The sequence below is a fragment of the Streptomyces sp. NPDC005775 genome, from assembly GCF_042871565.1.
Taxonomy (GTDB): Bacteria; Actinomycetota; Actinomycetes; order Streptomycetales; family Streptomycetaceae; genus Streptomyces.
The window spans coordinates 1-52,916 of sequence record NZ_JBIAIU010000020.1 but is presented as its reverse complement, the minus strand read 5'-3'; the positions used below and the strand labels follow the sequence as shown (position 1 = coordinate 52,916).

The following is a 52,916-nucleotide window of genomic DNA, read 5'->3' as shown; positions in this document are numbered from 1 at the left end:
CCAGGCGCTGTTCGCGGCCATCGACGAGTGGGGTCAGGAGTTCGGTGCGGACGTCGGGGTGGGAGGGGGCTCGGCCGCCGAGCGGTACACGGAGATGTGGACGCGGGAGATCACCTCGTACCGCACCGACCGCTGGCTCTGGATCGCCTCGGTGGAGGCCTTCGTGCACGCCCAGAGCTCCCCCGACCTGCTGGCCCTCCTGGCCGCCGGTCAGCGCGAGGGCCGTCGGGGGGTCGCGGCGCAGCTGACCGGGGCGCCGGAGGCGGAGGTCGCCGAGACGGACGTGCGGGGGCTCGGCTCGGTGCAGCTCGCCCTCATGAGCGGCGTGATGATCCAGTGGCTGACCGACCCGGAGGCGGCCCCGGACGCCGCCGAGATCGCGGCGGGGCTGCGCGCCCTGGCAGGGAGGCTGGAGGGGGCGTAGGGCACCCGCCCCTACCCCCGCGGCCGCTCCGGCGGCGGCTGAGGTGCCCCCGGGAGGCGGATCACGGCTTCCGTGCCGCCGCCCGGCGCCGGGCGCAGGTCGATTTCGCCGCCGGCCTGCTGGACCGTGCGCGCCACGATCGACAGGCCGAGGCCCGAGCCGGGGAGCTGGCGGGCGGAGGGGGAGCGCCAGAAGCGTTCGAAGACGTGGGGGAGTTCATCGGCGGGGATGCCGGGGCCGTGGTCCCGTACCGTCAGTTCGCCGCGGTGCAGGTTCACGTCGATCGTGCCGCCCGGCGGGCTGAACTTCACCGCGTTGTCCAGGACGTTGACGACCGCCCGCTGCAGGGCCGCCGATTCGGCGCGTACGTACCAGGGGGCCAGCTCCGCCGTGATGGTCAGCTCCGGGCCGCGCAGTCGGGCGCGGTCCAGGGCGGTGCGGGCGATGTGGTGGAGCGCGACCACCTGGAGGGGGCCGGGGTCCGCCGCGTCCGGGCGGGCGAGTTCCTGGAGGTCGCCGATGAGTGAGGCCAGCTCCGTCATCTGCGCCTTCACCGAAGTCATCAGTGCCTTGCGGTCGTCCGGGGGGATGGCCCTGCCCGTCTCGTCGCTGCGGGCGAGGAGTTCCACGTTGGTGCGCAGCGAGGTGAGAGGGGTGCGCAGCTCGTGGCCGGCGTCCGCGATGAGCTGCGCCTGGCGGTCCCGCGACGTGGCCAGGGAAGCCGTCATCGAGTTGAAGGACCGGGACAGGCGCGCGATCTCGTCCTCGCCCTCCACCGGGATGCGGACCGTGAGGTCCTCGGTACGGGCGACGTGCTCGACGGCCTCGGTGAGCTCGTCGACGGGGCGCAGGCCGGAGCGGGCGATCCAGAGCCCGGCGGCGCCGGCGCCGAGAACGCCGATGCCGGAGACGAGGAGGAGGACCCAGGCGAGGGTGGAGAGGGGCTTGTCGATCTCGCTCAGGGGGCGGGCGATGGAGACGGCAAGATCGGTGGGCCCCTTCACCGGTGCGGTGTAGACGCGCATCCTCACACCGTCCGCGTCGGTCGCCGAATGCAGCACGCTGGAGCGTTGGTGATTGACCACCGCGAGGTCAGTCCCGCTCACCGGGAGTTCCGAGGACTCGGGGGCGAGACAGACCGTTCCCTGGGCGTCGATGAGCTGGACGGTGAGGCCGGAGTAGGGGCGGGGCGGGGCCTGGGCGGCACCCCGGCAATAGGTGTACAGGCTGGTCAGATAGCGGTCGTCGACGTTGGAACTGCGCAGCGTCGTGTCCAGCTGGCGTGCCAGCTGCGCCTTCGTCACGAACCAGCACGAGGCTGCCACCGCGGCCACCGCCACCGCCACCGCGGTCGCGACCAGCAGCGCCAGCCGGGAGCGCAGGGGCAGGGCGCGGATCCGCTGGAGCGGGCCCGTCATCCCTCGCCCCCGCCCGAGCGCAGCGCGTACCCCACACCGCGGACCGTGTGGACCAGGCGCGGTTCGCCGCCCGCCTCGGTCTTGCGGCGCAGGTACATCACGTACACGTCCAACGAGTTGGAGCTCGGCTCGAAGTCGAAGCCCCACACGGCCTTGAGGATCTGCTCACGGGTCAGTACCTGGCGCGGGTGGGCCAGGAACATCTCCAGCAGGGTGAACTCGGTACGGGTCAGCTCCACGTGGCGGGTGCCGCGCATGACCTCGCGGGTCGCCAGGTCCATGCGCAGGTCGGCGAAGGCCAGCACGTTGTCGTCGGGCACGGGGCCCGCCGCGGCCGCGTACGAACTGCGGCGCAGCAGGGCCCGGATGCGGGCGAAGAGCTCGTCCAGCTCGAAGGGCTTGACCAGGTAGTCGTCCGCGCCCGCGTCGAGCCCGGTGACGCGGTCGCCGACGGTGTCGCGGGCGGTGAGCATCAGGATGGGGGTGGTGGTGCCCGTGGCCCGGATGCGGCGGGCGGCGGTCAGCCCGTCCATCCGCGGCATCTGGATGTCGAGGACGATGAGGTCGGGGTCGTACGTCTCCGCCTTCGTGAGGGCGTCGAGGCCGTCGACGGCGACCTCGGTGCCGTACCCCTCGAAGGCGAGGCTGCGCTGCAGGGCCTCGCGCACGGCGGGCTCGTCGTCGACGATCAGGATGCGCTGCGGATCGTCTTCGGCGGGGCTCATCGCTGCTTCGTCCTCTTCTCGTTCCGTACGGGCCGGCGCGCCGCAGGTTTCTCAGCCTCGCACGGCCGTGGTGCGGCGTCGCGTGGCACGGCCGGACAGGACCTAGGAGCTGTCGCCGGCCCGCAGGGTGTCGAGGTCGGCATTGAGGGTGTTCACCGGGATGGCGAAGCCGAGGCCGACGCTGCCCGCACTGGAGCTGCCGGAGCCGCTGGCGGAGCTCGCGGAGTACATGGCGGAGTTGATGCCGATGATCTCGCCGTTCATGTTGATCAGCGCGCCGCCGGAGTTGCCCGGGTTCAGCGAGGCGTCGGTCTGGATGGCCTTGTACGTGGTGGTGGAGTCACCCGTGTCGCCGTTGAACTGCTGCCCGCCGAACTCGAACGGCCACTGCTGTCCGCCGCCCTGCCCGCCCTGACCCTGCCCCTGGCCGCTGCCGCTGCCGCTGCCGCTGTCGCCGTCCTTGGCGACCGTGACATCGCGGTCGAGCGCGGACACGATGCCGCTGGTGACCGTGCCGGTGAGGCCCTCCGGCGAGCCGATCGCGACGACCTGGTCGCCGACGGCGACCTGGGAGGAGTCGCCGAGCGTGGCCGTCTTCAGGCCGCTCGCGCCCTGGAGCTTGATCAGCGCGAGGTCCTTGTCGGGATCGGTGCCCAGGACCTCGGCGGTGTACTTCTTGCCGGTGCTCAGCGTGACCTCGATGGACGTGGCGTCGGCGATGACGTGGTTGTTGGTGACGATCTCGCCGTCCGACGTGATGACCACGCCGGAACCGGTGGACTGCCCCGCGGTCGATGTCGCGCCGATCTCGACGATCGTCGGCGCGAGGGCCGCGGCGACGCCGGAGACGGTGCCCTTGCTGCTCTGCGAGACGGTGGTGCCGGGCACGACGCTGCCGGCCGTGCCGTTGGTGCCGTTGTCGGTGAGCTGCCCGATCACGGTGGCGGTGCCGCCGCCGACGATCGAGGCGGCGATGGCCACCGCTGCGAGGAGCGCGACCGGCCGGCGGACCCGGCGACGGGAGGGAGCCGGCTCGGGCGCGGCCTGCGGCAGCCCGTGGAGGCCCCCGCCGCCGTGGCCCGCACCGCCGCCGGCGTACCCGTCGGCCGTGCCGGGGGCGGGCCACACGGTGGTGCCGGAACCCATGGCGACCGGCTGGACGGGCTGGTATGACGGCGGCGGCGGGTAGGCCGCGTCGCCGTTGCCGTACGAGGGGTACATCGGGTACTCGCCGCTCGGGCGCTGGCTCTCAGTCATGTCTACGAGAGTGTCCAGCGAACATGAGAGGAGCGTGAGTACGCCCTGAGAAGCCCGGCAGAAGCTCGTATGCCCGATATAAAGGCCGGGCCCTCAGGCGAGCACCCGGGCCGTAGGGGGCTCCCCGCAGCCGCACGAGCGCCGGACCACCAGCGCCGAGGGGAACTGCTTCAGCCGCTCCCGCCGCGAGCCCGAGACCCGCAGCGAGTCGTCCAGCACCAGGTCGACCGCGGCCCGCGCCATCGCCGGACGGTCGGAGAAGACCGTCGTCAGCGGCGGATCCGTCAGACCGGCTTCCTTCACGTCGTCAAAACCCGCCACCGCGAGCTCACCGGGCACATCGATCCGCAGCTCGCGCGCGGCCCGCAGCACCCCGATGGCCTGGTCGTCCGTCGTACAGAAGATCGCCGGGGGACGGTCGGGGCCCGCGAGGAGCCCCAGGGCCACCTGATAGGCGTCGTAACGGTTGTACGGGGCCTGGAACAGCCGGCCCTCGGTCGAGCGGCCCGACTCGTGCATCGCCCGGCGCCAGCCCTCGACGTGGTCGGCGACCGGGTCGCCGACCGCCGGGGTCGACTCCATGCCGCCGAGGCACGCCACGTACGCGTTGCCATGCTCCAGGAGGTGGCGGGTGGCGAGCTGGGCGCCGCCGACGTCGTCCGTGACGACCGCGACGTCGTCGATCGCCTCGGGCCGCTCGTGCAGCAGCACGACCCGGGCGTCCCACGCCTCTATCTCCGCCGCCGCGCGCTCGCTGGGGCCCTGGCTGACCAGGATCAGGCCGGAGACCCGCATGCCGAGGAAGGCCCGCAGATAGTGGACCTCGCGCTCGTCGCGGTAGTCCGAGTTGCCGACCAGCACCATTTTTCCGCGCTCGGCCGCGGCCTGTTCGACCGCGTGCGCCATCTCCGCGAAGAACGGCTGCCGCGCGTCCGGCACGATCATCCCTATGAGATCGGTCCGCCGCGAGGCCATCGCCTGGGCGACCCGGTCGGGCCGGTAGCCCAGCTCCTTGATCGCGGCGAGTACCCGCTCGCGCGTGGCCGGGGCGACCGGCCGGGGTCCGTTGTTGATGACGTAACTGACCACTGCGGTCGACGTCCCCGCCAGTCTCGCCACATCGTCCCGCGTCACCTTGGCCACGCGCGGCAGTCTACGCGGATGGAACTACTTCACGGCAGGCCGGACCGGGGCTTCTTCCGTGACCTCGGCTACCTTCGGCTGCTCCGAACGGGTGAGGGTTTCGGCGGTCGCCTTCGCGGCCGCCGCCTTGGCCTCCTCGGCGGCGGCACGCTCCACCTTCTCCGGTGCGACGAAGCGGTAGCCGACGTTGCGGACGGTGCCGATCAGCGACTCGTGCTCGGGCCCGAGCTTGGCGCGCAGCCGCCGTACGTGGACGTCGACCGTCCGCGTACCGCCGAAGTAGTCGTAGCCCCAGACCTCCTGGAGCAGCTGGGCCCGGGTGAAGACCCGGCCCGGGTGCTGCGCCAGGTACTTGAGCAGTTCGAATTCCTTGAAGGTCAGGTCCAGGACCCGGCCCTTGAGTTTCGCGCTGTACGTCGCCTCGTCCACCGAGAGATCACCGTTGCGGATCTCCATCGGGGAGTCGTCGGCGGTGATCTGCTGCCGGCCGGTGGCCAGCCGCAGCCGCGCCTCGACCTCGGCGGGGCCCGCCGTGTCGAGCAGGACGTCGTCGATGCCCCAGTCCGCGGTGACGGCCGCGAGGCCGCCCTCCGTCACGACGAGGATCAGCGGACAGCCCGGTCCGGTGGACCGCAGCAGCTGACAGAGCGAACGGACCTGGGGAAGATCGCGGCGTCCGTCGATGAGGATCACGTCGGCACCGGGGGTGTCGACCAGAGCGGGGCCTTCGGCGGGAGCCACCCGCACGCTGTGCAGCAGGAGGCCGAGGGCGGGGAGCACCTCCGTCGACGGTTGGAGGGCATTCGTCAGGAGCAGCAGTGAACTCATCGCCGCCCACCTGCCTGGGTCGTCGGTCGATGATCGTGCACGGTTGGCTCGCCCATTACGTCGGTCCTCCTCGTTCCCTGCGAGAGGGGCACTCCCGGGTCGGACCCGGGGGAGTATGCGGCACTGCTTCGTACGCTTATTCGTGCTTGTCCGTACGACGTTTCGTCATACGGGTCCTACGGGTGCGGCCCGCGCCCGGGACCGCTGAGCTTGTCGAAACGTCGCCGTAACAACGCTCGGAAAGCACAAAAGGACCCGGGGGCTGCATTGCCCGGATCCTCTTCCCAGCAGAATAGCCCACATGACTTCTGTGTCCGAGGGGCGATTTCGGAGTTCCTCTGTTCCCTTGATCACGCGCGGGCCGCTGCGGACCACGTTGCGGGCCGATGACGGCGTCCTGATCGAGGCGGTGTACGACCCGTGTACGGCAGGTGACGGCGCCGGCGACGAGCAGGGCCGCGCCACCACCGCGATCGTCGTCGCGCACGGGTTCACCGGTTCGGCCGACCGCCCCGCGGTGCGGCGCGCCGCAGGGGTGTTCTCGCAGCGTGCGGCGGTGGTCACGTTCTCCTTCCGGGGCCACGGGCGGTCCGGCGGACGGTCCACGGTGGGCGACCGAGAGGTGCTGGACCTGGCCGCGGCGGTGGCCTGGGCGCGGTCGCTGGGACACACGCGCGTCGTGACGGCCGGGTTCTCGATGGGCGGTTCCGTGGTGCTCCGGCACGGGGCGCTGTATACGCGTCCCGGCGCGCCGGGGGAGGCCGGGGGGCGCACAGAAGCGCACGGGGAGGCGCACGCGGACGCGGTGGTGTCCGTGAGCGCCCCGGCGCGCTGGTACTACCGCGGGACTGCCCCGATGCGCCGCCTGCACTGGATGGTCACCCGCCCCACCGGCCGGCTCGTCGGGCGGTACGGCTTCCGCACCCGGATCGCCCGCGACGACTGGAACCCCGTCCCGCTCTCCCCGGTCGAGGCCGCCGGGCTGATCGCCCCGGCCCCGCTCCTGATCGTGCACGGCGACCGGGACCCGTACTTCCCGCTGGACCACCCGCGGATGCTCGCCGACGCGGCGGGCGGGGCCGCCGAGCTCTGGCTGGAGCCCGGTATGGGCCACGCGGAGAACGCGGCGGACGAGACCTTGCTCACCCGCCTCGCCGACTGGGCGATGACGCGGTGAACCATGATGGACAGCTGACGCGAGACGAAAGGAGTGCCGCCATGCCTGCGGGAACGATCCGCTACTGGGCAGCAGCCAAGGCCGCGGCCGGAACCGCGGAGGAGCCGTACACCGCCGCGACGCTCGAAGAGGCGCTCGACGCGGTCCGCGCGCGGCACCCCGGCGAGCTGAGCCGCGTACTGCGAAGGTGTTCGTTCCTCATCGACGGTGACCCCGTCGGGACCCGGAGCCATGAGACCGTACGCCTTGCCGAGGGCGGCACGGTCGAGGTGCTCCCGCCGTTCGCAGGAGGGTGAACCGCACAACATGAGCAGCAGCGATCAGCAACAGCCGTACCAGCCGCCGCCGCCGCCGCAGCAGCAGCCGCCGCAGTATCCGTACGGGCAGGAGCCGCAGCAGCAGTACGGCGAGCCTTCGTACGGGGACGCGCCGCAGGGGGACGCGTCGTACGGCGGTCAGGCGTACCCCGGGCAGGGTTACGCCGGCCAGGGGCAGGCGGACCAGGGATACGCCGACCAGGGATACGCCGACCCCTCGTACGGGCAGCAGGCGCCCTACGGGTACGACCCGCACGCGCCCCAGCAGGCTGCCCCGTACGCCCAGGAGGGTGCGCCCGCCCCCCAGGCGCCCCAGGCGCAGGCCGGGACCGGCTGGCCGGCCGGGGACCAGGGGGTCGCCCAGACCTGGGAGGGCCAGACGTGGGACACCCAGTACCAGCCGACGATCCAGCCCGCGCAGCCCACCCACCCCGCGAACCCCGTCCAGTCCGCGCAGCCCGTCCAGCCGGTGCAGCCCGTCCAGCCGGTGCAGGCTGCCGCTGACGAGACCGCGTACCTGTCGCCGCCGCAGGGCCCGTCCGGGTCGTACCCGCTGCCCCCCGAGGCCCAGGCAGCTCCCGCCGTGCCGCCCGTGCCCGCCCCGGCCCCCGTGGCCGCCGCGCAGGGCGAGGACGGCTACAGCGCGCCGACCACCCTGGGCAACAGCCGCATCACCGACGCCCAGCGCGCCCGCGCCGAGGGCCGGTCGCCGATCATCGCGCCCGGGATGCAGCCGGCCGCGATCACCGCGGGGCTCGGGCTGCTGCTCGCGCTCGGCGCGGCCGTCGGGCAGTACGCCCTGGTCGTCCCGCTGGTGCTGCTCCAGGCGGTGACCGCGGCGGGATGGTTCCGGCTCAACGGCATGTGGCCGGCCCGGCAGGGCATCGCGCTCGCCTTCGCCGGCGGGTTCGTCGCCGATGTGGCGCTGCTCGCGGCCGGCCGGGAGAACGGCCCCGCCGCGATCCTGGGCACCCTCGGTGTCTGGGTGCTGCTCACCGTCGTGCTCCAGCTGCGCAGCCGGGCCGGTGCGGACGAGCGGATGCAAGGGCTGATGGCCACCGTCGCCTCGGCCGCGCTCGCGGTCCTCGCCGCGGGCCACCTCGCGGCCGTCCCGGACGCCGTGACGGTCGGCGGCGTCGCCGTCGCCGCCGCCGTGCTCGTCCGGGCCCTGCCGCTGCCCGGACCGGCCTCCGTCGTGGCGGCGCTCGTCGTCGCCGCGGGCGCCGGTGCGGTGGCGGGCGCCGTCACCGACCTGGGGGCCAAGGGTGCGCTGCTCGGCCTCGCCGCCGGTGGCTGTGCGCTGATCGGGCTGCGGGTGGCCAGCTATGACTACCCGTCACGCTTCGTGCACATGACCGCGGGAGTGGCGCTGCCGCTCACCGCGGCCGCTCCGGCCGTCTATCTGATCGGCCGCGCGCTCACGTAGATCCGTACGCGTCGCACGGCAGGCCGAAGCCCCCCACCGGGAACCGGTGGGGGGCTTTCGCTCGTCGGTCACCAGGGCGTGACGTGCGGCCGAAGTAGGCTCACGGGCGCCAGGGGATGCGATGGATGTGGCGCGGAGGGGACAGGCATGCGTGCACTGCGAATACTGCTGATCGTCGTGGTGGTTCTGGCCGGGGTGTTCATCGCCGTGGACCGTGCGGCGGTGTACTTCGCGGAGTCGGAGGCGGCGGACCGGGTGGTGGTCCCCGGGGCGCGGACCGGGTCCACGGACGTCTCCATCAAGGGCTTCCCGTTCCTGACCCAGGTCGCCGGATCGGAACTCGACGAGGTCGACGTGAAGGTCACCGGGATCGAGGCGACCGCCGCCGGCCGTTCGCTCCGGATCAGCAGGATGGACGCGGAGCTGCACCAGGTGCGGCTGACCGACGGCTTCTCCGGCGCCACCGCCGCCCGCGCCACCGGCACGGCCGTCATCTCGTACGAGGACCTGACGAAGGCCGCCGCTGACGGCGTCGCCGTCGAGTACGGCGGCAACGGCAAGGTGAAGGTGACGGGCGCGGTCAACATCCTCGGCCGGACGCTCTCCCGCAGCGTCCTGTCCACCGTCACCCTGGTCGACGGGCACACCGTCCGCGTGCACGCGGACAAGGTGCCGGGCGAGGGCATCCCCGGCCTCGAAGGACTCGTGCGCGAGAAGACCGACTTCGAGCGCGAGGTCGGCACCCTGCCGAACGGCCTGAAGCTGGAGAGGATCCAGCCGATCGCCGACGGCCTGGAGATCTCCGTGACGGGCACCGACGTCCGCCTCGCCGGATAGGACCGGCCGCAGCCGGGTAGAGAGCCCCCGCACGGGGCGGGCCGCCACATGCTGAGACGGCCGAGTCCGTACCGCAGATGCTCGACGTCCTCCATGCCCGCGCCGACGGGCGGCGAGAGCCTCTGCACTGTCACGTATCTCACACTGCGGACGATCGTGTCTCAATATGCGACACAACGGTGACATGTCCGACCGTACGTCCCTACGATCGGTCCCATGCAGTGCTCAATTAGCGGTCTCCCACAGCGGGGACGAGCGGATCTCACGAAGCGGCGGGCAGTGGACCTGTGCCGCGTCGCCGCCATGCTCTGTCGCACTGTCTGAGCGGGATCCGTCGATATCCCGCGTTCCCGGCCCTCCGACCGCTCGTCGGGGCCATCCCGCGTGGCACCCGTGCACGCGCCGAAGCCGCGCCGCGTCCATCCGGATCACCACGCACCATCGCGCACCACCCGCACCGTCCCGCCGCAGACTGCCCCGGAGGAGAACAGAATGAGCCGCAGTGACGTCCTGGTAGACGCCGACTGGGTCGAGGCCCACATCGACGACCCGAAGGTCGCCATCGTCGAGGTCGACGAGGACACCTCCGCGTACGAGAAGAACCACATCAAGAACGCGGTCCGGATCGACTGGACCAAGGACCTCCAGGACCCGGTCCGCCGCGACTTCATCGACCAGGCCGGCTTCGAGGAGCTGCTGTCGAAGAAGGGCATCGGCAACGACACCACGGTCGTCCTCTACGGCGGCAACAACAACTGGTTCGCGTCCTACGCGTTCTGGTACTTCAAGCTCTACGGCCACCAGGACGTCCGCCTGCTCGACGGCGGCCGCAAGAAGTGGGAGCTCGACTCCCGCGACCTGGTCGACGGCGACCAGATCCCGTCCCGCCCGGCCACCCAGTACAAGGCCCAGCCGCAGGACGAGTCGATCCGCGCCTACCGCGACGACGTCGTGAAGGCCATCGGCAGCCAGAACCTGGTCGACGTGCGCTCGCCCGACGAGTTCAGCGGCAAGCTGCTCGCCCCGGCGCACCTCCCGCAGGAGCAGTCGCAGCGCCCCGGCCACGTGCCGAGCGCCCGCAACATCCCGTGGTCGAAGAACGCCAACGACGACGGCACCTTCAAGTCGGACGACGAGCTCAAGGCCCTCTACGAGGCCGAGCAGGTCGACCTGTCGAAGGACACCATCGCCTACTGCCGCATCGGTGAGCGCTCCGCGCTCACCTGGTTCGTGCTGCACCAGCTGCTCGGCCAGGAGAACGTCAAGAACTACGACGGTTCGTGGACCGAGTACGGCTCCCTCGTGGGCGTGCCGATCGAGCTCGGCGCCAACAAGTAACTCCGCACGACCCGGACCAGCACGACCCTCGACCAGAAGGACAGAACGCCATGTGTGGAGCAAAGGCCGGCGGCCCCGACGCTTCGTCGATCAAGCCCGGTGAGACCACCATCCAGGGCAGCGTGACCCGCGACGGCGAGCCCGTCACCGGGTACGTCCGCCTGCTGGACTCGACCGGCGAGTTCACCGCCGAGGTCCCGACCTCGGCGACCGGACAGTTCCGCTTCTACGCGGCCGAGGGCACCTGGACGCTGCGCGCCCTGGTCCCGGGCGGCAGCGCCGACCGCACGGTCGTGGCCCAGACGGGCGGCCTCTCCGAGGTGGCCATCGCGGTCTAGGCACCGTCACGGCTCTGCCGATGACCGGCCGGAGGGCCGCACCCCAGGGGGTTGGACGCTTCCTGAACGGGGTGCGGCCCTTCGTGCCGTCCGGGCCGGGTCCGGACCGGCGCGGTCCAGGACCGGCCGGGTGGCCCGATCGGGCCTACGCTGGATGCATGTACCGCCGACGCCGGCGCGCCTATTTCGTGATGATGGGGGCTTGCCTCGTCCTCTTCGTCTCCGCCTGGGCCTTCGTGAGGCTCTGGTCGATGCCCGCCGCCATCGCGATGTGCGTGGTCGCGATGGTGATACCGCCCGTCGCGGCGATGGTGGCGAACCGGAAGGGGCCGGAGGACCGCTGGTGGGACGAACCCGCCCCGGGATCCCGGCCCCGGACGCCGCCCAAGTCCGACAAGGGCGGCCCCGCAGGTCGCACGGGGCCCACGGGGCCCACGGGCGACCCGGAGTCCGACGCGTGGTGGGACGAGCTCGACGGGAAGAAGCGCCGGCGCCAGTGACGGACCGGCGCGGCCCCGGCCCTGATACCGGACCCGGTCAGTAGACGAGCGCCTGGACGCCGTCCACCATGATCTCGCTGACGAACACCTGCGCGCCCGCGATCCGAACGCCCTCCAGGACGTCCTGCTCGGTGATGTCGCGGCGGGCGGCGCACTGGGTGCAGAGGGTGATCTGCCCGCCCGCCTGAATCGACTCGATCAGATCCGGCAGCGGCGCCGCGTGCGGGAGTTCGAACTCGGCGGCGCGCCCCGGCAGCGCGAACCAGGCGGACTCCCCGGTCAGCCAGAGCGAGACCTCCACGCCGCTGGCGACGGCGACCGCCGCGACGGTGAACGCCTGGGAACAGCGCTCGGCGGAGTCGGCACCTGCGGTCACCTTGATCACGAGCTTCTTCGGCATATGCGGAACTGTAATCCTCTGCCGCACAACCTCGTTGGGTGCCGACGGGTCAGGGGGTGCGCAGATATCGGAATCTGCGCCTCAGGTCTAGTGGGGGGATCCTTTTGAATCCAGCAGACCCTGATCCTGCAGAACCAGCTCCTGGGCTGACCCGCCCCCGCGGCAAGCCCCGAACCGGCGGGCCGGGGCCCCACCCATTAGGCTGGGGCCCGGCCCTGTACTGCCGCCATACCGCTCGTTCAAGGAGCTCCCGTGCTTGAGGCATTCTTCTCCGCCCTGCTGGTCCTGGTCTGCGTCGGCGTTCTCGCCTTCGCCGGACTGACCGTGAAGAAGCTGTACCAGGGCCAGCGCTAGCCACTTCCCGGCCCCGGCGCCCCTGCCTCCCGTCCTCCGCCTCACAGATCGATTGAGCCGTTCATGATCGAGATCCCGTCCGACCTCCACCCGGACCTCGTCCCGCTGGCCTTCCTGCTGGGCAAATGGGCGGGCGCGGGTGTGTCCGACTTCCCCGGTGCCGAGAAGTGCAACTTCGGCCAGGAGGTCTCCTTCAGCCACGACGGCCGTGACTTCCTGGAGTACGTCTCGCACTCCTGGGTGCTCGACGCCGAGGGCAACAAGGTCAGGCCGCTGGAGTCCGAGTCCGGCTACTGGCGGATCGACAAGGACCGCAAGGTCGAGGTCGTCATGGTCCGCGACCAGGGCGTCATCGAGATCTGGTACGGCGAGCTCGGCCGCCAGAAGCCGCAGATCGACCTGGTCACCGACGCGGTGGCCCGGACGGCGGCCTCCGGCCCGTACAACGGGGGCAAGCGGCTCTACGGCTATGTGAAGAGCGACCTGATGTGGGTGGGCGAGAAGTCCACGCCCGAGGTCGAACTGCGGCCGTACATGTCGGCGCACCTGAAGAAGGTCGTCACCCCGGAAGAGGTCGAGGCGATGGCGAAGAGCCTCGGCGACGACCTGCCGGACGACGGAATCGCCTTCTTCAAGTAGCCACGAGGCCCGTTCCACGGACACCTGGGGCCGTGGACTCGCCCGGACCTACACTGGAGCCTGTGGTGAGCACCGACTGGAAGACCGATCTTCGGCAGCGCGGCTACCGGCTGACGCCGCAGCGGCAGCTTGTCCTCGAAGCCGTGGACACGCTGGAGCACGCGACGCCCGACGACATCCTGTCCGAGGTGCGCCGTACCGCCTCCGGCGTGAACATCTCCACGGTGTACCGGACCCTGGAGCTCCTGGAGGAGCTGGATCTGGTCAGCCACGCCCATCTGGGCCACGGCGCCCCGACGTACCACCTGGCGGACCGCCACCACCACATCCACCTGGTCTGCCGGGACTGCACGAACGTCATCGAGGCCGATGTCGACGTCGTCGCCGAGTTCACCGAGAAGCTGCGCGGCGCGTTCGGCTTCGAGACGGACATGAAGCACTTCGCGATCTTCGGCCGCTGCGCCGACTGCACGGCGAAGGCGGCCGGAGCGGCCACCGGTTCGGCCGCCGGACCCCCGGCCTGATCCGAGTCGTACGCTGGTCGCATGAAGAGCCCCCTGCTGTCCCTGCCCGGCGCCGTCCCCGCCGAGGGTCGTGACGAAGGCGTCGCCGCGCACTACGGCGACCTGTTCCGAGAGCAGCGCGCCCTCGCCGACGGCTCCGGTCTCGTCGACCTCTCGCACCGCGGGGTCGTGACCGTCACCGGCAGCGACCGGCTGGCGTGGCTGCACCTCCTGCTCACCCAGCACGTCAGCGACCTGGCCCCGGGCCAGGCCACCGAGGCGCTGGTCCTCACGGCGAACGGGCACATCGAGCACGCGCTGTACCTCGTCGACGACGGTGAGAGCGTGTGGATGCACGTCGAGCCGGGCACGCAGGGCGAGCTGATCGCCTATCTGGAGTCGATGAAGTTCTTCTACCGCGTCGAGGTCGCCGACCGCACCGAGGACATCGCGGTGGTGTACCTGCCGGCCGGATCCATCGCCGAGGTCCCGGACGGTGCGACCGTGCGGGAGACGCCGTACGGCCGTGACCTGTTCCTGCCCCGCGACGGCCTGGAGGCGTACGCGGCGGCGCACGGCCCGGCCGCCGGGGTGCTGGCCTACGAGGCGCTGCGCGTCGAGGGCCACCGGCCGCGGCTCGGATTCGAGACCGACCACCGCACCATCCCGCACGAGCTGGGCTGGATCCCCGGCGCCGTCCACCTCCAGAAGGGCTGCTACCGGGGTCAGGAGACCGTGGCCCGGGTGCAGAACCTGGGCAAGCCGCCGCGGCGGCTGGTCTTCCTGCACCTGGACGGCAGCGAGGTGCTGCTGCCCGGGCACGGGACTCCGGTGCGGCTCGCCGCGGACGGGGCGGAGGGCCGGCAGCTGGGCTTCATCACCAGTTCCGCCCGCCACCACGAGCTGGGTCCGATCGCCCTGGCCCTGGTGAAGCGGAACGTGGCGGTGGACGCGGAACTGCTGGCCGGTGACACGGCGGCGGCCCAGGAGACGGTCGTCGAACCGTAGGGGCCGGCCGGCCCTCCCGCCGGCTCAGACCTCGACGACGACGGTGAACGGGCCGTGGTTCGTGAGCGAGACCCGCATGTCCGCTCCGAACCGGCCCGTCTCCACGTGTGCGCCCAGGGCCCGCAACCGCGCCACGACCTCGTCGACCAGCGGTTCGGCGATCTCGCCGGGTGCCGCGGCGTTCCAGGTGGGCCGGCGGCCCTTGCGGGCATCCCCGTAGAGAGTGAACTGTGAAATCACCAGAAGTGGTGCATTCACATCGGAGCAGGACTTCTCGCCCTCCAGGATGCGGACCGACCAGAGCTTGCGGGCGAGCTGGGCCGCCTTCTCGGCGGTGTCGCCGTGGGTCACTCCCACCAGCACACACAGACCCTCGCCGACGATTTCGCCGACGACCGCCGAACCGCCGCCCTCGCCCCCGGCGTCCGCCACCGTGACGCTCGCACCGTCCACCCTCTGTACCACTGCACGCATACAGACCAACCTAACTTGGGCTGAACGGGTACAGAGCACCTCCACGGGGCCCCTCGGAGTGGCACCATGCACGGAGGCGGTGTGCCGACGCACCGGTCGAGGGGATGGACACAAGCATGAGCATGCATGGAACCGGGCAGTCCCCGGGCGCGGTGCCGGTCGCACGCCCCGGCGTCAACAGCAAGACCGGTACGAGTGCGAGCACCATGCGCCCACCCGTGCAGCGGACCGGGCACGGCTCCGAGGACGGGGCCGCCGCGTCGGCGCCGCTGGATCTGGGTGCTCTGCGGCTGCCGGAGCTGCGTGGGCTGCGGCGGGACTCGCAGCGCGACGAGGCCGATCTCAGCTATGTGCGACGGCTCGTCCAGGGGCGGATCGACATCCTGCGGGCCGAGCTCGCGCGGCGGCGCGATCCCGAGTCCCCGGTGGTGGACCGGCTCTCGGAGATCCTCGCGGACGCCCCGTCGTCGCACCGCTCCTCCGCCCGGCACGTCACGCTGAGCACGCCGCGCAGCGACGAGTACCGGCAACTGGCGGCCGAGACGCTCGCCGAGGTCGAACTCTCCGACCTCGACGCCCGGACGGACGAAGAGCTGCACACCGCGATGGGACGCCTGGTCCGCTACGAACAGCAGGTCTCCCGGCGTCGCCACCGCCTCCAGCGCACCGCGGACGATTGCAGCGCGGAGATCGCCCGCAGGTACCGTGACGGGGAAGCACAAGTAGACGACCTGCTCGCCTGAAGCGACCCTTCCGGGGGCGGGTCCCGCCCGCCCCCGGAAGGCCACCATGACCTCCAGCGCAGCCCCGTCGTCCCCGTCCGGCATATCCGGCCCGGCTCCCGGCACCCCCGTTCTTCCCGTGCTGGCCGAGGTCGTGCGGTCCGGGTTCGTCGAGGGCCACCACCGGGGCTCCCTGGTCGTCCTGGCCGCGGACGGCAGCGTGGAGATGTCCCTGGGCGATCCGACGGCGCCGGTCTTCCCGCGCTCCTCCAACAAGCCGATGCAGGCCGCGGCGCTGCTGCGGGCCGGCCTCGACCTGTCCGGGGAGCGGCTGGCACTGGCCGCCGCGAGCCATTCGGGGGAGGGCTTCCACCTCGATCTCGTACGCAAGATGCTCACCGAGCACGGGCTGTCGCCCGACGATCTGCAGACACCGCCCGATCTGCCGCTGGACCCGGTGGAGGCGGAGACGTACCTCGCGGCGGGTCACGTCCGGGAGCGGATCACGATGAACTGCTCGGGCAAGCACACGGCGATGCTCGCGGCGTGCCTCCACAACGGCTGGGACACGGCCACCTACCTCGATCCGGCGCACCCGCTCCAGCAGTTGGTCCACCGGGTCGTCGAGGAGGCGGCGGGCGAGCCGGTCGCCGCGGTCGGGACGGACGGCTGCGGGGCGCCGCTGATGGCGCTGTCCCTGGTGGGTCTCGCGCGGGCGTTCCGTACGTTCGTCACGGCGGAGCAGGACACGGCCGAGCGCCGGGTGTCGGACGCGATGCGCGCCCACCCCGAGTACGTGGCCGGCACCCGGCGGCCCGACACCTGGCTGATGCGGGAGGTGCCGGGGACGCTGTCCAAGATGGGTGCGGAGGCGGTCCAGGCGGTGGCGCTGGCGGACGGCCGGGCGCTGGCCTTCAAGATCGACGACGGTTCGACCCGGGCGCTCGGCCCGGTGCTGGCCCGCGCGCTGGGGCTGCTCGGCATCGACGCCCCGGTGGTGTCGCGGATCGGCCGGGCGCCGCTGATGGGCGGCAGCGCGGAGGTCGGGGAGATCCGGGCGGCGTTCTGACGGGCGCCCGAAAAGGGGGAGACATCTCTGGGTTCCCCCGCCTAGCGTGAGCCGGATGAGCACCCTCGACGTCCGCCCCATCGCCGAATCCGAGCTCCATGACTGGCTGCGCGCGCTGAACACCGGCTTCCTGCGCGCGCCGACGCCGTCGGACGAGGAGGTGGCGGGGCGTATGCCGTTCCTGGACCTGTCGCGCACGCAGGGGGTGTTCGACGAGGGGCGGTGCGTGGCGACGTTCCGCTCGTTCGCGCAGGAGCTGACGGTGGTCGGCGGCGCGACGGTGCCGACGGACGCGGTCACCAACGTCACGGTGTCGCCCACCCACCGGCGCCGCGGGCTGCTGACACGGATGATGGCCACGGACCTGGCGGCGGCGAAGGAGCGCGGCGATGTGGCCGCCACGCTGATCGCCGCCGAGTACCCGATCTACGGGCGGTACGGCTTCGGCCCGGCGACCTGGACCACGGAGTGGGAGGTCGACGTCCCCCGCACGGGCCTCGACCCGCACCGCCGGGTCCCGTCGGCCGAGGACGGCGGCCGGATCGACCTGGTGGACGGCGCGGAGGTGCGCAAGCTGGGCCCGGCGCTGCACGACCGGCTGCGGGCGAGCCGGCACGGGGTGGTGAGCCGCGGCGAACGCTGGTGGGACCTCGTGACCGGTCAGGCGCTCTTCCCCAACGACACCTGGACCGAGCCGTTCTACGCCGTGTACCGCGGGGCCGACGGCAGTGTCGACGGTCTGCTCCTCTACCGGGCCGACGACCACTGGGGCGACGCGAAGCAGCCGCTGAACCGGGCGACGGTGCGCAGCCTGATCGCGGCGACCCCGGCTGCGGAGCGGGCGCTGTGGCACTTCCTCTGCTCGGTCGACTGGATCGCCACGATCCGCACCGGCCACCGCGCCCCCGACGACCTGCTCCCGCTCCACCTCCCGGACCCGCGCGCGGCCCGCGTGGTGACGCACGCGGACTTCATGTGGGTGCGCGTCCTCGATGTCGTACGCGCTCTGGAGGCCCGCACCTACGCGGCCCCCGGCTCCCTCGTCCTGGACATCCACGACACGACGGGCCTCACCGCCGGCCGCTTCCACCTGGACGCCTCACCGGACGGCGCCACGTGCACCCCGACGACGCGGTCGGCCGACCTGGCCATGGACGTGCGCGAGTTGGGGACGTTGTACCTGGGCGACGAGTCCCCCCTGCGACTCGCGGACCTGGGCCGCGTCGAGGAGCTGACCCCGGGCGCGGTGGCCCGTGCGGACGGGGTGCTGCGGGCGGGGCGGCGGGCTTGGTGCCCGGATGTGTTCTAGGGCGGGCGGGGATCTGTTCCGGGCGTGCGGGGATGTGTTCCGGGGCGTGCGCGGCCGGGTGAGCGTGCGCCGGTCTGCTCCAGGGCAGTGCGCGGGCGGGTGAGCGTGCGTCGGTCGGCGGCGGGCAGGGCGGCTTCACCGCGTCCGGACGCTGAACAGCACCCCTGACAGTGCGATCGCGATCAGCAGCAGGCCCGTGGCCCAGGTGAGCGCGATCCAGGGGGCGTCGCCGGCCGGCTGGTTCAGGAGGAGGGCGCGCAGGGACTCGATGGCCGGGGTGATCGGCTGGTGATCGGCGAAGCCGTGGAGCCAGGCGGGCATGGAGTCGACCGGGACGAATGCGCTGCTCGGGTAGGGCAGGAACGACATCAGGAAGGTGAATCCGCCCGCCGCCTCCGGGGACTTGGCGAGCAGGCCGATCGCCGCGGACAGCCAGGACAGCGCGACGACGTACGCGAGCAGGACGGCGAGGGCGGTGAGCCATCCGAGGGGGGTGGCGGTGGGGCGGAAGCCGATCAGGAGCGCGACGCCGAGGACCACCGTGGTGGAGACCAGGTTGCGGGCCGTGCTCGCGGCGACATGGCCGGCGAGGACGGTCGCGCCGCCGATGTCCAGGGTGCGGAAGCGGTCGATGATGCCGTTCTTCATGTCCTCGCTGACGGCCACCGCCGTACTCGCGGAGCCGAAACCCGCGCACAGGAGCAGGACACCGGGGACGACGTAGGTGACGTACGAGGAGTGCGGGACGCCGGTGTCGATCGCGCCGCCGAAGAAGTAGACGAAGATCAGCATCAGCAGGACGGGCAGCATCAGCGAGGTGATGAGCGCGTCGGTGTTGCGGCGGCTGATGCGCAGTGAGCGGCCGGCCATCGTGCCGGCGCGGGCGAGTGTGCCGGGGAGGGTTTCAGACATGGGCGGTCCGGACCCCCTTCGCCGCGGTCAGGGCCATGAAGACGTCGTCGAGCGTGGCGCCGCGCAGGGTGAACCGCTCCACCGCCGTCCCGGCCGGGTCGATCTCGTCGAGCAGTGCCCGCACGTGCGCCGCCGAGCCGTCCGTCGGCAGGCCGAGGGTGAGGGCCGCGGGGGCGTGGTGCACGGCCCGGTGGGTGAGCCGGAGGTAGCTCGCGCGGTCGGCCAGGACCACGTCGAGGCGGTGTCCCGCCACGCGTGACTTGAGCGCCTCCGGCGTGCCCTCGGCGACCTTGCGGCCGTGGTCCAGTACGGCGATGCGGTCGGCCAGGCGGTCGGCCTCCTCCAGGTACTGGGTGGTGAGCAGGACCGTGGCGCCGTCGGCGGCGAGTTCGCGGACCACCTGCCAGAGTTCCTGACGGCTGCGCGGATCGAGGCCGGTCGTCGGCTCGTCCAGGAAGAACACCTCCGGCTGCGGACTGCCGACGAGACCGGCGGCCAGGTCGAGCCTGCGCCGCATGCCGCCGGAGTAGGTGCGGGCGGGGCGCCGGGCCGCGTCGGCGAGGCCGAAGCGTTCGAGGAGTTCGGCGGTGCGGCGGTGGGCGTCCGCGCGGGAACGGCCGGTCAGCCTGGCCATCATGCGCAGGTTCTCCTCGCCGGTCTGGGCCTCGTCCACGGCGGCGTGCGGTCCGGTGAGGCTGATCGCGCGGCGCACTCGGCTCCGGTCGGCGACCACGTCGTGCCCGGCTATCCGGGCCGTGCCGCTGTCGGCCGTGGTGAGCGTGGCGAGGATGCGTACGACGGTCGTCTTGCCCGCGCCGTTGGGGCCGAGGAGGGCGAGGACGGTGGCGCCGTCGGCCCGCAGGTCGAGGCCGTCCAGGACGGGTGGTCCGGATCTGCCGTACGACTTGGTGAGGCCGTGGGCCTCGATCATGGCGGGTGGCGCGTGTGGCGGCATGACACTCCCCTTCTGCGTATGTAGTACGCGGAACTGTGTAAGGCTTACGCATAACTAGGATGGCGTCAAGGGAAGGTGGGTTCAGGTGACGCGAGGGAACGGTTCGCCGGGCGGTACGGGCCTGCCGGCCAGCATCGAGGCCGCCTGGGGGCTGCGGGCACGGCCGGTCAAAGGACCCCGCCCCGGTCTGACCCTGGAACGCATCGTGGACGCCGCGGTGGCGGTGGCGGCGTCCGACGGGCTCGGCGGAGTGTCCATGGGGCGGGTCGCCAAGGACCTCGGAGTCTCCACGATGTCGCTCTACCGGTACGTGGCGGCCAAGGACGAGCTCTACGTCCTCATGCAGGAGGCGGCCATGGGGCCGCCGCCCCCGCTGCCCGCCCCGGCGGAGGCGGCCGGCTGGCGGGAGGCGCTCGCGCAGTGGGCGCGCGCCCAGCGCCGGGTCTTCCACGCCAACCTGTGGATGCTCCGCATCCCCATCGCGGGACCGCCCGCGAGTCCGAACTCGGTCGCCTGGTGGGAACAGGGTCTCCAGGCCCTCGCCGGTACCGGTCTGGACGCGGGGGAGAAGATCTCCGTCATCCTTCTGGTCACTGGTTTCGTACGGAACGAGGCGCTGTTGACGGGTGATCTCGGCGCCGCGGTCGAGGCCCGCGGTGTCTCGGCCGAGGAGGTCATGGAGGGGTACGCCCGCACCCTGGACCGGCTCGTCGACCCCGTACGACACCCCGCGCTCTCGCGGCTGATGGCGATCGAGGGGATGTGGACGCCGGGCGAGCCCGACCACGAGTTCACGTTCGGTCTCGAACGGGTGCTGGACGGGATCGACGTACTGATCAGGTCCCGCGCGTAGAGGCGCGGAACGTCGTCCTCCGGAAGGGTCCGGGCGGCGTCGGACGTCAAGTCCGCTTGAGGTCGAAGGCGTTACGCTTCATGGTCATGAGCGCAGAGAAGCCCGGCCCCCGGACGGCAGCCGACGCGGCGGACGCGACAGGGCCGGCCTCCCCCCGTGCGCGGATGAGCCTGCGTGAGCGGAAGAAGCAGCTGACGTACGAGGCGGTCTCCGACGCCGCGATCGCACTGTTCCTGGAGCGCGGCTTCGACAAGGTCTCGGTGGCGGAGATCGCGGCCGCCGCGGACATCTCCAAGCCGACGCTGTTCCGCTACTTCCCCGCCAAGGAGGACCTGGCCCTCCACCGGTTCGCCGATCACGTGGACGAGTCCGCGCGGGTGGTCGCCGGCCGCGCGGAGGGCGAGTCGCCGCTGGACGCGCTGCGGCGGCACTATCTGGACGGTCTGGAGCGGCGTGACCCGGTCACGGGCCTCTGTGACGTACCGCAGGTGCTGGCGTTCCACCGGCTGCTCTACGGGACGCCGTCCCTGGTGGCCCGGCTCTACGCGTACCAGAGCCGCTCCGAGGCCGCTCTCGCCCGCGCCCTGGGCGACAGCGTGACGGACCGGCTGGCCGCCGGCCAGATCGTCGCGGTCCTGCGCATCCTGTCCCTGGAGAACTGGCAGCGGATCAGTGAGGGCCGGAGCGCGGACCAGGTGTACGGGGACGCGGTCGAGGCCGCCGAGCAGGGCTTCGCGCAACTGCGGTCGGGGCTGGGGGACGGGCGCTAGGGCCCGACCCGGCCCGGACGTCAGCGGCCCTCCTCGGCGTGCTGCACCGCCTCGGCTATCTCGCGGACCCGGTCGAGCGTGATGCCGGTGCGCTGCTCCACGGCCAGTGGGTGATCGGTGGGCTCCAGTTCGATGAGCGGGCGCCGGCCGATCGGGCGGGTGTGCGCGTTCGTCTTGAGGTTGGTCGTACGCGGGGAGTAGAGCCCCAACTCGGTGGTGAGCCAGCCGAAGTAGGGCTTCTCCGACTCCCGGCCCGGGGTCTCCCACACATCGAGCGCCCGCCCGAAGTTCTCCCGGCTCAAGGACACCCAGACGCCCCAGGAGAACGGTTCCGGACTGCCGACGACCGGTATCTCGATCAGGCCCTTGATGAAGTAGTGCTCGTGCCTGACGATGCACTGGTCCGTCGAGAGCATGCTGTCGGGGTCGCTCTCCAGGCTCGCGTCCCAGACGTCGGGCGCCATGGTCGAGTACCCCATCGGGAGTTCCGTGTGGTGTTCGCCGCAGCGGGAGCAGGTGTAGCCGGGGTCGGTAGCCATGGGCGGGATCCTAGAGCCTCCGCTTGTCGCGCACATGGCCCCGGTGGGCGGCCGCCGCCTGCGGTCACTCCGTGGCGGGGATGTCCAGCGCCGTTCCGTACAGCCGGGAGACCCGGATCCGGATCACCACGCGCCGGTCCGCCACCACCTGGGCCAGGAAGGCCGCCTCCTCGGCCGGGTCCTCGAAACCCGGGGTCAGGGACAGGAGTTCGCGGCTGACCGCGTCACCGGGTGCGGCGGCCGGGGCGGACACCTCGGCCTCGCCCTCGGCGACCGCGAACGAGAACTCGTCCGGACCGCGGACGTGCAGCGCCGCGTGCGGATCGGTGCGCAACTGGCGCGGCTTGAGGCGGTCGGCGGTGCTGGACACTCGCACCACGCGTTCCTCGGCGTCCCAGGAGTACAGGACCGTCGTCAGGTGGGGATGCCCGGTGCGCCGCACGCTCGCGAGGACTCCGAACTGCTGCTCCCCGAGGAGCCGGGACAGTTCCGGCTCGGTGAGCACGCGCGGGGCGGGGCCGGCGCCGGGGCCGGTGTCGGTGTCGGTGTGGGAGTCGGACCGGGGCTCGTTCTCGGCGGGGGTGGAGGGGTGCGTGGTCATGGGTTCGTCCTTCGGCTGCTGGATGAGGTGGGGTGTGGTCAGGCGGAGGGGGTGGCCGGGGTCGCGCGGTCCGGCCGCCTGAGCACCGCGAGTGCGACCAGGAACGCGGCGGCGAGCAGTCCGGCTCCCACGGCGAAGGCCAGGTGGTAGCCGCCGGTCAGCGCCTCGGCCCGGCTGCCGCCCGCGGCGAGCAGCGTGTCCGTACGGGAGGCGGCCAGCGTGGACAGGACGGCGACGCCCATCGCCATGCCGATCTGCTGGGTGGTGTTGAAGAGGCCGGAGGTGAGCCCGGCGTCCTCCTCGCCGGCCCCCGACATGCCGAGCGTGGTCAACGCCGGGAGGGCGAGGCCGAATCCGGCGGCCAGGAACATCACCGGGAGCAGATCGGTGGCGTAGTGCGCGTGGACGGGGAGCCGGGTGAGGAGCCCGAGCACCCCCATCAGCAGCACCAGCCCCAGCAGCAGGACGTTACGGTCGCCGAACCGTGCGCTCAGCCGGGCCGAGACCCCGAGCGACACCGCGCCGATGACCGCGGCCGCCGGCAGCATGGCGAGCCCGGTGGCGGTGGCCCCGTACCCGAGGACCCGCCGCAGGTACAGCGCGACCAGGATCTGGAACGAGAACAGCGCGGCCACCATGAGGACCTGGACCAGATTGGCGCCGGCGACACTGCGCGACCGGAGGATCCGCAGCGGCAGGAGCGGGGCGGCGGCCGTGGCCTGCCGGACGACGAACGCGGCGAGCAGGGCCAGGGCGAGGGCCCCCAGGCCGAGCGTGTGCGCCGAGAGCCATCCGTACGACTCGACCTCGACGACGGAGTAGATGCCCAGCATCACGCCCCCGGTGACCAGGAGCGCGCCGATGGCGTCCGCCCCTGCCGCGTTCCCGGAACCGCGGTCGGCGGGCAGGACGCGCACCGCGACGAGGAGCACCGCTAGGCCGATCGGCAGGTTGATGAAGAAGATCCAGTGCCAGCCGAGCGCATCGGTGAGGACCCCGCCGAGCACCTGGCCGATCGAGGCCCCCGCCGCGCCGGTAAAGCTGAACACGGCGATGGCCCGGGACCGTTCGCGGCTCTCGGTGAAGAGCGTGACGAGGATGCCGAGGCCGACCGCCGCGGCCATGGCACTGCCGACGCCCTGGAGGAAGCGGGCGGTGATGAGGAGGGCGGGGGAGCCGGCCGTCCCCGCCAGTACCGAGGCGGCGGTGAAGACCGCCGTGCCGGCCAGGAACATCCGTCGGCGGCCGAGGAGGTCACCGAGCCGGCCGCAGAGCAGCAGCAGACCACCGAACGCGATCAGGTAGGCGTTGACGACCCAGCTGAGACCGGCGGGTGTGAATCCGAGGTCGTTCTGGATGGTGGGCAGCGCCACCGTCACGATCGAGCCGTCGAGCACGGTCATCAGCAGACCGGTGGCGATCACGCCGAGGGCGAGGCGGCGTGAGCGGGAGGAGGGGGACGCGGGGGCGGGAACGGTGGGCGCGGTGGGCGCGGTGGCAGACATCGGGCTCTCCTGTCGCTGGGTTCGACAAGAGAGAAAGTAGCAGATGGTTTTGTTGCGGACTATTTATTTCGGTTCTATTTTCCGTGGATCCCGCGTCGATCCCCCCGGACCCCGCGTGGTTCCCGCGACCGGGAAGCGGAACCTGCGGAAACTACTTCTGGCTCTGACGTGCCCGGCGGACCGCTCCCGGGTTCTCGGCCGGAGTCGCCAGGTGGTCGCCGGCCAGCTGGTTCAGGGCGCGCAGGAGGGCCTCCCGGTCCGTGCGGGCGAGGCTGCTCAGCGCCTCCTCGTGCACCCGGTCGACGATCTTCTGGCTCTGTGCGGCGAGTGCGGCGCCCTCCTCGGTGACGGCGATGATCCGGGCGCGCCGGTCCCGGCTGGAGGGCCGGCGCTCGGCGAGCCCCGCGCTCTCCAGGGCGTCGACCGTGACCACCATCGTGGTCTTGTCCATGTCGCCGATCTCGGCGAGCTGGGCCTGGGTGCGCTCCTCCTCCAGGGCGTGGACCAGGACGCAGTGCATGCGTGCGGTGAGCCCGATCTCGGCGAGGGCCGCAGACATCTGGGTCCGCAGCACGTGGCTGGTGTGGTCCAGGAGGTATGAGAGGTCCGGTGCGATGCGGGTGGGCGCCATGGCGGTCATGCCTGCCAGCGTAACAATCGGTTCTGTGGCGGATCGTCCGCAAGCGGACTTCTCTCCCCGCCGCGGCCTCCGTCTAGCTTGAACGCCCCTGACCCGTGATCCGGAGGTGTCCGTCGGCGCTGTCCCTCAGCCGGTCGCGCTGGATCCGGTGGGCGAGGGCGCGTCGCACGGAGGCCGTCCCGGCCGGCGCGGCATCCGTCCGGGACGGTACGTCGAGCGCGCGGCCGATCTCGTCGTACGCGCCCCGGTGCCCGCCGGGCAGTTCCGCGGCGTGCAGCCTCAGGTCCTCCTCGACGAGTCGGCGCAGTTCGTCGACGTTCTCGGGAGTGAAGCGCTTCCTGCCCCGGGCGAGCGCGCCGACGTACCGGCTGCAGCGGGCGGTGTCGGGGTATGTCTCCGAGAGGTCCTCGGCGAGGCCCCACAGGCGCCCTTCGAGCCACGGGGTGTCGCGCTGATCGAGGGAGACGTCCATCGGGGGCGCGGGGTCGGCGTCCCGGTACTTCGTCACCTGCTTGGACACGGCGGGCTGGCTCATGTCGGTGAGCCGGGCGATGCGGTCCTGGGTCCAGCCGAAGCCGATGAAGACCTTGATCATCTCGGCGCGGAGCTTCCGCATCTCCTCGCCGGCCCGGATGACGTCGTTCATCCCGGCGAGCATCCGCTCGGCCTGCTCCTCGGTCAGCGTCGCGCTCTGGGGGGTGTTCTCTCCGGCTGCCACACCCCAGTTATATACCGGACGGCCTCTCACTCATAACCAGGTTGTATAACCTGGTTATGAGTGACAGTATCGCCGCATGCCCACCTTCAGCGCACCCGACGGAACCCGGCTCGCCTATCGCACGTACGGAGAAGGCGACCCGGTCCTCTGCGTCCCCGGGGGCCCCGCAGACTCCCGCTACCTGGGCGAGCTCGGCGGCCTGTCCGCCCACCGCCGCCTGATCGTCCCGGACCTGCGCGGCACCGGGCGCTCAGCCGTTCCCGAGGACACCGCCACGTACCGCTGCGACCGCCTGGTCGACGACATCGAGGCGCTACGGCGCCACCTCGGCCTTCCTCGTACGGACCTGCTCGGCCACTCCGCGGGGGCGAACATCGCGGTCCGGTACGCGGCCCGCCACCCGTCGCATGTCGGCCGGCTCGCCCTGATCACGCCAAGCGCCCGGGCCGTCGGCATCGACATCACCGGCGAGGAGCGCCGCGACCTCGCCCGGCTGAGGAGCGGCGAGCCGTGGTTCCCGGCGGCGTTCGCGGCACTGGAGGCGATCACCCGGGGGACAGGCACGGACTGGGCGGCCGTGGATCCGTTCTTCTACGGCCGGTGGGACGAGGCGGCCCGGAACCACCACGCGGCGAGCCGGCCGGAGAACCCGGAGGCCATCACCCACTTCGGGGCCGAGGGCGCCTTCGACCCGCCGGCCACCCGCGCGGCGCTGGCCGCATTCGAGGCGCCCGTCCTGCTGCTGGCCGGGCAGTTCGACCTGAACAGCCCGCCCCGCTCGGCGGCCGCCTTCGCCGAGCTGTTCCCCCATGCGACGCTCGTCGTGCAGGAGGGGGCGGGACACTACCCGTGGGTCGACGACGCCGCTCGGTTCGCGTGGAGTGTGGCGGCGTTCCTGGGATGAGGGGCTGGGGGTTCCGGGGAGCGATCGGCCGGCAACCGGTCAGTCCTCCGGATCCCGTTGCTCTGCCGGCGGCTTGGCCGCGAGCCCTGCCAGCATGCGGGTGAAGGCGCGGGCGGCACGCTCGTCGAGCTCCTCCAGGGGTGTTCCGGTGTCGCGGGCGTACGTATCGCGGAAGATGACGTACCCCATCTGCGCCGCGGCCGTCATCACGTGGGCGGGCTCGACCGCTGGGTGGCCGAACTGTTCGAGCGGTACGGCCTGTTGCTCCTGCCGACCGTGCCGACCACTGCGTGGCCGGCGGAGGGCCCGGACATCGCCGTGATGGCACGCGAGCGCACCGTTCCGATCCCGTACACCTCGGTCTTCAACGACGGCCACCCGGCCATCACCGTCCCGGCCGGCCTCGCCCCGGACGGGCTCCCGTGTGCGGTACAGCTGGTCGCGCCGCCCCGCCGCGACGAGCCGGCCCTGGCGGCAGCCCTGGTGGTGGAGAGCGCCCACGGCCCTCTGCGCCCGCCGGCCTTCGCGTCCGCCCAGGTCGCGGCGAGCGCGGGATGAACGTGTCTGCTGCGGCCTCACAGGAGCAGGCGGGACAGTCGGGCGGCCTGCCGTTCCGCCGTCCCGGGCGGGTTGCGCGGGTGGTCGGGGTCGTCGAAGGAGAGCAGGAACAGCCACACGAGCGCCAGCAGCCGGCGCGCTTCCAGCAGCAGGGGCCGCTCGGAGGCGTCCAGGTCGAACCGGTCCAGGAAGGCCTCCGCGTCGAGGGGCTCGTCGACCCAGGCGGCCACGTGCTCGGTGATCTCCGCCAGCTCGAAGGGGCGGTCGCTGCGGCCGGACTCCTCGAAGTCGACGATCCGTACGCGGGAGCCGTCCCAGAGGTAGTTGGCGAGGTTTCCGTCCCCCGGCCCGAAGACCGGGCGGACATCCGGCGGCCCGGCCTCCCCGATCGTCGCGCCCGCCAGCCACTCCAGCCCCTCATCCATGGCCCGGCCCACCTCGGGCCCCACCCGCGGGCGGGCTCGCGGCGCCCAGTCCCGGACCCGGCCGACCAGGTAGGACCGATGCCCCGGCCGTACGGGCACCTCGGCCAGTACGTGCGCGGGCACCGCCGCGTACACCTCGCTCACCGCCGACGCCAGGGCATCGAGCTGCCGGACCCCGAGCCGCCGGCCACGCAGCGGGCCGCCCGGCAGCCGGGACATCACCACGGTCGGCTCGTCCGCCGCGAGGTCCGCCCGGCGGGGCGCGGGGGCGAGCCCGGGCGCGTGGACGTCCAGCAGGGTGAGCGCCCGCCACTCGCGCTCGCCCTGCGCGCGGGAGCCGGGCCGGAACCTCTTCGTCACCGTCTCGGACCCGATGTCGAGGGTGTGCGTGCTCCAGGAGGCGGCCGTCATGGGGGGAGATCCTGCCAGGCGGGCCTCCTGGCGTGGGGTGCGGCCCGTGGTCGCGGGCGCCGGGGCGCAGGGGGCGGCGGTCAGGCCGGAAGGTCGACCGTCACGTACGGGGCCAGCGCCCGCAGGAAGTCCGCCGCGTCGAACATCGCACCGGCCGAAGCCACCCCCGTGGTCCGCGTGCGGCCGGTCAGGATGCGGGCGACGGCCTCCACCGCCAGGGGCGCGGTGACCGCGTAGATGTCCTGGCCGCGGGCGGTGGCGCGGCGCTCGGTGCCACCCGCGCGGACCAGGACGTCGACGACGAACGTCTGGTCCGAGCGCCCCAGCGCGTCGACCGCCTCCGGAGCCGGAGTGTCCTCGCCGGCCAGGTCGCCCGCGGCCTCGACGGACATGTGGGTGCGGACGGTCGGCACCTTCACGTGGCTGGGGACGGTCACGACATCGGCCATGGTGAACTCCTCGATCACCGCGCGCCGTCCCAGCGGTTCGGGGAAGAGCCACTCGCCCTGCGCCACCTCGTCCTCGTGGTACCGGAGCGCCCCGTCCGCGAACCGTACCCGGCGGCCCGCCCGGCGGTCGTGGGACACCTGCCCCGCCTCCCGCGTGCCCGCCGTCGGACGCCAACTGCTCAGCCCGTACGCGACATCCACCGAGTCCGCGGCCGTGGCTCCGCCCATCGCCGCGGTGACGAGCAGGTCGCCCAGCCCGCCGTAGAAGGCCATCGCGGGGACCACATGGGTGCCCGCCGCGAGGGCCGCCTCCGTGTGGTCGGCGAACATCGCGGCGTTCGCCTCGATCTCGGCCGCGACGTCGACGTACGCGATCCCCGCCCGCAGGGCCGCCTCGACGACCGGACCGCCGGTCACGGCGAACGGCCCGGCGCAGTTGATGACCGCTGCCGCGCCGATGAGGGCCCGGTCCAGCGCGTCCGCGTCGTCCACGCCGGCCGGCCTCACCTCCACATCGCCCCACTCGGCCGCCAGTGCCTCCAGCCGGGCCGCGTTCCGGCCGGAGACGACCGGGGTGAACCCGCGCCGCCGCAGCTCGGCGACGATGAACCGACCGGTGTGCCCGGTCGCCCCGTAGACCACTACCGCAGCCGCTGTACTCATGGTTCCCCGCTCTCGATGTGGTGAGGGCTCCAGTCTCGGCGCGGGCGGTGCCCGACCGTGAGGGTCCGGACCGACACCATGCGTACACTTTCGGACATGCCAACTGTCGCGCTGCTGGCCGCCGGTGACCTGCTGCACTTCGAACTCGGGGTGGCGTACGAGATCTTCGGCAACCCGCCCCGTGAGGCGACGGACGGTTGGTACGACGTCCGGCTCTGCGGCCCAGGACCGGTGCGGGTCGGCCCCTTCCACGTCGAGCCCGAGCACGGGCTGGACGGGGTGGCGGCCGCCGACACCGTGATCGTGCCGGCGTGCGCCGACATCGACGTACCACCCCCGGCGGAGCTGGTCGAGGCCGTGCGCGCGGCGCACGAGGCGGGCGCACGGGTCGCTTCGCTGTGCACCGGGGCGTTCGTCCTCGGTGCCGCGGGCCTGCTGGACGGCCGGCGGGCCACCACCCACTGGGCGCACGCCGCCGAGCTGAGCGCCCGCCATCCGCTGGCCGAGGTCGACCCGGACGTCCTGTACACCGACAACGGCAGCGTGCTGACGTCCGCGGGCAAGGCCGCCGCCGTGGACCTCTGCCTGCACCTGATCCACCTCGACCACGGCGCGGCCGTCGCGAACTCCGTCGCCCGCCGCCTCGTCATGCAGCCGCACCGGCCGGGCGGCCAGGCCCAGTTCGCGTCCACCCCGGTACGGGCGTCGGGCGACCACGCGCTCGCCCAGCTGCTCGCCTGGGTCCAGCAGCGGCTGGACCAGCCGCTGTCCGTGACCGACATGGCGCGCAGGGCGAACACGAGCCCGCGGCACCTCGGCCGACAGTTCCGGTCGGTGATCGGGCAGACGCCGATCCAGTGGCTCCTGATCCAGCGCGTACGCCGCGCCCAGGAGTTGCTGGAGGCCACCGACAACAGCATCGAGGCGGTCGCGATCGCCACCGGCATGGGGACGGCGACGACGCTCCGGCGTCAGTTCAAGAAGATCGTGGGCGTCCCGCCGGACACCTACCGACGGGCGTTCCGCAGCACGCGGCCGGCCTGAGGACCGGGGCGGGCGGCGGTTGTAGGGGCTGGGAGGACTTCGACCATGGCCGACGACGCTCCCGCTCGTCCGGACGCCACCTCTGCTCCGGCTTCCTAGCCCGCCCGGATCGCGCCCTCGATCTGGTCGAGTTGCGCACCGAGGAGCTCCTCGAAGACGGCGCGGCGGTCCGCGCCGAGGGGGCGGACGTCGCGGGCGAAGTGGGCCAGGGCCGGGAAGCGTTCGGGGTCGGCGCCGAGTACCGCCACGCGGAACAGCTCCATGCCCTGCTCGTGCTCCTCCGGGGCGACCGTGGTGGCCCCGGCCTCGGAGGCGATCAACGCGGCGATGAGGACCGCGAGGCGGTGGTAGCGCACGGGGATCTGCTCCTCGGGCAGCCCTGACGAGCGCAGCGCCTGCAGCACCTCCTCCATGACCATGCGGGAGCCGGTGCCGCTCGACGCGTAGCGGCCCCAGACCGCGGCGAGCTGAGGCTGCCGGCCGAAGGCCTCACGCAGGCGCAGGGCCAGGGCGGTGATGCGCTGCTTCCAGTCGCCGTCCGGGCGGTGGCCGTCCATCGCGGCCAGGAGGATCCGGTCGGCGACCGCGCGCAGCAGTTCCGTCTTGCTGCGGAAGTGCCGGTAGAGGCTGGAGGAATCGGTTCCGAGGGTCGCGGCCAGTTTGCGCACGCTGAACGAGTCCGCGTCGCTCGTACTCAGCAGTTCTGCCGCCGCGTCCAGGATCTCGTCGGTCGACCAACGCCTTCTGCCTGCCATTTCGCCCCTCTCGCCGGACTCCAGCCTAACGTATGCACTTGGTGTTGCACGCACCGCGTGCATAATGGGGACATGGAGTGTCGGGTGGCCCGGCACGCCCCTCGTGCCCTGTTGTCCCGGGGTCGGGCGACCCGACGCGGAGGCCGGCCCCGGGGAATGCGAAAGGACGCATGTCATGAAGGACGCACTGGACTGCGGCGCTCTGGACGCCGCCATCGACCACGTTCACCGCGCCGGGATGCCGGGGCTGTTCGCCGAGGTGCGGGACGGCGACCAGGTCTGGCGCGGCGCCGCCGGGGTGGCGGATGTCGCCACGGGCCGCCCCGTCGTCGCCGGCATGCGGCACCGCGTCGGCAGCATCACCAAGACGTTCACCGCCGCCGCGGTCCTGCAGCAGGTCGAGCGGGGCCGGATCGGTCTCGACACACCGATCGGCCGGTATCTGCCGAAGCTGGTTCCGGGGGAGCGCGGTGAAGCGATCACGGTCCGGATGCTGCTCAACCACACCAGCGGCCTCGCCGAGTACCTCCCGTACGCCTACCCGTCCCTCAAGGCGTTCCCCGTCCTCGCGGAGACCGGGCCGGAGTGTCTGGACGACCACCGGTTCACGCGGTTCGACCCCCTCGACCTGATCGGGAGGGGAGTCACCGCCCCTCCCGCCGGCACCCCGGGCGGCACCCCGGGCCTCTACTCCAACACCAACTACCTGCTCCTCGGCCGGCTCCTGGAGCAGGTGACCGGCAGCACGGCCGAGCGCTGCGTCACCCGCGACGTCATCGAGCGCGCCGGGCTCCGGGACACCGAACTCCCCACCGGACCGCACATCGACGGCCCGCACTCGCAGCTCTACGAGTCGTGGTTCGGCATGATCGACCCGCCGCGCGACTACAGCGTCTTCGACATGTCATGGGTGGGCCCGTCGGCCTCGCTGATATCGACCGTCGCGGACCTCAACCGCTTCTACGCCGCGCTGCTGGCCGGGAAGATCGTCGCCCCGTCGTCGCTGGCGCAGATGCGGCGCACCGTCCCGGTCGTCTCCCAGGAGGGAAGGGTGATCGAGTACGGCCTCGGTCTGCACCCGATGGATGCCCCGACTGATGCCCCGGTGGATGGCCCGGTGGATGGGACGGATGACCCGGCGGAAGGCCCCGGCCGGGGCACCTTCTGGGGCCATGGCGGCACGGTCTGGGGCGGCGGAGCGCTGGCCATGACCCGGGCGGACGGCAGGCGTCAGATGGCCGTCGCGGTCAACATGCAGAGGGGGAACAGGCTCGATTCCGCCGGCCGGCCGCAGCCGCACCCCGTCGACGAGGCGCTGGTGGCGTTCTACCGGGTGGCGATGTACGGATGACCACCAACCACCAGGCGCGTACACCGGAGAAGCGTGGCGCTCACTCGCAGTTGGTGTAACCGGCGTCTTCGCACTGACCGCGTCGCCAATCGTCCAGAGTCGACTGCTCACTGCCGGGCGTGAACGATCTGTGCCCCTCCGGGACCGTCGCGGACGGTGCCGGGGCGGACGGTGGCGGAGCGGACGGCGTGCGGGACGGCGTCCGACGAGGGGTGACCGATGCCGGGGCACCCGTCGGCGGCGACGCGACCGACCTGGTCGGCGTCGCGTCCCGCGTGGCCTTCGGCGTCGCCCCGGTCGACCTCTTGCCGGAAGCGGACGGTGTGGACGGTCTCTGTTTCGGCGGAACCGACGTGGTGGTGCCGCCCGGTGCGCGCTGCGGCGTCTGCCGCTCGCCGCCCGCGCCGCAGGCGGCGCCCCCGAGGGTGAGGGCGGCGACCAGGACGGAGACGGCAACGACGTTTCGCATGACCCGGCCCTCTCGCCCGCGGACGCCCGACGGCGTTCCCAGCGTCACACAGGAGGCCGGGCGACGCGCGGCCGCGGGCCGCGCACGTGATCGCGCGCCGCTCCGATCGCGGCCGTACCGCCGATGGCTGGGACGGCCGCGATCGGAGCGGCTGTGCGTCTGCCGGTCGCCGCCGTGGAGGAGGGCCGGGGCGCGCCCTCGACGGGCGGCACGCCGGCCGGCATCAGCTACCGTCTGCTGCCGTCCGGACGGCCGGGCCTCACTTCAGATGCCGGGCGAAGAACCGGTCCGCGGCGTCCCCCGCGAACTGCGGGACGCCGGTGTGCCCGCCCATGTTGGCGTGCAGGGTCTTCTCCTGGGAGCCGAAGGCGTCGAACAGGTCCAGGGCCGCCTGCCGGTCGTTCCCCTCGTCGTCCCACTGCAACAGGACGTGCAGGGGAACGGTGACCTGGCGGGCCTCCTCGAACATGACGCGCGGCACGAGACTCCCGGCGAACAGAACGGCGGCCGAGACGCGCGGGTCGACTGTCGCCAGCCTGATGCCGATGGAGATCAGTCCCCCCGAGTACCCGACCGGGCCGCCGATCCCGGGCACCGAAAGGAGGGCGTCCAGGGCCGCCTGCCATTCCGGGACCGCCTTGTCGACCAGCGGGAGGACGAGGGCGTCGACGATCTCGTCGCTGACCGGCTCTCCCGCCTGCATCACCCGGCGCAGGTCGGCGCGGGCCTGGTCGACGGCGGGCAAACGGGGCCGGTCGCCGCTTCCGGGGAGCTCGATGGTGGCCGTGGCGAAACCCTCCGCCGCAGCGTTACGGGCCCGCCCCACCAGGCGCGGGTACATCTTGCCCAGCCCGAGGGGAGGGTGGCCGAGCAGGATCAGCGGCGTCGGCGCGGACGCGGCTTCGGGCGTCCACAGGATGCCGGGGATCTCGCCGAGGGTGAACTCGCGCTCGAGGACACCGTCGTCGAGGCGTTGTTCGGAAGTGAAGTGCATGGTGGTGCCTTTCGGGAGTGCGCAGAGGGCGGCGCTCCCAGGACGACCTATCGCCCGACCATGACCCCAGAGGGGAGCACCCATGTCGATACTTCGTTCACGGGTACCACCTCCTCGTTCTTTCGCACGGCCGCCAGGAGGCTAACAGCGGTTCGACGCGGTCCGCCAACGGGTTTTCGCGAAGGCCGGGCAGGTGCCGCATGACATGGACCGATTCCCCGGCGCGACGTCCCCGCCGCGCTGGGCCGGGCGCGAGCCGTGCGGAGGTTTCGGCCTGTCCGGTGCGACGTGGGTCAGCGGCGGGGCAGCACGCCCAGGAGGGTCGCGGTCACGGCCTGCTTCAGGTAGTCCTTCAGCTCCAGGTGGAAGCGGGCCAGCTCGGGCTCGGCCCGGTAAGCAGCCTGAAGGCTGGGCGGAGGTGTGCTGTACGCCGACAACGCGCCGGCCAGCACCAGGGTTTGCAGGCAGAACAGCGTTGCGCTCTCGCCCAGCTCCGGCAGGTACTTCTGGATCAGGGCGGTCATGGTGGTCAGGCGGTCCAGGGAGGCGCGTTTGTAACGTGCCACGACCTCGACGGTGACGTTGTGTTCCAGGACGCTGCCCTGCGCGCCGAAGAGGTCGCACAGCACCGGCCGGCCGGAGAGCGAGCGGCTGAGGACGTCGGCCGTCGCTGTCGCTCGCTCGGCCATGGGCAGGTCTTCGTCGACGCGGGCGGCCAACTCGCCGGCCAGTTCCGTCAGCCACTCCTGCAGGAAGTGGTCCAGCAGCTCCAGCAGCACCGCCTCGCGGGACTCGAAGTAGCGCAGCACGTTCGGCTTCGCCAGGCCCACGCGGCGGCTGAGCTCGTTCAGGGTGACCGCCGCCACGGGCATCTCGTCGAGCATCGCCGACGCGGTGTCGAGGATCGCCCGGCGGCGGATCTCCCTCTGCTCTTCGGTTCGCGCCCGCTGGAAAGTCACGAGCGCCAGCCTAACTTAGGTACCTCCGGTACGTTGACAACGTACCGTGAGTACTTTAGCGTCGTGAGCACAAGATACCTTCGGTACGTTAGTTGATCGGGAGCCTGGCATGAATGAGAAGTGGACGACGGCGAACATTCCGGACCAGCGCGGCCGGGTGGCCGTGGTGACCGGGGCCAACACCGGACTGGGGTACGAGACCGCCAAGGCGCTCGCCGAGCGCGGGGCGTCCGTGGTGCTCGCCGTGCGCGACGTCGAGAAGGGCGAGCAGGCCGCGGCCCGCATGACCGGCGATGTGACCGTGCAGGCGCTGGACCTGACCTCGCTCGAATCCGTCCGGACCGCGGCGGCGGCGCTGCGGTCCCGGCTCGACCGGATCGACCTGCTGATCAACAACGCCGGCGTGATGTACACCCCGAAGCGGACCACCCGGGACGGCTTCGAGACGCAGTTCGGCACCAACCACCTCGGTCACTTCGCGCTCACCGGGCTGCTGCTGGACCTGATGCTGCCGGTGCCCGGCTCGCGCGTGGTGACGGTCAGCAGTACCGGCCACCGCATCCGGGCCGCGATCCACTTCGACGACCTCCAGTGGGAGCGGTCGTACGGCCGGGTCGCCGCCTACGGCCAGTCCAAGCTGGCCAACCTGATGTTCACGTACGAGCTGCAGCGCCGGCTCGCCGCGCACGGCACCACCGTCGCGGTGGCCGCGCACCCCGGTATGTCCAGCACCGAGCTGGCCCGCAATGCGCCGGCTGCCCTCCGGCTCCCGCTCACCTGGCTCGCGCCGCTGATCACCCAGACGCCGGCGATGGGCGCGCTGCCGACCCTGCGCGCCGCCGCCGACCCCGCCGTGCGCGGCGGCCAGTACTACGGTCCCGGCGGACGCAACGAGATCAAGGGCCACCCCCGACTGGTCACCTCCAGCCCGAAGTCGCACGAGGAGGCCGTCCAGCAGCGGCTGTGGACCGTCTCCGAAGACCTCACCGGGGTGCGGTTCCCCGTCGCGCGGCCCCGGCAGGACCCGTTCCCCTCCGGGTCGGCCCTCGCGATGTAGCCCGCGCCGCCTGTGGGGGCAGGGCGGCATTGTCCTGTCCCAGATAACTGTGGGCATGGCGAGGTTCTGACCTGCGGTGCCTACGGTTGAGTGGGACAGCTCGGCGGTCGGTGTCCCGCTCAACCGTAGGCAGCGTGATGGTTTCACCCGCGGAGCCAAGCCAGCAGGCGTCGTGGAGTCGGTCGCCATGTGCTGGCTGGCATGGATCGGCGGACCGATTTGGCCTCCCTGACTTGTTGGGCGAGTCGGTATTCGTCCGCCTCGCGGATGAGTTCGTGAGAGCGGACCTGGTGCAACTCGAAGTGCATGCCGCTCGCTCCTACTGCTGGAGCTCCATGACGTCGGCGACCACGCAGCTGACGTTGTCGGGGCCGCCGGAGCCATTGGCGAGGGCGACGAGTTCGCGGACCGCCTGCTCGGGCTCGCTGATGTCGGAGAGCACCCGGCGGATTTCTTCGGTCGGCACGACGGTCGACAGGCCGTCGGAGCAGAGCAGGTAGCGGTCTTCCCGCTGTGCGTCGTGCAGACGCATGTCGGGGGTGCCATCGGCTCCTTGGCCCAGGGCTCGAATCAACAGTGACCGCTGGGGGTGGGAGACGGCCTCCTCCGGGCTGATGCGTCCTTCGTCAACCATCGACTGCACCATGGTGTGATCTTGAGTGATCTGGAACAGCTCTCCGTCGCGCAGGAGGTAGACGCGGGAGTCGCCGATGTGGACGAGGGCCAGCTGTGAGCCGGTCCAAAGCATCGCGGTGAGTGTGGTGCCGGCCTCTTCGGAGGAAGGGCCGGCTCCGGAGACGCTGTGCACGGCCTGCTTGGCCTGGTCGATCGCGTCTTCGAGGACGTTGAGGAGATTGCCCGCCGGGATGCTGTCGGTTTCGAGGCGCTTGAGCGCGTCGACAGCCGCAGCGCTGGCGGGGGCTCCTCCGCTGCCGAAGCCGTCGGCGACGGCGAGCAGGCGGGACCCTGCGTAGGCGGTGTCCTGGTTGCTCTCGCGGACAAGGCCGGTGTCGGAAAGTGCGGCGTAACGGATGCCCAGGGGCTTGGCGATCGGGGACATGGCAGGGTCCTTCCATGAGAGGTGGTCGATGAGGAAGGTGGCCAAATCCCGCCGTGCGGCGGTATCGGCTTCGACCTGGGCCCAGAACGCGCGGATCTCTTCGGCTGCCGGACCTGCATCCAGCGTGCAGACCTGCTGGATGCGGGCGAGCGGCATTCCGAGCCGTCGGAGCCAGGCAACCAGCCTGGCCTGATCCAGTTGCTCCGGTGCGTAGAGGCGGTAGCCGGTCACCGGGTCGACGCGAGCGGGAGTCAGCAGGCCGAGTTCGTCGTAAAGACGCAGTGCTTTCGGCGACAGCCGGGACGCCTTCGCGAACGCCCCGATGGTCAGCAACCCCATGCTCGTTCCTCCTCATGCCAGGCACGTCGCCTGGCCCCACTGATGCTGTGGGCTCCCCCAAGGTGAAGGTCAACCATGGGCTCCGTTTGGCCCGTCTGAATGGTCTCCCACTCGGTCGGAGGCTGCGTGACCAACCGAGGACGCTGGTCCGCCGTTGGGCTCACTGGGTGGGCCCAAGAGGGCTTCGATCTGTGTTGCTGTGGCTGTGATGGTCGTGCTGAGCCATGTGCGGCTAGTGCCTCGGAGGGGCGTCTGCAGCGGGAAACGGCGGTGGAATTCGGCGAGGGCGTGTGTGGCGGCGAGGAGGTCGCCGCTGAGGATGGACCGTCTCCAGTGGGCTGATGCGAACAGGCTTATCAGGGTGATGTGTTCGGGGTATCCAGTTGCGATCCGCCAGGGGGCCGTCTTGTCCGGTTCGACTGTCGGTCCCTTGACTCGGACAAGGTCGTGGAGGAGTTCGACCCGGCGGTTGAGTCGGTAGTGGCGGTGGGCCAGGCCGCTCCAGAGCTTGCTGGTGGCTCCCTGGCAGACACCGGTGACGGTCGGACCGTAGCGTCGTCGGAGCCGCCAGTAGCGGTGCTGAGCGCGGATGACGTCAGGAGTTCGGGACAGGTCGAGCTGCTGCTCGGGAGCGAAGACGTCCTTGCCGATCCAGAGGTTGTGGCGAAGACAGACATCGTCGTGGACGGAAGCCCAGACCTGGGCGGGGAAAGTCCAGCCGGTGCGTGCGACGACGCAGTGGCGGCAGGCCCAGCGGAGAACGTGGTCGTCCGGAACGGCGGGCGGGGCCGGGTGGCGCCCTTCTGTGTAGAGGTCGGAGATCGTGCGGGCCAAGTGCTGTCGGGACTGCCCGCTGAGGATACAGAGAGCATCGGCACTGGCCAGACGAGACTCCAGCCAGCATGACGGGGCCCGCAGCCGGGCCAGGGGGACATGGTTGGCTTGGGACAACCGAGTCCAGTAGGACGATTCGCATTCGCCGGGGAACGGCGGCAGCGAGATGGGCAGAGGACGGATCAGGGCCGGGCGGAACACGTTCACCCGGTGTGGGGCAGGGACGAGGAGCGGCCGTGGCCGGAGGTCTCGCTGCTGTGATCGATGCGGATGCTCTTGATCGTGGCCCGCGTGATCCGCTCGCTCTGGTCGAGGATCGCGGAGATGGCCGCGGCCCGGATGAGGTGGGAGAGGCTTCCGATCATGCCGCCCGTGCGCTGGTGCAGGTGCTTCGCCATCGGCACCAGAGTGTTTGGCTCGTGCCGGTGGAGGGTGTTCTCCATAGAGGCGATCAGCGACCGCCACTCGGCGTTCAGGGGGAAGGGGCCGGTGCGGACGAGGACACAGCGGCCGGCGAGCTGCTTGCCGCGGATACCGGTGAACAGCCCAGACTGCTCGACGTTGATCCCGGCGTAGACAAACGTTGCGGGCAGGTGCTCGGTGAAGTACTTCAGGTGGTCGGAGAGGTCTTCACCGGCAGTGGTGGCGTGGTTGAGCAGGTGGATTTCGTCAACCAGGACCAGGTCCGTGCGGGCCTCGATGAGGACCTGACAGACGGCGCTGGTGACGTCGATGGTGTTGTGCCTCGGGCCGATCACGGGCAGGCCGAGGAACCGGGCGAACTCCATCGCGAGTTTGCGCGGAGACCCCTTGGGCGGGGCGGTGATGTAGACGACCGGGATGCGCTGGCTTCCCGGATAGCGCTGGCGGACGCGCAGTTCGTGCAGGCGGCCGAGCTGTTTGAGCGCGGTGGTCTTCCCCGTGGTCCACTCCCCGGAGACAATGAGTCCGCGGCGGGCGCCGTGCTCGCGCTGGTTGAGGAGGGTCAGCAGCCGTCCCTGGTGGGCGATGTCTTTGACCGTGGACGTGCGCACGACCTGGAGTTCGGAGTGGTAGGCGATGCGGGCCTCGTCATAGGCGTCCCGCAGCGGCGGGCTCAGGGCCTGCCACTGTTGCTCGGGCAGTAGGTCGAAGGCGGCAGGGTCCTCTTCGACGAACCGGCGCCAGCCTTCCAGACGAGTGGACGGGTCCGTTCGGTCCTCGCCGGACTCGGGCATTTCCTCGCCGTCCTGGTCCGGCGCGTTCACCACCACCTCTCGGCCTCCTTGCGAGCGTCGAAGATCTCCAGCGGGATCACGTCGGCGAGTTCGTCCTCATCCGTCTCCACCGGCTCGGCAGCGGGCTGGTCGGTTGGCTCGTCCGGCCGGGGCCAGGAAGGCTCGGCCGTGGCCCGGGTCCGGGCGGCAACCTTGCGGTCCCGGCCGCCGCTGCGCGATGTGCGGGACGGTTTCGCGGGCTTGTCCGCTGGGCCGTCGGCGGCGCGGTCCAACAGAGCGGCGGCGGCCTCGGCGATTTCTTCCTCGGTGGCCGGGTCAGTGCCGCGCTGGGCCAGGATGCGGCGGGCGTGGTCCCAGGCCAGTTCGCCCATCGGCGTCGGGGCGGTGCGAAGGTGACGCCAGATGGCGGTGATCCAGCCGCAGTCGCGGTGGTTGCGTACCCAGACGCGGGAGATGTCGTAGGGGTCGTAGTGGACCTCCCAGCTCCTCCCGTCCTGGCCGGCGCCGGACGGCTGGCGGCGGAACGGGGCCAACTCCGCACTGTCGTAGGTGCGGTGGCCAAGTCGGATGCCATAGGAGTTGATCCTCCGTCGGCAGCGAGGCAGCAGCTCGATGTACTCCTCCGGGCTGAGTGCGACCGGGACGTGCCCGGCCGCCGCGACGAGGGCGGCGTACTTCTCGTTCGGACTCAGGGCCTTGCCGGGCATCATCGGGTCACGCAGCCCATCGTGCGGCCGGTTCTGCCAGTGGACGATCCACTCCTGCAACAACTCCTGGAGCTGGTGGATCTTCCAGAGGGCCTCCGCGGCCGGATCGGTGCCCCGGTGTTCGGTGCTGCGTCCCTTGTGGCCGGGAAGGTACTGGACGAACATCGTGGCCACCGAGCCCAGCGTCGTCTCGATGTGCGGCTTGTCGGTCGGGGTGTCGGGGTGGGCGGGCTGGAAGGAGATGCCCAGCGACTGGCAGGCCGAGCGGAACGTGTCGGAGATGTAGGCCTTGCCCCGGTCGCAGACGATCGTCTCCGGCGTGATCACCGGAATCGCTGCTGCCTGGGCCAGCCGCTCGTCCAGCGCCATGAGCGAGGCGTGCGGCAGCACCGAACGGGACATCCGCAAAGCGTCAGCCCAGCCCGGACGCATCGGCTCCGGCGTCATCGCCCGCGCCAGCAACAGCGCTGCATCGACCGCCTTCGTCGACGGCCGCAGCACCGCCGCGGCCAGCGTGCGCGTCGCAAGATCCACGATGCCGGTCAGTTCGACGGTGTCCACCGTGCCGTCGTCGTGAACGACCAGCACGTCCAGCGGAGTCGAGTCGATCTCCATCACCTCGCCCGGCCGGGCCGCGGTCAGCTGGCCGAACATGCCGTCCGGCTGCTTGGCCAGCGAGCGGCGGGTGCGCGCTGAGCCCAGCGTGTGCCGACCGGAACTGACCGCTTTCAGCAGTCGGTAGAACGCCGTGCGCGACGGCAACGGCACCACCCGGGGCCCGTGTTCGGCCTCCAGCAGGCGTTCCATCCGGCGCCGCAGCACCTGTGCGGAGACAGTAGAACGGTTCGTCTGCTCGTCCACGACCTTGCGCAGGGCCTCGACCACCCGCTGGTCGGCGCGGCCCGTGCCGTCCGAGGCGGCCCTCAGTCGCGGGTCGACCAGGCCCAGCACTCCTTCGTTCTCGAAGCGGCACCGCATCCTTTGGATCAGCGCCAGCGACGTACTGTGCCCGGCCGCGGCCAGTTCGGCGGCCTTCGCCAGCTCCCGCTGCCGCAGCGACCTCACCGCCGGGTCGTACTCGGCCCGCACCGGCCCCTGCGGATCGTCCAGCGGACGGCCCGTGAGCATCTCCACCAAGTGCCGCTGCCACCACTCGGCCCGCTCCACTGCCTTGGCCGGAAGCCCCTCCAGCACCCCGGCCGCCGGCACTACTGTCCGCACTGAGGCAGGCGTGACCACCTCGAAGCCCTCCGAAGACAGCAGATGGGCCAGCATCACCACGCTCGCCGACTGTGCCTCGTCGACCAGTCGGACAGCGGTCCCCTCCAGTGCGGCCACCGTGTGCAGGCGTCCGTCGAACCGGACCAGGTCACCCGCTCGCAACAGCCGAGGACGCGAGGGCATCCTTGCCCCCTTCCCGCACCAGGCCGAGCCGGACCCGCGTGTCCGCTGACAACAGTTCAACCTCCAGATCCACGGTCAGGACCCGGCGCCAGAGCAGGTGGAACAGCACCGGCAGCACCGCGATCTGATCACCCACCCGCAGGGCCCCGGCCAGCAACCCGCCGCCGTCGGCGAACACCTCCACCAAGCGGGCGGCGACCTCCGGGCGGTGCACCCGTGGATGGCGGTAGCCGGCCAGCCACCGCACGTTCGCCATCAGCACCCCATCCGGCGACCCCGCCCGCGAGAAGTCCCAGCCCACCGAACGGCAGGCCGCCGCCGTCACGGCGAACTTCTCCGCGTCATCCGGCCCGATCCGATCGTCCGGACGCACGTCCACCACCAAGCCAGTGCCGTCGGCGCGGCGGACGAAGAAGTCCGGCGTATGCCGCGCCCGCTTCCCGTCCGGCCCGGTCCACGACAGCCGGAACGGCTGCGAAGCCATGCCCGTCACCAGTGGATCGAAGTCGAGCAGCATCAGATGGTCGCGCTCCAACCACGACTCATATCCCACATGACCGCCGCAGGTCGCCGACCAGTACCAGCCGCACCAGTTGCCCTGACCTCGGAAGGCCGGGAAGCGGCGCTCGGGCCGTACCGACTCGAACCGGACCGGCCACAGACGCCCCAAAGATCCCCGCTGGCGCACACCGGCCGCGCTGACGTACTCCAGTTCGACGTCCTCCGCCGACACCTCGTGTACATCCATCGGGGCCTCCGGTACGACGCCGACCAGCTACTTCGACCGTAGAAGCGACGTGATCGCCGTACCTACACAAGACCGGAACTCTTCAGAACTTGCCTACACATGACCGGGACCCAGCCGTACATGCCTACAGAAGAACGGGACTGCCTACACATCGCAGAGACAGGACAAGGGCGGCATGGCGGGTTCCCGATGGCCCGTCCGAGTGGTGCGGAACACTTTTGCAAGCACCTGCTTGCAAAAGTTAGCAGCGCGGGTCCAGTATCGGGGTATGGCCTCACTCAACGTCGGCAATCTCGGCGAGTACCTGCGCGAGCAGCGCCGTACCGCGCAGCTGTCGCTGCGGCAGCTCGCCGATGCCGCCGGGGTGTCCAATCCCTACCTCAGCCAGATCGAACGCGGGCTGCGCAAGCCCAGTGCCGAGGTCCTCCAGCAGGTCGCCAAGGCGCTGCGGATCTCCGCCGAGACCCTGTACGTACGGGCCGGGATTCTGGATGAGCGGGAGCGGGAGGAGCTGGAGACGCGGGCGGTGATCCTGGCCGATCCGTCGATCAACGAGCGGCAGAAGAGCGTGCTGCTGCAGATCTACGCCTCCTTCCGCAAGGAGAACGGGTTCGAGGACGAGCCCGTGGACCCCGTTGCCGAGGAGGGGCGTGCGTCCGGCTCGGATGCGCCCCTCAGTGCCGACGGCGGTGCTGCCGATACAGATACAGGTTCAAAGCCTTCAAAACCCTCACTCTGAGTCTGATGATCCGGGAGGACCACAGTCATGGCCATCACCGATGACCTGCGCAAGACCCTCACCGACCCGACCCCCCTCTACTTCGCCGCCGGCACCGCCGACCTCGCCGTGCAGCAGGCCCGGAAGGTTCCGGCGCTGATCGAGCAGCTGCGGGCCGAGGCGCCGGAGCGCATCGAGGCGGTGCGCAACACCGACCCCAAGACCGTGCAGGAGAAGGTGGCCGGCCAGGCCAAGGAGGCGCAGGCCACCCTTCAGGCCAAGGTCACCGAGGTGATCGGGGCGTTCGACACCGACCTGAAGAAGCTGGGCGAGAGCGCCCAGGACCTGGCGCTGCGCAGCGTCGGCGTGGCCGCGGAGTACGCGGTCAGGGCCCGGGAGACGTACGAGAAGGTCGCCGAGCGCGGCGAGCAGACCGTGCGGACGTGGCGTGGTGAGACCGCGGAGGAGATCGTCGAGATCGCCGTCGTCGTCGAGCCGCGCAAGGAGTCGAAGCCGGGCACGGCGAAGGCCGAGCCGAAGCCCGCCGCCAAGCCGGTGGCCGCCAAGCCCGCGCCCGCCGCCAAGCCCGCGCCCAAGACCGTCAGGGCCGAGGCCAAGCCGTCGCCCGCGCCCGCCAAGCCGTCGCCGTCGCCCGCCAAGAAGGCGCCCGTGAGCAAGCCCGCCGCCAAGAAGGCGACGCCGCCCTCCGCCAAGTAGCGCCGCGTTGCCCGGCAGGTGTGCCGGGGCAACGGGCGGGCACCTTCCACGTGCCCGGGTCGTTGTCCCGGTACCTTGGCCGCGAGCGCGCTCATCCACTCACTAGGCGGTGCACCCCATGTTGCTCGAAGGCTTCAACTCAATCCTCGGGCTGATCTTCACGGCCATGACCGTTCTCGCCGTGGTGGCCTTCGTCATGGCCGCGATCGCCCGCGAGGACGCCTACCGCGCCGCGGACAAGCAGAAGAAGTCCTTCTGGCTGATCATTCTCGGCATCGCGGTGGTTGTGAACCTCTGGGTTCCCATGCTCTTCCTGCAGATCGCCGGGCTGATCGCGTCCATCGTGTTCTTCGTGGACGTACGGCCCGCGCTCAAGGCAGTCTCGGGCGGCGGCCGCCGACGTGGCGGCTCCAGCAGCGACGGGCCGTACGGTCCCTACAACGGCGGGCGTTGAGCGCCTGCGGGTGACACCTGTCCGGGGCGGGGGCGCGGGATGCTCCGGCCCCGGTCGCCGTTGCGCGCCCGGTGGCGGGCGCCTTCGCGGACGGTGTCCAGGTCGCGGTCGAGCAGCAGGACCGCGACGTCGTCGGTCAGCTCTCCGCCGTTGAGCTCGCGGACGTGCGTGACCGCCGCCTCCAGGAGGTCCTCGCCGGCCAGGCCCTCGGCCAGCTGACGATTGATCATCGCGACCATGCCGTCCTGGCCGAGGCGCTGCGTGCCGTCGCCGACACGGCCCTCGATCAGCCCGTCCGTGTACATCATCAGGCTCCAGGAGCCGCCCAGTTCCACCTGCCGGCGCGGCCAGCGGGCGCGCGGCAGCAGGCCGAGTGCCGGTCCGCCGTCCTCGTACGGAAGCAGATGCGCGGCCCGCCCCTGGCGGGCGATCAGCGGTGCGGGGTGGCCGGCCAGGCACAGGCCCGCGCGGCGGCCGTCGGGGGCGATGTCGACGGTGCAGAGCGTCGCGAAGATCTCCTCGCTCTCCCGTTCGTGCTCCAGGACCTGCTGGAGGGTGGAGAGCAGTTCGTCGCCGCAGAGTCCTGCCAGGGTCAGGGCCCGCCAGGCGATGCGCAGTTCGACGCCGAGGGCCGCCTCGTCCGGGCCGTGGCCGCAGACGTCGCCGATCATCGCGTGCACGGTGCCGTCGGGGGTGCGGACCGTGTCGTAGAAGTCGCCGCCGAGCAGCGCCCGGCTGCGGCCGGGGCGGTAGCGGGCCGCGAAGCGCAGGTCGGAGCCGTCGAGCAGCGGGGTGGGCAGCAGGCCGCGTTCCAGGCGGGCGTTCTCCTGGGCGCGCAGCCGGGACTCGGTGAGCTGGTGCTGGGCGACGTCGGCGCGCTTGCGCTCGACGGCGTAGCGGATGGCGCGGCTGAGGAGCCTGCCGTCGAGCTCGCCGCGGAAGAGGTAGTCCTGCGCCCCCACCCGTACGGCCTCGGCGGCCAGCTCGGCGTCGTCCTCGGCCGTGAGGGCGAGTACGGCGTGGCGGGGCGCGATCCGCAGGACGTGCTCGAGGGTGGCGAGTCCGTGGGCCTCCGCGCCCCGGTCGGCGCGCGTCTCGGTGCCGGACGGCAGCGCCAGGTCGAGCAGGATGCAGTCCACGTCGTCGGTGAGGAGCCGGCCCGCCTCGGTCAGGTTGCGGGCGGCGCGGATACGGACACGGGCACCGGTTGCCGCGGAGAGCTCCGGGACGCTGAAGGTGCCCGCCGGGTCGTCCTCGATCACCAGGAGGGTGAGGTCGGTGCCGTTGCTGGTCTCCGCAGCGGGAACGGCACGCTGCTGCGGTACGGGTACGGGCATCGGTTCGGGTTTCCTTCCCTCCCCCCGAGGGCGCGGCGGAACGACGATCGACGACCCGCCAGACGGGGACGATAGCGGTACGGGACAGGGGAACGGAATGGCGCACCGCACTCGGCCCCCGGCATATGCACCGCCATAAGCCGCGTCAGGTCACGGATCCGGCGCGATGTGCCGTTCCCAGGCCTCCGGAACGGCATGACAAAGGTCACGCAACCCGTCCCGGCCCCTGTTGATCCGGCGTGGCACCGCTCACACCGGTGGCCGCGCGGCGGGGGAGCGGCCGCTAGCTGTCCGGGCGGACGACCCCGAGGATCTCCATCGATCCCGCCCCGGCGAGCGTGACATTGCGGCCCGGGCGGGGGGCGTGCACGATCGCGCCGTCGCCGACGTACATCCCGACGTGGCTGGCGTCGGCGTGGTAAATGATCAGGTCGCCGGGGCGCATGTCCTTGATCGCGATGTGGGGCAGCTGCCGCCACTGCTCCTGCGAGGTGCGAGGGATCGGTCGTCCGGCCGAGGCCCAGGCCCGGGAGGTCAGTCCCGAGCAGTCGTACGACTTGGGGCCCACGGCGCCCCACTCGTACGGCAGGCCTATCCGGTCGGTCGCGAAGGCCACCGCCTTCCTGCCGCTCGCGCTCGCCTCGCGGTTGATCTCCTTCAGCGCGCCGGACCCGAGCCAGGCGGTCTGCGACTTGTACTCCGCCTCCTGCTCCAGCTGGAGGAGGCGGGCGCGCTCCTTCTTCTCCAGCCGGGACTCCAGCTTCTTGGCGGCCGCGATCTGCTCGTTGATCTTCTTCTTGGCCTTGGCCTGCTTGACGCGATTGGCTTCGAGCTTCGTCCAGTTGGTGCTCGCGTCCTGCGTGTACGTCTTCAAGTCCTCCTGGGTCCTGTTCAGTTCCCCCAGGAGCCCCTTGGTGGCCTTGGCGCCCTGCCGGGCCCGGCTGACCCCGTCCAGGAAGAGTTGCGGGTCGCCGCTGAGCATGAGCCGGGCGCCGGGCGGCAGGCCGGCGTTGCGGTACTCCTCGCGGGCCTGCGCGCCCGCCCTGCTCTTCAGCTCGTCGATCTTCGCCTGGCCCTCGACTATGGCCTGGGCCAGCTTGACGATCTCGCCCGACTGCTTCTTGGCCTTCTCCTCGGCGAGGTTGTACGCGTCCGTGGCCGACCCGGCGGCCCGGTAGAGGCCGTCGATCTCCTGGCGCACCTCTTCGAGGCTCTTCTTCGCCGGCTGCGCAGGGGTGGGCGAGGGAGGTGCGGGTGCCGCGAAGGCCTGGACCGGTGAGGCCAGTACGGCCATCGCGCAGACCAGAGTGATCGCGGCAGCGGCACAGTGGCGTCGGTACACGAGGCTCCCCCTCCGAGCTGATCCCTGCGGATCTGATTTACCGTCAGTAACTTATGGCGCCGACGAGATCGTGCCATGCACTCCCGAAAAGCAACAGAGGCAGACACATCTCCGCAGATTCGCAGGCCCCCATGGCGCCCCCGCGCCCTCCCGGATCGGTCCTCCCCGACCTGACCCGAGACTGCCCTCCCTGTTCTGGGACGAACGGTGCCGTGCCGACGTTCCCGAAGCCGGAAGAGTTCACCTTGTTCACCGCGTGTCGGGCTCCCGCTGGAGCCGCGGCGCCGCGTGCCGGGCTACAGCTCGGGCCGCAGCGCCGCCCACTTCACCGTCACTTCACCCTGGCGCCACCGGCGTACGCCGTCCGTCAGCGGCCACTCGCCCGACAGGGCCCGCACGGCCGTGATCCAGCGCTGCCGGGCGCCCAGTGAGGCGTACGGAGCGGCCGCCGCCCAGGCCCGGTCGAAGTCGCGCAGGAACGCGTGGACGGGCTCGCCCGGCACATTGCGGTGGATCAGCGCCTTGGGCAGCCGCTCCGCGAGGTCGGAGGGGCGGCCGAGGGAGCCGAGCCGGGTCGCGAAGGTGACCGTGCGCGGGCCCTCGGGGCCCAGCGCCACCCAGACGTGGCGGCGCCCGATCTCGTCGCAGGTGCCCTCCACCAGCAGGCCGCCCGGCGCCAGCCGGTCGCACAGCCGCTGCCAGACGGCGGCGACCTCGCCCTCGTCGTACTGGCGCAGCACGTTCGCCGCCCGGATCAGGGCGGGTCGCTCGGGCAGGGGGATCTCGAAGCCGCCGTGCCGGAAGGTGAGGCCCGCGCGCTCGTACGGCCGCGCCGCCTCGACGCGCTCGGGGGAGATCTCGATGCCCACCACGCAGGTGCGCGGTTCGGCCGTGCGCAGGCGCTCCAGCAGTTCGACGGCGGTCCAGGGGGCGGCCCCGTATCCGAGGTCGACCGCCACGGGGGCTTCGGCGCGGCGCAGGGCGGGGCCGTGCGTGGCGGCGATCCAGCGGTCCATGCGGCGCAGCCGGTTCGGGTTGGTGGTCCCGCGGGTCGCGGTGCCGATCGGGCGCATGACACAGAGCGTAACGACTCGGCCGGACCGGGCGGCCGCCGAGGCGACGCGCCGCATCCCTACCGTAATGATTTGGCAAAGCGGAAATGAAAGGACGAGTTCCGCTGTTCCAGCCTTCCGAAAGGGACCGCGCGCCCCTTCTACGCCATGCCGTGAACGAAGTCGGTACCAGTGCCCTGAGTAAGGAGGACCGGACGACGTGAGCCAGTACGTCTCCCGGCTCGGCAGCAGCCGTGTCGCACCGCGTCTCAGGTTCCCCACCGGCTTCACCGGCTCCTTCCCCGGTGGCCACCGCAGGCCGCGCCGGATCGCGATGCTCTCCGTGCACACCTCCCCGCTGCACCAGCCGGGGACGGGCGACGCGGGCGGCATGAACGTGTACATCGTGGAGCTCGCCAAGCGCCTGGCCGCGATCAACATCGAGGTCGAGATCTTCACCCGCTCCACCAACGGCGCCCTGCCGCCGGCCGTCGAGATGGCGCCCGGCGTGCTGGTCCGCCACGTCGACGCGGGACCGTACGAGGGCCTGGCCAAGGAGGAGCTGCCCGCCCAGCTCTGCGCCTTCACGCACGGCGTGATGCAGGCGTGGGCCGGTCAGCGCCCCGGCTACTACGACCTGGTGCACTCCCACTACTGGCTCTCCGGCCAGGTCGGCTGGCTCGCCGCGCAGCGCTGGGGCGTGCCCCTCGTCCACGCCATGCACACCATGGCCAAGGTCAAGAACGCCGCGCTCGCCGAGGGTGACACCCCCGAGCCCGCCGCCCGCGTCATCGGCGAGACCCAGATCGTGCGCGCCTCCGACCGGCTGATCGCGAACACCGCCGAGGAGGCGGACGAACTCGTCCGCTTCTACGAGGCCGACCCCGGCGCCGTCGCCGTCGTCCACCCCGGCGTCAACCTGGACCGCTTCCGCCCCGGCGACGGGCGTGCGGCGGCCCGCGCCCGCCTCGGCCTGCCGCAGGACGCCCTGATCCCGCTCTTCGCGGGCCGCATCCAGCCGCTGAAGGCCCCGGACGTACTGCTGCGCGCCGTCGCCGCCCTGCTGGACCGGGATCCGTCGCTGCGGTCCCGGATCGTCGTGCCGGTCGTCGGCGGACCCAGCGGCAGCGGGCTCGCCAAGCCGGAGGGGCTGCAGAAGCTGGCCGCCCGCCTGGGCATCGCGGACGTCGTGCGGTTCCATCCGCCGGTGGGACAGGACCAGCTCGCCGACTGGTTCCGGGCCGCGTCCGTGCTGGTCATGCCGTCGTACAGCGAGTCGTTCGGCCTGGTCGCCATAGAGGCCCAGGCGGCCGGCACCCCGGTCGTCGCGGCGGCCGTGGGCGGTCTGCCGGTGGCGGTGCGGGACGGGGTCAGCGGCTTCCTCATCCCCGGGCACGACCCGGAGGCGTACGCGGAGGCGCTGGAGCGCTTCGCGGTCCAGCCGGAGCTCGTCGGCCGGATGGGCGACGCGGCCGCCGCGCACGCGGAGCGTTTCGGCTGGGACACGGCGGCGGCGGCGACCGCGGACGTCTACACCGCGGCCGTACAGGACCACCGCCGACGGGTGCGCTCGCACCACGGGTGAGAGCGGCGGGTGAGCACGTCCCGTCGATGAGGCCGCCGCACGTACGCCGCCGTACGTGCGCCTCTGTCGTACGGGCGTACGCTCGGTTCATGGCTGACGTACCCAACGAAACGGCGACGCCGCAGGTCACACACGTCGCACAGGTCTCCCAGGTCATCGAGGCGACGCTGAAGGATGCCGGACTCGACTGGGAGAGTCCCGCGCCCGGGAGTTACGTCGTCCAGTTGCCCGGCACCCGCAAGCTGAGCACCACGTGCTCGCTCATCGTCGGCGCGCACGCGTTGTCCCTCAACGCCTTCGTCATCCGCCACCCCGACGAGAACGACGCGGAGGTGCACCGCTGGCTGCTGGAGCGCAACCTCCGGCTCTTCGGAGTGAGTTACGCGATCGACCCGCTCGGCGACATCTACCTCGTCGGCAAACTGCCGCTCTCCGTCGTGACGCCCGAGGAGCTGGACCGGCTGCTCGGCGTGGTGCTGGAGGCCGCCGACGGCGCCTTCAACCCCCTGCTCGAACTCGGTTTCGCCAACGCGATCCGCAAGGAGTACGCGTGGCGGGTCTCGCGCGGCGAGTCCACCCGGAACCTGGAAGCGTTCACGCACCTGACCCAGCGACCCTAGGCGCCGACTCCACCTCCCCGAGCGCCGCTTCGAGCCGCGGCGCCACCTCGGTCCACGTCCACTCCAGCTGCTCCCCGGACGCCTTGCGGGGCACGGTCTCCACCAGCATGATCAGGTAGAGGTAGGCGCGGTAGAGCGCGAGCCGCAACCGCACGGAGCCGTCGAACGTGACAGGCCCGCCCGGCGCCGACTCCCCGTAACCGGCGAGGAAGTCGTCGTCCCGCTCCATGTCCCCGAACAGGGCGAGCGACACGAAGTCGGCGACCGGGTCGCCCCAGAACATCCGCTCCCCGTCGATGACCCCGCCGATCCGCCGCGCGCCCGGCTCCCCGGCGACCAGGATGTTGCCCTGCCACAGGTCGAAGTGGACCAGGGCGGGGCGCGTCACCTCGTCCAGTACGTACGAAGCGGCGTCGAGCAGGCGCCGGATGTCCGCGACCTCGCACGGCAGCCGCGCCCCGTACGTCCGCGCGTCGTCCAGCACCGCACCGGTCATCGCGGTGAACGCACCGCGCCACGTGGGGGCGAGCGGTCCGAGCGCCGCGGACGGGTAGCCGAAACCGCCCGGCCCGGGGACGGTGTGCAGCCGGCCGACGATCCGCCCGAGCTCCGCACGCAGCCGCCGGGCATCGTCGTCGGCCAGGGCGTCCGCGACCTCGTGCCAGGGCCGCCCGGGACGGTCCGTCATGACGACGTACGCACCCCCCGGGGCGGCCGGGTCGAGGCCGCTGTGCACGAGGACGGGGACGGCGGCCTCCTCGGCGAGTGCGGCCGCCGCGGTGTAGAACGTGACCTCGTTGACCAGCAGGTCGCGCTCGTAGGCGAGATGGGCCCCGCCCGGGGGCGGCGTCTTCACGACCCACCGCCGGCCGTCGGTGAGGTGGACGCGGGTGACCGCGTTGTACGTGCCTCCGGTCAACGGATCGCACGAGGCGATCAGTTCCGGCGGCACCCCCACGTGCCGGAGCACGGCGGACAGGACGGTATCGATCGGCATAGCGAACCCCCTTCGAGCGTTCACTCAGGTCGTGTTGCTGCTGTCTGTGGCAAATGCCCAGTTCAGAGGCCGCGCAGGGTGATCACGACGTCGTCACGATCATGAGCGATGGCCGCTTTGGCGGATCGCCGAACCACAGCACACTCATAGAGTTGGCGCACCCCCACGATTCTCACCGCCGCGCCGAACCCGGCGCCGGCCGCTCTCGTGCGGGCGAGACACCTTGAGACAGAAGGACGGGCCATGCGACCCACTGCCATACGCCGTACCGCCGTTGCCGCCACTGTGATGTCCCTGGCCCTGCTCACCGCGGCCTGCGGTTCGGACGCGGCGGACAAGGACAACGGCAAGGCGGGCGACTCCGCCTCCGCCGGGCCCGCGGACAAGGGTGCTGACACCTCGGCCGCGAAGGCGCTGTCCGCGGCCGAGTTGGAGAAGGCCTCGCTGGCACAGGGCGACGTCACGGGCCACAAGATCGCGAAGGCCGGTCCTGCCGACGCGATCACCGGTGACGCCGTCACCACCGACAAGCCCGCCTGCGACGTCTTCGCCGACGTCCTGATGGGCGCCAAGGCGGGCAAGCCCGCCGCGTCCACGCAGCGCAAGGTCATCAGCGAGCCCAAGAAGGGCGGCGACAAGGAGAGCGACGACCCGGCGGAGGCGTTCAAGGCGGCCTTCGACATCACGACGACGCTCACCACCCTCGCCTCTTACGACGGCAAGGGCGCCGAGGAAGCACTGACCGGTCTGCGCACCGCGGCGACCGAGTGCGCCTCCGGCTTCACCTTCACCGCGGCCGGAGAGAAGCAGAAGATCAGCAAGATCGCGGAGGTGCCGGTCAAGGGCGCCGAGGAAGCCGTCGCCTGGACGGTGACGCTCGAGGCGGAAGGTGAGAAGAGCGCGATGAAGCTCATCCAACTCCGCCAGGGCACCACGCTCGCCTCGCTGACCTCACTCAACCTGGGCGCGTCCGGCGCGGGCGGCGACTTCGACCTGCCGACCGCGGTCATCGACGCCCAGGCCGGCAAGCTCGCCTGAGCGGGGGTCAGGGCAGCGGGACGAGCCGCACCACGGTGACGGTCAGGACCGACCCGGAGACGTAATAGAGCACGATCGCCCCGGCGACCGTCGCCTCGCGGCGATCGTGCTCACTCTTGACGGCGGACGAGCCGTGCCCGTACGGGGCGCGCCCCAGCGTGCGCGCCATCTCGTCCCGGAAGGTTTCGCCGTCCCGCATCTTGGCCAGGGTGTCGTCGGCGGGCGGCGCGTAGGAGATCCGGAAGCTCAAGCGACGCTCCGCCTCTCGGCCTCGTCCCGTGCCAGCCGGTCCAGGATCCGCTCGGCCTCCGGATCGGGCACGGCCTCCAGCATCCAGTGCCGCATCACGGCCTGGATCTCGTGCACCCCGGCTTCGTTGATGGCCCGGTCGAACTCCTCGCGTCTCGCCTCGGGCAGGGCGTCGCGGATGGCCGGGATGCTGTTGGGCACCTCGACCTCGGCACCGCCGACAAAGGTCTTCAGGGGCTCACTCATGGCTGCTCTCCCCGCTCTCCCCGCATGCGCCACAGAGTACGGCGTCGGGTGAGGTGCGTCACTCAGGCCACGTCACCCCGCGACCACGCGCACACGCCGTGAGCCGTTTTCGAGAGCTCTTTCATCGGAAGTGAGTGCGGAGCGAATACCGGGGCACATGAAGCCCCGGAGGTTGATAACTATGTTGCCCATCATTCTTGTTCTCCTGCTCGCACTGCTTCTTTTCGGAGCCGGTTTCGCACTGAAGGCGCTCTGGTGGATAGCCGTCATCGTGCTGGTGGTGTGGCTGCTCGGCTTTGTCATCCGCCCGGCATCCGGCGGTGGCAAGCGAGGCCGCTGGTACCGCTGGTAGAGAAAAAGGTCGAATACATAATGGCGCGGGGTGGGGGGCCCCCCCCGGGGGGGGGGCCCCCCCCCCCCCCCCCCCGCCCCCGCCCGCCCCGGGGCCCCCCCCCCCCCCGGGGGGGGGGCCGGGGGGGGGGGGGGGGCGGGGCGGGGGGGGGGGCCCCCCCCA

60 protein-coding genes (1 of these 60 running past the window's edge) are annotated in these 52,916 nt (G+C 71.7%); 30 read left to right on the top strand and 30 right to left on the bottom strand.

What is annotated here, in order from left to right; all coding sequences use genetic code 11:
- Window positions 1-424, top strand: partial view of a TetR/AcrR family transcriptional regulator gene (locus ACFYPA_RS34035; protein WP_389136292.1) — the 3' portion only. The gene continues 152 nt to the left of window position 1, outside the view; the window shows 424 of its 576 coding nt (coding positions 153-576); the start codon falls outside the window, past its left edge; it ends in the stop codon at window positions 422-424.
- Between the two features lie 11 nt (window positions 425-435).
- Here the strand turns inward: ACFYPA_RS34035 and ACFYPA_RS34030 are convergent, their stop codons facing one another.
- From ACFYPA_RS34030 to ACFYPA_RS34010, 5 genes are all read right to left on the bottom strand, one after another.
- A complete protein-coding gene (locus ACFYPA_RS34030) occupies window positions 436-1,842 on the bottom strand; it encodes a sensor histidine kinase (RefSeq protein WP_389136290.1) in 1,407 nt (468 codons plus the stop codon).
- On the bottom strand, window positions 1,839-2,567 hold the full coding sequence (locus ACFYPA_RS34025; RefSeq protein ID WP_359085469.1) for a response regulator transcription factor: 729 nt from the start codon (window positions 2,565-2,567) through the stop codon (window positions 1,839-1,841). The genes ACFYPA_RS34030 and ACFYPA_RS34025 overlap by 4 nt, the downstream gene beginning before the upstream one ends.
- 102 nt (window positions 2,568-2,669) lie before the next feature.
- Window positions 2,670-3,824, bottom strand: a complete 1,155-nt coding sequence (locus tag ACFYPA_RS34020; protein WP_389136288.1) for a S1C family serine protease — start codon at window positions 3,822-3,824, stop codon at window positions 2,670-2,672.
- A gap of 93 nt (window positions 3,825-3,917) precedes the next feature.
- Window positions 3,918-4,967 carry a LacI family DNA-binding transcriptional regulator gene (locus ACFYPA_RS34015; protein ID WP_359085471.1) on the bottom strand — a complete coding sequence of 350 codons (1,050 nt, stop codon included), beginning with the start codon at window positions 4,965-4,967 and terminating at the stop codon, window positions 3,918-3,920.
- 24 nt (window positions 4,968-4,991) lie between these two features.
- A complete protein-coding gene (locus tag ACFYPA_RS34010) occupies window positions 4,992-5,795 on the bottom strand; it encodes a response regulator transcription factor (protein WP_359085472.1) in 804 nt (267 codons plus the stop codon).
- A 301-nt stretch (window positions 5,796-6,096) separates the two neighbouring features.
- Here ACFYPA_RS34010 and ACFYPA_RS34005 point away from each other — a divergent pair, with 301 nt between their 5' ends.
- The 8 genes from ACFYPA_RS34005 to ACFYPA_RS33970 all read left to right on the top strand — a co-directional run bounded on the left by ACFYPA_RS34005 (window position 6,097) and on the right by ACFYPA_RS33970 (window position 11,728).
- Entirely contained in the window at window positions 6,097-6,972 is an 876-nt protein-coding gene (locus tag ACFYPA_RS34005) for an alpha/beta hydrolase (RefSeq protein WP_389136285.1), read from the top strand.
- 41 nt (window positions 6,973-7,013) lie between these two features.
- Window positions 7,014-7,268 carry a MoaD/ThiS family protein gene (locus tag ACFYPA_RS34000; protein WP_359085474.1) on the top strand — a complete coding sequence of 85 codons (255 nt, stop codon included), beginning with the start codon at window positions 7,014-7,016 and terminating at the stop codon, window positions 7,266-7,268.
- A 10-nt stretch (window positions 7,269-7,278) separates the two neighbouring features.
- On the top strand, window positions 7,279-8,715 hold the full coding sequence (locus ACFYPA_RS33995; protein WP_389136282.1) for a hypothetical protein: 1,437 nt from the start codon (window positions 7,279-7,281) through the stop codon (window positions 8,713-8,715).
- A gap of 147 nt (window positions 8,716-8,862) precedes the next feature.
- On the top strand, window positions 8,863-9,552 hold the full coding sequence (locus ACFYPA_RS33990; RefSeq protein WP_389136279.1) for a DUF2993 domain-containing protein: 690 nt from the start codon (window positions 8,863-8,865) through the stop codon (window positions 9,550-9,552).
- A gap of 216 nt (window positions 9,553-9,768) precedes the next feature.
- Window positions 9,769-9,876 (top strand): putative leader peptide, encoded by a 108-nt coding sequence (locus ACFYPA_RS33985; protein ID WP_353962123.1) that lies wholly within the window; start codon window positions 9,769-9,771, stop codon window positions 9,874-9,876.
- Between the two features lie 168 nt (window positions 9,877-10,044).
- Entirely contained in the window at window positions 10,045-10,890 is an 846-nt protein-coding gene (locus tag ACFYPA_RS33980; protein WP_359085477.1) for a sulfurtransferase, read from the top strand.
- Window positions 10,891-10,940: 50 nt separating this feature from the next.
- Window positions 10,941-11,228 (top strand): DUF1416 domain-containing protein, encoded by a 288-nt coding sequence (locus ACFYPA_RS33975; protein WP_359085478.1) that lies wholly within the window; start codon window positions 10,941-10,943, stop codon window positions 11,226-11,228.
- A gap of 158 nt (window positions 11,229-11,386) precedes the next feature.
- Window positions 11,387-11,728 (top strand): DUF3099 domain-containing protein, encoded by a 342-nt coding sequence (locus tag ACFYPA_RS33970; protein WP_389136275.1) that lies wholly within the window; start codon window positions 11,387-11,389, stop codon window positions 11,726-11,728.
- 37 nt (window positions 11,729-11,765) lie between these two features.
- Here the strand turns inward: ACFYPA_RS33970 and ACFYPA_RS33965 are convergent, their stop codons facing one another.
- Window positions 11,766-12,128, bottom strand: coding sequence for a DsrE family protein (locus ACFYPA_RS33965; protein ID WP_359085480.1), 363 nt, complete (start codon window positions 12,126-12,128; stop codon window positions 11,766-11,768).
- Window positions 12,129-12,545: 417 nt separating this feature from the next.
- Between ACFYPA_RS33965 and ACFYPA_RS33960 the strand changes: the two genes are divergently transcribed.
- The 3 genes from ACFYPA_RS33960 to ACFYPA_RS33950 all read left to right on the top strand — a co-directional run bounded on the left by ACFYPA_RS33960 (window position 12,546) and on the right by ACFYPA_RS33950 (window position 14,632).
- Entirely contained in the window at window positions 12,546-13,121 is a 576-nt protein-coding gene (locus ACFYPA_RS33960; protein WP_359085483.1) for an FABP family protein, read from the top strand.
- A 62-nt stretch (window positions 13,122-13,183) separates the two neighbouring features.
- A complete protein-coding gene (locus ACFYPA_RS33955; protein WP_359085484.1) occupies window positions 13,184-13,645 on the top strand; it encodes a Fur family transcriptional regulator in 462 nt (153 codons plus the stop codon).
- 21 nt (window positions 13,646-13,666) lie between these two features.
- Window positions 13,667-14,632 carry a glycine cleavage T C-terminal barrel domain-containing protein gene (locus ACFYPA_RS33950; RefSeq protein WP_359085485.1) on the top strand — a complete coding sequence of 322 codons (966 nt, stop codon included), beginning with the start codon at window positions 13,667-13,669 and terminating at the stop codon, window positions 14,630-14,632.
- A gap of 24 nt (window positions 14,633-14,656) precedes the next feature.
- Here the strand turns inward: ACFYPA_RS33950 and dtd are convergent, their stop codons facing one another.
- A complete protein-coding gene (gene dtd, locus ACFYPA_RS33945; RefSeq protein WP_359085486.1) occupies window positions 14,657-15,106 on the bottom strand; it encodes a D-aminoacyl-tRNA deacylase in 450 nt (149 codons plus the stop codon).
- A 116-nt stretch (window positions 15,107-15,222) separates the two neighbouring features.
- Here dtd and ACFYPA_RS33940 point away from each other — a divergent pair, with 116 nt between their 5' ends.
- From ACFYPA_RS33940 to ACFYPA_RS33930, 3 genes are read left to right on the top strand one after another with little or no spacing between them, the layout of a single operon-like run.
- Window positions 15,223-15,849 carry an ABC transporter substrate-binding protein gene (locus ACFYPA_RS33940; protein ID WP_359085487.1) on the top strand — a complete coding sequence of 209 codons (627 nt, stop codon included), beginning with the start codon at window positions 15,223-15,225 and terminating at the stop codon, window positions 15,847-15,849.
- Window positions 15,850-15,895: 46 nt separating this feature from the next.
- Window positions 15,896-16,897: an asparaginase gene (locus ACFYPA_RS33935; protein ID WP_389136271.1), complete on the top strand. Its 1,002-nt coding sequence runs from the start codon at window positions 15,896-15,898 to the stop codon at window positions 16,895-16,897.
- Between the two features lie 55 nt (window positions 16,898-16,952).
- Window positions 16,953-18,206 carry a GNAT family N-acetyltransferase gene (locus ACFYPA_RS33930; protein WP_389136268.1) on the top strand — a complete coding sequence of 418 codons (1,254 nt, stop codon included), beginning with the start codon at window positions 16,953-16,955 and terminating at the stop codon, window positions 18,204-18,206.
- A gap of 135 nt (window positions 18,207-18,341) precedes the next feature.
- Here the strand turns inward: ACFYPA_RS33930 and ACFYPA_RS33925 are convergent, their stop codons facing one another.
- Both ACFYPA_RS33925 and ACFYPA_RS33920 read right to left on the bottom strand, forming a co-directional pair.
- Window positions 18,342-19,118 (bottom strand): ABC transporter permease, encoded by a 777-nt coding sequence (locus ACFYPA_RS33925; RefSeq protein ID WP_359319449.1) that lies wholly within the window; start codon window positions 19,116-19,118, stop codon window positions 18,342-18,344.
- The gene (locus tag ACFYPA_RS33920) at window positions 19,111-20,073 is read right to left on the bottom strand and encodes an ATP-binding cassette domain-containing protein (RefSeq protein ID WP_389136266.1); all 963 of its coding nucleotides are present in this window, start codon (window positions 20,071-20,073) and stop codon (window positions 19,111-19,113) included. Before ACFYPA_RS33920 ends, ACFYPA_RS33925 begins: the two co-directional genes overlap by 8 nt.
- An 85-nt stretch (window positions 20,074-20,158) precedes the next feature.
- Between ACFYPA_RS33920 and ACFYPA_RS33915 the strand changes: the two genes are divergently transcribed.
- Window positions 20,159-20,926 carry a TetR/AcrR family transcriptional regulator C-terminal domain-containing protein gene (locus ACFYPA_RS33915; RefSeq protein ID WP_359085492.1) on the top strand — a complete coding sequence of 256 codons (768 nt, stop codon included), beginning with the start codon at window positions 20,159-20,161 and terminating at the stop codon, window positions 20,924-20,926.
- An 80-nt stretch (window positions 20,927-21,006) separates the two neighbouring features.
- On the top strand, window positions 21,007-21,696 hold the full coding sequence (locus tag ACFYPA_RS33910) for a TetR family transcriptional regulator (protein WP_389136263.1): 690 nt from the start codon (window positions 21,007-21,009) through the stop codon (window positions 21,694-21,696).
- 20 nt (window positions 21,697-21,716) lie between these two features.
- On the opposite strand, the gene ACFYPA_RS33905 is transcribed toward ACFYPA_RS33910, so the two are convergent.
- From ACFYPA_RS33905 to ACFYPA_RS33885, 5 genes are all read right to left on the bottom strand, one after another.
- Entirely contained in the window at window positions 21,717-22,235 is a 519-nt protein-coding gene (locus ACFYPA_RS33905; protein WP_389136261.1) for a DUF2199 domain-containing protein, read from the bottom strand.
- A 64-nt stretch (window positions 22,236-22,299) separates the two neighbouring features.
- Entirely contained in the window at window positions 22,300-22,836 is a 537-nt protein-coding gene (locus ACFYPA_RS33900; RefSeq protein ID WP_389136258.1) for a pyridoxamine 5'-phosphate oxidase family protein, read from the bottom strand.
- Window positions 22,837-22,874: 38 nt separating this feature from the next.
- The gene (locus ACFYPA_RS33895) at window positions 22,875-24,341 is read right to left on the bottom strand and encodes a DHA2 family efflux MFS transporter permease subunit (RefSeq protein ID WP_389136256.1); all 1,467 of its coding nucleotides are present in this window, start codon (window positions 24,339-24,341) and stop codon (window positions 22,875-22,877) included.
- Between the two features lie 151 nt (window positions 24,342-24,492).
- Complete coding sequence (locus tag ACFYPA_RS33890; protein WP_389136253.1) at window positions 24,493-24,981, bottom strand: MarR family winged helix-turn-helix transcriptional regulator; 489 nt, start codon at window positions 24,979-24,981, stop codon at window positions 24,493-24,495.
- Window positions 24,982-25,054: 73 nt separating this feature from the next.
- Entirely contained in the window at window positions 25,055-25,699 is a 645-nt protein-coding gene (locus ACFYPA_RS33885) for a sigma-70 family RNA polymerase sigma factor (protein ID WP_389136251.1), read from the bottom strand.
- A gap of 76 nt (window positions 25,700-25,775) precedes the next feature.
- On the opposite strand from ACFYPA_RS33885, the gene ACFYPA_RS33880 reads away from it, so the two are divergent.
- Window positions 25,776-26,603, top strand: coding sequence for an alpha/beta fold hydrolase (locus ACFYPA_RS33880; RefSeq protein WP_389136248.1), 828 nt, complete (start codon window positions 25,776-25,778; stop codon window positions 26,601-26,603).
- Window positions 26,604-26,642: 39 nt separating this feature from the next.
- Here the strand turns inward: ACFYPA_RS33880 and ACFYPA_RS33875 are convergent, their stop codons facing one another.
- The gene (locus ACFYPA_RS33875; RefSeq protein ID WP_389136246.1) at window positions 26,643-26,813 is read right to left on the bottom strand and encodes a hypothetical protein; all 171 of its coding nucleotides are present in this window, start codon (window positions 26,811-26,813) and stop codon (window positions 26,643-26,645) included.
- Here ACFYPA_RS33875 and ACFYPA_RS33870 point away from each other — a divergent pair, their 5' ends adjacent.
- Window positions 26,814-27,161, top strand: a complete 348-nt coding sequence (locus ACFYPA_RS33870) for an amidase family protein (protein WP_389136245.1) — start codon at window positions 26,814-26,816, stop codon at window positions 27,159-27,161.
- Between the two features lie 17 nt (window positions 27,162-27,178).
- Here the strand turns inward: ACFYPA_RS33870 and ACFYPA_RS33865 are convergent, their stop codons facing one another.
- Window positions 27,179-27,997 carry a phosphotransferase family protein gene (locus tag ACFYPA_RS33865; RefSeq protein WP_389136242.1) on the bottom strand — a complete coding sequence of 273 codons (819 nt, stop codon included), beginning with the start codon at window positions 27,995-27,997 and terminating at the stop codon, window positions 27,179-27,181.
- Window positions 27,998-28,077: 80 nt separating this feature from the next.
- Complete coding sequence (locus tag ACFYPA_RS33860; protein WP_389136241.1) at window positions 28,078-29,109, bottom strand: saccharopine dehydrogenase NADP-binding domain-containing protein; 1,032 nt, start codon at window positions 29,107-29,109, stop codon at window positions 28,078-28,080.
- A 96-nt stretch (window positions 29,110-29,205) separates the two neighbouring features.
- On the opposite strand from ACFYPA_RS33860, the gene ACFYPA_RS33855 reads away from it, so the two are divergent.
- On the top strand, window positions 29,206-30,153 hold the full coding sequence (locus tag ACFYPA_RS33855) for a helix-turn-helix domain-containing protein (protein WP_359085501.1): 948 nt from the start codon (window positions 29,206-29,208) through the stop codon (window positions 30,151-30,153).
- A 95-nt stretch (window positions 30,154-30,248) separates the two neighbouring features.
- Here ACFYPA_RS33855 and ACFYPA_RS33850 read toward each other — a convergent pair whose 3' ends face one another.
- Window positions 30,249-30,908, bottom strand: coding sequence for a TetR/AcrR family transcriptional regulator (locus ACFYPA_RS33850; protein WP_359085502.1), 660 nt, complete (start codon window positions 30,906-30,908; stop codon window positions 30,249-30,251).
- A gap of 175 nt (window positions 30,909-31,083) precedes the next feature.
- Here ACFYPA_RS33850 and ACFYPA_RS33845 point away from each other — a divergent pair, with 175 nt between their 5' ends.
- A complete protein-coding gene (locus ACFYPA_RS33845; protein WP_389136237.1) occupies window positions 31,084-32,259 on the top strand; it encodes a serine hydrolase domain-containing protein in 1,176 nt (391 codons plus the stop codon).
- A gap of 728 nt (window positions 32,260-32,987) precedes the next feature.
- On the opposite strand, the gene ACFYPA_RS33840 is transcribed toward ACFYPA_RS33845, so the two are convergent.
- A complete protein-coding gene (locus tag ACFYPA_RS33840) occupies window positions 32,988-33,722 on the bottom strand; it encodes an alpha/beta hydrolase (protein ID WP_359319472.1) in 735 nt (244 codons plus the stop codon).
- Between the two features lie 293 nt (window positions 33,723-34,015).
- Window positions 34,016-34,681: a TetR/AcrR family transcriptional regulator gene (locus tag ACFYPA_RS33835; protein ID WP_389136234.1), complete on the bottom strand. Its 666-nt coding sequence runs from the start codon at window positions 34,679-34,681 to the stop codon at window positions 34,016-34,018.
- 109 nt (window positions 34,682-34,790) lie between these two features.
- On the opposite strand from ACFYPA_RS33835, the gene ACFYPA_RS33830 reads away from it, so the two are divergent.
- Window positions 34,791-35,738 carry an SDR family NAD(P)-dependent oxidoreductase gene (locus ACFYPA_RS33830; RefSeq protein WP_389136231.1) on the top strand — a complete coding sequence of 316 codons (948 nt, stop codon included), beginning with the start codon at window positions 34,791-34,793 and terminating at the stop codon, window positions 35,736-35,738.
- A gap of 319 nt (window positions 35,739-36,057) precedes the next feature.
- Here ACFYPA_RS33830 and ACFYPA_RS33825 read toward each other — a convergent pair whose 3' ends face one another.
- Entirely contained in the window at window positions 36,058-37,137 is a 1,080-nt protein-coding gene (locus ACFYPA_RS33825) for a MerR family transcriptional regulator (protein ID WP_389136229.1), read from the bottom strand.
- Window positions 37,138-37,584: 447 nt separating this feature from the next.
- On the opposite strand from ACFYPA_RS33825, the gene ACFYPA_RS33820 reads away from it, so the two are divergent.
- A complete protein-coding gene (locus ACFYPA_RS33820; protein ID WP_389136227.1) occupies window positions 37,585-38,043 on the top strand; it encodes a hypothetical protein in 459 nt (152 codons plus the stop codon).
- Between the two features lie 131 nt (window positions 38,044-38,174).
- Here ACFYPA_RS33820 and ACFYPA_RS33815 read toward each other — a convergent pair whose 3' ends face one another.
- Genes ACFYPA_RS33815 through ACFYPA_RS33805 form a run of 3 tightly spaced genes read right to left on the bottom strand, consistent with a single transcriptional unit; the run spans window position 38,175 to window position 42,047 of the window.
- Complete coding sequence (locus ACFYPA_RS33815; RefSeq protein ID WP_389136225.1) at window positions 38,175-39,224, bottom strand: TniB family NTP-binding protein; 1,050 nt, start codon at window positions 39,222-39,224, stop codon at window positions 38,175-38,177.
- Window positions 39,215-41,299 (bottom strand): Mu transposase C-terminal domain-containing protein, encoded by a 2,085-nt coding sequence (locus ACFYPA_RS33810; RefSeq protein WP_389136222.1) that lies wholly within the window; start codon window positions 41,297-41,299, stop codon window positions 39,215-39,217. The genes ACFYPA_RS33815 and ACFYPA_RS33810 overlap by 10 nt, the downstream gene beginning before the upstream one ends.
- A complete protein-coding gene (locus ACFYPA_RS33805) occupies window positions 41,265-42,047 on the bottom strand; it encodes a TnsA-like heteromeric transposase endonuclease subunit (RefSeq protein WP_389136220.1) in 783 nt (260 codons plus the stop codon). The genes ACFYPA_RS33810 and ACFYPA_RS33805 overlap by 35 nt, the downstream gene beginning before the upstream one ends.
- A gap of 268 nt (window positions 42,048-42,315) precedes the next feature.
- Between ACFYPA_RS33805 and ACFYPA_RS33800 the strand changes: the two genes are divergently transcribed.
- The 3 genes from ACFYPA_RS33800 (at window position 42,316) to ACFYPA_RS33790 (ending at window position 43,936) form a co-directional block, all read left to right on the top strand.
- Complete coding sequence (locus ACFYPA_RS33800; RefSeq protein ID WP_359085507.1) at window positions 42,316-42,786, top strand: helix-turn-helix transcriptional regulator; 471 nt, start codon at window positions 42,316-42,318, stop codon at window positions 42,784-42,786.
- A 27-nt stretch (window positions 42,787-42,813) separates the two neighbouring features.
- Window positions 42,814-43,482, top strand: a complete 669-nt coding sequence (locus ACFYPA_RS33795; protein WP_359085508.1) for a hypothetical protein — start codon at window positions 42,814-42,816, stop codon at window positions 43,480-43,482.
- A gap of 118 nt (window positions 43,483-43,600) precedes the next feature.
- Window positions 43,601-43,936, top strand: a complete 336-nt coding sequence (locus ACFYPA_RS33790; protein ID WP_327172011.1) for a DUF2516 family protein — start codon at window positions 43,601-43,603, stop codon at window positions 43,934-43,936.
- Here the strand turns inward: ACFYPA_RS33790 and ACFYPA_RS33785 are convergent.
- The 3 genes from ACFYPA_RS33785 to ACFYPA_RS33775 all read right to left on the bottom strand — a co-directional run bounded on the left by ACFYPA_RS33785 (window position 43,918) and on the right by ACFYPA_RS33775 (window position 47,688).
- Window positions 43,918-45,273: a PP2C family protein-serine/threonine phosphatase gene (locus tag ACFYPA_RS33785; protein ID WP_389136217.1), complete on the bottom strand. Its 1,356-nt coding sequence runs from the start codon at window positions 45,271-45,273 to the stop codon at window positions 43,918-43,920. The genes ACFYPA_RS33790 and ACFYPA_RS33785 overlap by 19 nt on opposite strands.
- A gap of 283 nt (window positions 45,274-45,556) precedes the next feature.
- On the bottom strand, window positions 45,557-46,615 hold the full coding sequence (locus ACFYPA_RS33780) for an NlpC/P60 family protein (RefSeq protein ID WP_389136214.1): 1,059 nt from the start codon (window positions 46,613-46,615) through the stop codon (window positions 45,557-45,559).
- Between the two features lie 296 nt (window positions 46,616-46,911).
- Entirely contained in the window at window positions 46,912-47,688 is a 777-nt protein-coding gene (locus ACFYPA_RS33775) for a class I SAM-dependent methyltransferase (RefSeq protein WP_359085511.1), read from the bottom strand.
- A 199-nt stretch (window positions 47,689-47,887) separates the two neighbouring features.
- Here ACFYPA_RS33775 and mshA point away from each other — a divergent pair, with 199 nt between their 5' ends.
- Both mshA and ACFYPA_RS33765 read left to right on the top strand, forming a co-directional pair.
- Complete coding sequence (gene mshA, locus ACFYPA_RS33770) at window positions 47,888-49,252, top strand: D-inositol-3-phosphate glycosyltransferase (RefSeq protein WP_359319480.1); 1,365 nt, start codon at window positions 47,888-47,890, stop codon at window positions 49,250-49,252.
- Between the two features lie 89 nt (window positions 49,253-49,341).
- The gene (locus ACFYPA_RS33765) at window positions 49,342-49,872 is read left to right on the top strand and encodes a YbjN domain-containing protein (RefSeq protein ID WP_389136210.1); all 531 of its coding nucleotides are present in this window, start codon (window positions 49,342-49,344) and stop codon (window positions 49,870-49,872) included.
- On the opposite strand, the gene ACFYPA_RS33760 is transcribed toward ACFYPA_RS33765, so the two are convergent.
- On the bottom strand, window positions 49,847-50,869 hold the full coding sequence (locus ACFYPA_RS33760; RefSeq protein WP_389136207.1) for a phosphotransferase family protein: 1,023 nt from the start codon (window positions 50,867-50,869) through the stop codon (window positions 49,847-49,849). The genes ACFYPA_RS33765 and ACFYPA_RS33760 overlap by 26 nt on opposite strands.
- 243 nt (window positions 50,870-51,112) lie before the next feature.
- Between ACFYPA_RS33760 and ACFYPA_RS33755 the strand changes: the two genes are divergently transcribed.
- On the top strand, window positions 51,113-51,907 hold the full coding sequence (locus ACFYPA_RS33755; RefSeq protein WP_359085515.1) for a hypothetical protein: 795 nt from the start codon (window positions 51,113-51,115) through the stop codon (window positions 51,905-51,907).
- A gap of 7 nt (window positions 51,908-51,914) precedes the next feature.
- Here ACFYPA_RS33755 and ACFYPA_RS33750 read toward each other — a convergent pair whose 3' ends face one another.
- Both ACFYPA_RS33750 and ACFYPA_RS33745 read right to left on the bottom strand, forming a co-directional pair.
- A complete protein-coding gene (locus ACFYPA_RS33750; RefSeq protein ID WP_359085516.1) occupies window positions 51,915-52,157 on the bottom strand; it encodes a hypothetical protein in 243 nt (80 codons plus the stop codon).
- Window positions 52,154-52,402 carry a hypothetical protein gene (locus ACFYPA_RS33745; protein ID WP_148019431.1) on the bottom strand — a complete coding sequence of 83 codons (249 nt, stop codon included), beginning with the start codon at window positions 52,400-52,402 and terminating at the stop codon, window positions 52,154-52,156. The genes ACFYPA_RS33750 and ACFYPA_RS33745 overlap by 4 nt, the downstream gene beginning before the upstream one ends.
- Window positions 52,403-52,583: 181 nt before the next feature.
- Between ACFYPA_RS33745 and ACFYPA_RS33740 the strand changes: the two genes are divergently transcribed.
- On the top strand, window positions 52,584-52,754 hold the full coding sequence (locus tag ACFYPA_RS33740; RefSeq protein ID WP_359085517.1) for a hydrophobic protein: 171 nt from the start codon (window positions 52,584-52,586) through the stop codon (window positions 52,752-52,754).
- Window positions 52,755-52,916 lie beyond the last annotated feature (162 nt).

Coding starts and splice junctions, on each gene's coding strand:
- ACFYPA_RS34030 (WP_389136290.1), bottom strand. CDS start 1,842: ATGACGGGCCCGCTCCAGCGGATCCGCGCCCTGCCCCTGCGCTCCCGG.
- ACFYPA_RS34025 (WP_359085469.1), bottom strand. CDS start 2,567: ATGAGCCCCGCCGAAGACGATCCGCAGCGCATCCTGATCGTCGACGAC.
- ACFYPA_RS34020 (WP_389136288.1), bottom strand. CDS start 3,824: ATGACTGAGAGCCAGCGCCCGAGCGGCGAGTACCCGATGTACCCCTCG.
- ACFYPA_RS34010 (WP_359085472.1), bottom strand. CDS start 5,795: ATGAGTTCACTGCTGCTCCTGACGAATGCCCTCCAACCGTCGACGGAG.
- ACFYPA_RS34005 (WP_389136285.1), top strand. CDS start 6,097: ATGACTTCTGTGTCCGAGGGGCGATTTCGGAGTTCCTCTGTTCCCTTG.
- ACFYPA_RS34000 (WP_359085474.1), top strand. CDS start 7,014: ATGCCTGCGGGAACGATCCGCTACTGGGCAGCAGCCAAGGCCGCGGCC.
- ACFYPA_RS33995 (WP_389136282.1), top strand. CDS start 7,279: ATGAGCAGCAGCGATCAGCAACAGCCGTACCAGCCGCCGCCGCCGCCG.
- ACFYPA_RS33990 (WP_389136279.1), top strand. CDS start 8,863: ATGCGTGCACTGCGAATACTGCTGATCGTCGTGGTGGTTCTGGCCGGG.
- ACFYPA_RS33985 (WP_353962123.1), top strand. CDS start 9,769: ATGCAGTGCTCAATTAGCGGTCTCCCACAGCGGGGACGAGCGGATCTC.
- ACFYPA_RS33980 (WP_359085477.1), top strand. CDS start 10,045: ATGAGCCGCAGTGACGTCCTGGTAGACGCCGACTGGGTCGAGGCCCAC.
- ACFYPA_RS33975 (WP_359085478.1), top strand. CDS start 10,941: ATGTGTGGAGCAAAGGCCGGCGGCCCCGACGCTTCGTCGATCAAGCCC.
- ACFYPA_RS33970 (WP_389136275.1), top strand. CDS start 11,387: ATGTACCGCCGACGCCGGCGCGCCTATTTCGTGATGATGGGGGCTTGC.
- ACFYPA_RS33965 (WP_359085480.1), bottom strand. CDS start 12,128: ATGCCGAAGAAGCTCGTGATCAAGGTGACCGCAGGTGCCGACTCCGCC.
- ACFYPA_RS33960 (WP_359085483.1), top strand. CDS start 12,546: ATGATCGAGATCCCGTCCGACCTCCACCCGGACCTCGTCCCGCTGGCC.
- ACFYPA_RS33950 (WP_359085485.1), top strand. CDS start 13,667: ATGAAGAGCCCCCTGCTGTCCCTGCCCGGCGCCGTCCCCGCCGAGGGT.
- dtd (WP_359085486.1), bottom strand. CDS start 15,106: ATGCGTGCAGTGGTACAGAGGGTGGACGGTGCGAGCGTCACGGTGGCG.
- ACFYPA_RS33940 (WP_359085487.1), top strand. CDS start 15,223: ATGAGCATGCATGGAACCGGGCAGTCCCCGGGCGCGGTGCCGGTCGCA.
- ACFYPA_RS33935 (WP_389136271.1), top strand. CDS start 15,896: ATGACCTCCAGCGCAGCCCCGTCGTCCCCGTCCGGCATATCCGGCCCG.
- ACFYPA_RS33930 (WP_389136268.1), top strand. CDS start 16,953: ATGAGCACCCTCGACGTCCGCCCCATCGCCGAATCCGAGCTCCATGAC.
- ACFYPA_RS33925 (WP_359319449.1), bottom strand. CDS start 19,118: ATGTCTGAAACCCTCCCCGGCACACTCGCCCGCGCCGGCACGATGGCC.
- ACFYPA_RS33920 (WP_389136266.1), bottom strand. CDS start 20,073: ATGCCGCCACACGCGCCACCCGCCATGATCGAGGCCCACGGCCTCACC.
- ACFYPA_RS33910 (WP_389136263.1), top strand. CDS start 21,007: ATGGTCATGAGCGCAGAGAAGCCCGGCCCCCGGACGGCAGCCGACGCG.
- ACFYPA_RS33905 (WP_389136261.1), bottom strand. CDS start 22,235: ATGGCTACCGACCCCGGCTACACCTGCTCCCGCTGCGGCGAACACCAC.
- ACFYPA_RS33900 (WP_389136258.1), bottom strand. CDS start 22,836: ATGACCACGCACCCCTCCACCCCCGCCGAGAACGAGCCCCGGTCCGAC.
- ACFYPA_RS33895 (WP_389136256.1), bottom strand. CDS start 24,341: ATGTCTGCCACCGCGCCCACCGCGCCCACCGTTCCCGCCCCCGCGTCC.
- ACFYPA_RS33890 (WP_389136253.1), bottom strand. CDS start 24,981: ATGACCGCCATGGCGCCCACCCGCATCGCACCGGACCTCTCATACCTC.
- ACFYPA_RS33880 (WP_389136248.1), top strand. CDS start 25,776: ATGCCCACCTTCAGCGCACCCGACGGAACCCGGCTCGCCTATCGCACG.
- ACFYPA_RS33865 (WP_389136242.1), bottom strand. CDS start 27,997: ATGACGGCCGCCTCCTGGAGCACGCACACCCTCGACATCGGGTCCGAG.
- ACFYPA_RS33860 (WP_389136241.1), bottom strand. CDS start 29,109: ATGAGTACAGCGGCTGCGGTAGTGGTCTACGGGGCGACCGGGCACACC.
- ACFYPA_RS33855 (WP_359085501.1), top strand. CDS start 29,206: ATGCCAACTGTCGCGCTGCTGGCCGCCGGTGACCTGCTGCACTTCGAA.
- ACFYPA_RS33850 (WP_359085502.1), bottom strand. CDS start 30,908: ATGGCAGGCAGAAGGCGTTGGTCGACCGACGAGATCCTGGACGCGGCG.
- ACFYPA_RS33845 (WP_389136237.1), top strand. CDS start 31,084: ATGAAGGACGCACTGGACTGCGGCGCTCTGGACGCCGCCATCGACCAC.
- ACFYPA_RS33840 (WP_359319472.1), bottom strand. CDS start 33,722: ATGCACTTCACTTCCGAACAACGCCTCGACGACGGTGTCCTCGAGCGC.
- ACFYPA_RS33830 (WP_389136231.1), top strand. CDS start 34,791: ATGAATGAGAAGTGGACGACGGCGAACATTCCGGACCAGCGCGGCCGG.
- ACFYPA_RS33825 (WP_389136229.1), bottom strand. CDS start 37,137: ATGGGGTTGCTGACCATCGGGGCGTTCGCGAAGGCGTCCCGGCTGTCG.
- ACFYPA_RS33810 (WP_389136222.1), bottom strand. CDS start 41,299: ATGCCCTCGCGTCCTCGGCTGTTGCGAGCGGGTGACCTGGTCCGGTTC.
- ACFYPA_RS33805 (WP_389136220.1), bottom strand. CDS start 42,047: ATGGATGTACACGAGGTGTCGGCGGAGGACGTCGAACTGGAGTACGTC.
- ACFYPA_RS33800 (WP_359085507.1), top strand. CDS start 42,316: ATGGCCTCACTCAACGTCGGCAATCTCGGCGAGTACCTGCGCGAGCAG.
- ACFYPA_RS33795 (WP_359085508.1), top strand. CDS start 42,814: ATGGCCATCACCGATGACCTGCGCAAGACCCTCACCGACCCGACCCCC.
- ACFYPA_RS33790 (WP_327172011.1), top strand. CDS start 43,601: ATGTTGCTCGAAGGCTTCAACTCAATCCTCGGGCTGATCTTCACGGCC.
- ACFYPA_RS33785 (WP_389136217.1), bottom strand. CDS start 45,273: ATGCCCGTACCCGTACCGCAGCAGCGTGCCGTTCCCGCTGCGGAGACC.
- ACFYPA_RS33775 (WP_359085511.1), bottom strand. CDS start 47,688: ATGCGCCCGATCGGCACCGCGACCCGCGGGACCACCAACCCGAACCGG.
- ACFYPA_RS33765 (WP_389136210.1), top strand. CDS start 49,342: ATGGCTGACGTACCCAACGAAACGGCGACGCCGCAGGTCACACACGTC.
- ACFYPA_RS33760 (WP_389136207.1), bottom strand. CDS start 50,869: ATGCCGATCGATACCGTCCTGTCCGCCGTGCTCCGGCACGTGGGGGTG.
- ACFYPA_RS33755 (WP_359085515.1), top strand. CDS start 51,113: ATGCGACCCACTGCCATACGCCGTACCGCCGTTGCCGCCACTGTGATG.
- ACFYPA_RS33745 (WP_148019431.1), bottom strand. CDS start 52,402: ATGAGTGAGCCCCTGAAGACCTTTGTCGGCGGTGCCGAGGTCGAGGTG.
- ACFYPA_RS33740 (WP_359085517.1), top strand. CDS start 52,584: ATGTTGCCCATCATTCTTGTTCTCCTGCTCGCACTGCTTCTTTTCGGA.